The sequence below is a fragment of the Mycobacterium sp. 050128 genome (assembly GCF_036409155.1).
Lineage (GTDB): Bacteria > Actinomycetota > Actinomycetes > Mycobacteriales > Mycobacteriaceae > Mycobacterium.
In genome coordinates this window covers 2,344,153-2,400,536 of the sequence record NZ_JAZGLW010000001.1, presented here as the reverse complement: position 1 = coordinate 2,400,536, position 56,384 = coordinate 2,344,153, and the positions used below count along the sequence as shown (strand labels likewise).

Here is a 56,384-nt window from a genome sequence, read left to right as displayed (position 1 = left end):
GCGCCCGCTTCGCGATAGCGGCGCAGCCGGGCCAGGATCGCGGATTCGTCGCCCGCGGCCATGGTGTCACCGACGTCCTGGGCATCGCCGTGTTCGAGCAGTCGCACATAGTTCGGCGAGAAGTCGGCGTGCCCGAGCACCTCGCTGGCGTAACCGCGAGCCTCGTCTGCCGCGTCGTGGGCGCACAGGGCGACCGGAACTCCGGCGACGATACGCGGGGCGGGCCGCCCGACGCGGTTGGCCGCCTGGGCGATGCGCGGGACGACGTGGTCGCGGATCGCCCGCTCGTCGGCCATCCAGAGCACGGTGCCGCCGGCTCGCTCGCCGGCAAGCCGCAGCATCGTCGGACCCAACGCGGACAACAGAATTGGAACCCCATAGCTGTCGGTGACGTCCAGCGGCGAGTGGACGTGATAGCTGTTGTTGTCGACGGCGACCGTGCCCGGCCCGGCGAACGACGCTTCGAGTACCTCGAGGTAGTCGCGGGTCAGGCGGACCGGGCGGTCGTAGTCCAATCCGAGTTGGCCGTTGACGATCCAATGATGTGACGGTCCGATCCCCAGCGTGAATCGTCCGCCGCACGCGATCTGGGTGGTCAGGGCTTGCTGCGCCATGATCATCGGATGGCGGGTCTGGATGGGTACGACCGCCGTCCCGATTTCGATGCGCTTGGTCGCCTGCCCGATCAGTGTCACGGCGGTCATCGCATCGAGATAGCCGGGCACCTGGGGCATCCAAAAAGAGGCGAACCCGTCGTTTTCGGCCGCGACAGCATCGGCGATCAGCCCGGCCAACCGGTCGGCACGCGCGCGCTCCTTGTCGGAGCCGACCATCAAGCCGATGCGCATGCGGCCCTCTCGCTACGGGACATACCGATCCCACTCGTACGGCACTACCGCGAAAAACGGCGCGGCAAAAACTGGTTCGATGTCCGATTCGGCCCAACGCACCTGGAGTACTGGTCGCAGCCGCTGCGCGGTGGCGACCGGGTCGTCGTCGAGAAAGCAGTAGGTAATCGACTGATTCCCTTGAGCGTTCGCCAGACCCGCGTCGACCTGGCGCGACAGCGCCGACCACACGCCGGCGACGCCGTCGACTTCGACCAGCGGGTTCGGTGCCGCCGATCCCCGCTCGACCACCACGTACGCACCCCGCGCGGGCAGCCAGGGCAACACATCCGACCCGATCTTGACCCGCGGCGCCGCCGCACGGCTGCGAACTTCGTACACACCGCGCTCCACCGGCGGTAGTAGGGACAGTTTGCGCCCGGCATTGCCCAGCGCCGTTGACAATTCGTTGAAGCCCTGAAGTCCCGCCGCATCGGTGAAGAAGTACGTCATCACGTGATCGACCGCGTCCAACGGGCCGCCGCTGACCGCACGCGCGGCGCGGCAGGCCGGTGTGGACACCAGCCGCATCGAGGCGCGCACCGCGGCGAGTCGGTGTTGCTCAGGACGGTGGTCAAGGGTGTGCCAGCGCAGATAGTCGGAATCGGTTCCGTCGGGATGACGAGTCGCCATCGAGACGAACAATGTGGTGATCTCGCCACGCCCGGCGGCGAGGATATCCGCGACGTCGTCGGATGGCGTGCCGGGAAGCTGCATCGCGTTCGTCCTTAGGGTGTTGTCGAATCATGCGGGGGCAGGGCGATTCCCGGGTGACGGGCCTCGATCATGCGCCGGAAGCCGTCGCGCCAGGGCACCTTGGTGCGGCCGAGCACGTCGTGCATGTGAGTGACATCCGGCCATAGCGGCGGATGTGCCTGGTCGGTGTATTCGAAGATCGGCTCGACGCCGACCAGCTCGCCCATGAACGTGCAGTAATCCTCGACGCTGACCGTCTCGCTGCCGGCCCAGTTCACCACGACCGGCGGCACGGTGGCGACTTCCATGGCGCGGATGCCGAGCTCGATATAGTCGTCTTCGTAGATCGGGTTGTAGTTGTTCGGCTTATCGGGATACAGCCGAATTGGCTTGCCCGCCAACATCGCATCGAGACGGTCGGCCGGCGCACCGCCCTGGGGGCCGTACGTCGAACAGATCCGGATGATGCTGAGCGGGATCCGATAATGCTTGGCAATCCACGTACACACCGCCTCGGCGGCAACCTTGGACATGCTGTAGTTCGCCCGCAGCGGCACCCCCGGCGGATCGGATTCGGTCAACGGCCGCTGCCCCTGGTAGGCGTAAATCGAGCCGGTGGAACAGAACACGAATCCCTTGGCGGTGCGGCAGTGGTGCAGCAGTTCGCCGGACATCTGTGCGTTGGTTTCGATGCAGCGGTTCCAGTCCTCCGCGCCAGGGTCCACGGCCGCGTGAAATACGTAGCTGAAATCGTCAGGTAGACCGGAGAAGTCGCCGGCGCTGATGTCCAGCGCGATGGGCAAGATGGCGGCGTCGACGAGTTTTTCCCGGTCCGCGGGATCCCTCAAGCGAGCGGCGCCCCACACCTCGTTCCCCGCTTGGGCCAGGGCGCGCGCGATGGGGAACGCGATCTTGCCCGTCGCCCCGGTGATCAGGATCTTCTCCGCGTCGAGCAATAAGTCCTCCCAATGTGAAGTACTTGATACGCCGGGTGGCAGCATAACTCCGGCCAACCGGACATGGGACAGGTGGCCGGGCTCGCTGTTGTATCGCCCGCACGTCGTTCGACGTGGTCGTGGCGATATCAACGGAATAAGCTGAAACCAGCCGAGGCCAGAACAGCTCCAAAAGGAGGCCCGCCATGGGGTGGTTTATTCGTCGCCTGACCGCCGCCATTGCGGTCGTTTTCGGGGCAATGGCGGTCGAGGTGATCGCGACGCCGGCTGTGGTGATCGCGGCGCCTGGTATCGGCGGGGCGCAGTGCCAGTCCGCCAATATGTCGTGGAACGACGCGACCGGCGAGTGCAAACCGCCGCCGCCGGCGCCCGCGTGGTACGTAGCCCCGCCGGCATACGCGCCGTCGTTTGCCGGGCAAGACGTGCCGCCCCCACCGCCACGGCCGTGGTGGTCACCGAACGATCCGATGTGGAGCGTCGGCTTTCACCAGTGGGGTGCCTATTTCGACGGCGCCTGGGTGCCGTACTGACGGCCGGCGGTCGTCGTCCTACCGCCGGACCACGCCGTCTGGATCACGCCGGCTTGGCAGTGATAACGTAATTCTCCGATTCGTATAACGGCCCTACCGAATTGGTCGTTCGGCGCACCGGAGGTGACGTGTCAGCAGCACCGGGCCGCCCATTGCCCCTGGTCACGCAGGAGAACGAGTTTTTCTGGACCTCGGGTGCCGACGGAAAGCTACGACTGCAGGAATGTAAGGCCTGCGAATCCCTGATCCATCCGCCGGCGCCGGTGTGCCGTTATTGCCGGTCGTTGGATATCGGGGTGCGCGCGGTTTCCGGCCGGGCGACGCTGGCCGGCTTCACCATCAACGAGCGGTTCAGCCTGCCCGGGCTGGTCGCGCCCTACGTGATCGCGCAGGTTGCGATCGCCGAGGACCCGCGGGTGCGATTGACCACAAACATCGTGGACTGCGAGCCCGATCAGCTCGAGCTCGGTCAACAGGTCGAGGTCGTCTTCGAGCATGTCGAGGACGTGTGGTTTCCGCTGTTTCGGCCCATCCCCGACGCCGAGCCCGCGCCGCTGCCGATCGACGAGATCGCACCGGAACGCTTCGGCGAATACGTGCGTCCGATGCTCACCACCGACAAGTTCGAAGACAAGGTCGCGTTGACCGGGATCGGCATGTCACCGATCGGCCGGCGACTGATGCAACCGCCGCTGGCGCTGACGGTGCAGGCGTGTGAGGCCGCGATCGCCGACGCCGGCCTGACCTATGCCGACATCGACGGACTGTCCACCTACCCCGGCGCGCTCAACGTCGGCGGATTCGGGGAGGGCGGGGTCACCGCTCTCGAGGGCGCGCTGGGCATTCGGCCGACCTGGCACAACGGCGCGATGGAGACGTTCGGCCCGGGCGGATCGGTGATCGCCGCGATGCTCGCGGTCGCCTGCGGGCTGGCGCGTCACGTGCTCTGCTTCCGGACGCTGTGGGAAGCCACCAACGGCGAGCTGATGAAGCAGGGCAAGATCGCCCCGACCCAGGGATCAGCGGGCCGGATGTCGGGCTGGCAGATGCCATTCGGCGCCACCTCGGCAGCGCACACCTTGGCGATGAACGCCCAGCGGCACTTCCACCGATACGGCACCACCAAAGAAACGCTGGGCTGGATCGCGTTGAACCAGCGGGCCAACGCCGAGCTCAACCCCACGGCCATCTACCGGACCCCGATGACGATGGACGACTACCTCAACGCGCGGCCCATCACCACACCGTTCGGCCTCTACGACTGCGACGTGCCGTGCGACGGCGCGATCGCCGTGATCGTCTCCGCCGTCGATGCGGCCCGTGATATGGCCAAGCCCCCGGTCCTGGTCGAGGCGGTCGGAACGCAGATCGTCGAGCGACTCGACTGGGACCAAAGCACTTTGACCCACGAGCCGCAGGCGCTGGGTCAGGCGGCACACGTGTGGACGCGCACCTCGCTGCGACCTGCCGACGTCGACGTCGCCGAGCTGTACGACGGGTTTTCGTTCAACTGCCTGACCTGGATCGAGGCGCTGGGCTTCTGCGGAATCGGCGAGGCCAAGGACTTTCTGGACGGCGGCAAGAACATCGCGCGCGACGGGCAGTTGCCGCTCAACACCCACGGCGGCCAACTGTCGCATGGCCGCACCCACGGCATGGGCCTGATGCACGAGGCGATCACCCAGCTGCGCGGCGAGGCGGGCGACCGTCAGGTCGCCGATGCCCGGGTCGGTGTGGTCAGCAGCGGCGGCCTCACTCCCAGCGGGGTGCTCCTGCTGCGGGCCGACACATGAGCGATGCCGCGCCGACTCCGCGACCCCGGCTGGTGATCGTCGACGGGGTGCCGATGTCGGCGGTGGTCGCCGAAGCCCCTGATCCCAAGGCCGTGATCGTGGCCATCCACGGCGGCGGCACCACCGCGGTCTATTTCGACTGCCCCGGCCATCCGTCGTACTCGTTCCTTCGCACCGGCGCGGCGGCGGGATTCACCGTGGTGGCGCTCGACCGGCCCGGCTACGGCAGTTCGGCGCCCTACCCCGAGGCGATGGCCGAGGGCGACCAGCGCGTCAACCTGGCATATGGTGCGGTCGAACGCATCATCGGCGAACGACCAAGCGGCGCAGGTCTGTTCGTGATGGGCCATTCGGGCGGCTGCGAGCTGACGATACGGATGGCTGCCGACGAGCGCGGCGCCGATCTGCTCGGCATCGAGTTGGCCGGAACCGGCCGGCACTATCACCCCGCGGCCAAAGAAATACTCAAGACAGCGACGCGAGAACGCCGCCCGTCGGGCATGCGCGACCTGCTGTGGAGCCCGGAGACCATGTATCCGCCCGAGGTCCTCGGCGGCGCGACGGTGTCCCCATCCGCTCCCTCCTACGAGGACCAGATGGTGTCGGACTGGGCCCGTCAAACCTTCCCCACGCTGGCCCCCGCCGTCCGGGTGCCGGTGCAATTCAGTATCGCCGAGCACGAAAAGGTCTGGCAGACCGACGATTCGGCGGTGCAGGAGATCATCTCGATGTTCTCCGGCGTGCCGCGCTTCACCGTGCACCGGCAACCTAACGCGGGCCACAACATCAGCCTCGGCCACTCCGCCCCGCAATACCACGCGAAGGTTCTCGGGTTCGCCGACGAGTGTGTGGCCGCACGTTCAGCGGACGGGGAGGCCGCCGGATGAGAGTCGGATTCATCGGCTTGGGCAGCCAGGGTGGCCCCATGGCCCGGCGGATCGTCGAAGGCGGCTTCGCGACCACGCTCTGGGCGCGCCGGCCCGCAACGGTTGAGCCGTTCGCCGACACCTCGGCGGAAATCGCGTCGTCACCGGCCGAACTCGCCGCGGCCAGCGATCTGGTCTGCCTCTGCGTGGTCGGCGAGGCCGACATCGAGGAAATCGCCACCGGTGAACAGGGGTTGCTCGCGGGCCTCAAGTCGGGCAGTGTGATCGCGGTACACAGCACCGTGCACCCCAACACCTGCAAGTCGCTCGCGAAAAAGGTTGGCAGTAAGGGTGTTTCGTTGCTCGACGCCCCGGTCAGCGGCGGCGGTCCGGCCGCCGCCGAGGGACGTTTGATGGTGATGGTCGGCGGTGAAACCGACGCCGTCGAGCGCTGCCGTCCCGTCTTCGAAACCTATGGCGATCCCGTCGTCCACCTCGGCGAACTGGGCACCGGCCAAACCACCAAGCTGCTCAACAATCTGCTGTTCACCGCGAACCTGGGAACCGCGGCCACCGCGCTTTCGCTGGCGCAGTCGCTCGGCGTCGCAGCGGAGCGGCTCGTCGAAGTCGTCTCACGCAGCAGCGGAAACAGCTTCGCACTCAATGTCATTGGCGGAAGCGACGGCCTGGACCGGTTGGCCGGCGTGGCAGGCACGTTGCTGCAGAAGGACGTGCGGCTGATCGTCGACCTCGCCGAGGCGGCCGCCGCTCGCGGGGGCGCCGTCCTCGATGCGGCCGACGCCGCGCTGACACTGATGGATCACCCGAGGTGAAAGTCGGGTTCGTCGGCGCCGGGCGGATGGGCCGTGCGATGGTGGCGCGTCTCACCGCGGCCGGCCACGACGTCGGGGTGTTGGTCCGCGATGCCACGGATGACGCGAAGCGCCACGATCTCGAGCGGCTGGGCGCAACCGTGGTGAACGAGATGACCGACGCCGCCGCGCAGGCCGATGTGGTGGTGCTCTGCGTCTTCACCGACGAGCAGGTGCGCCAGGTCTGCCTGGACAGCCCGCTGCTGTCGGGCATGCCGGCGGGCTCGACCCTGGTGGTGCACACCACGACCAGCCCGAAAACAATCGAGGCCGTCGCGGCGCAGGCGGGCCATGTCGAGGTCGTCGATGCGCCGGTCAGCGGCGGCCCGCATGACATCGCGGCGGGCACCCTCACGCTCTTCGTCGGCGGCACGGGTGACACCGTGGCCCGACTGCAAACGGTATTGGGCTGCTACGGCGACCCGGTGCTGCACGTCGGCCCGCGCGGCGCCGGTCAGACGGTGAAGCTGGTCAACAACGCACTGTTCGCCGGCCACATCGGGCTGCTCGCCGAGTCCATCCGGCTGGGCGAGCGCCTGGGCGTTCCGGAATCGACGCTGCTGGGCGCATTGGCGCAGGGCAGCGCCACCAGCCGGGTGCTCGACATTGTGGCCGCGACCGGCTCGATCGCGGGGTTCATCGAGGTGGCCGGGGAATTCGTCGGAAAAGATGTGGCCGTCGTGCGCGACATCGCCGCGGACCTGGGTGGCGACCTCGGCGCCCTCGACGACGTCATCGAAGTCCTCGATGTCGGCGGAAAGGTTTGACATGTCGACACTTCGGTTCTTCCCGGTTCGCGACGAAAGCGCTACCGTTAGCGTTACAGTCAGGCATTCAATCGTAACGGTTCCAGCCCGCCCCCACCCTCGCCGCTGAGGAGCATGTCAGTGACAAAACCGAAAGTTCTCTTCGATCCGTACTCCGACGACTATTACAACAATCCGTTCGAGATCTATGCGCGGATGCGCGAGGACGCGCCGTTGTACTACGACGAGAAAGAGGACTTCTACGCGCTGACCCGCCATGTTGACGTGGCGGCGGCTTTCAAAGACTTCGAGACGTACTCCTCGGCGCGCGGCTGCGATCTGGCGATGGTGCGCCGGGGAGTCTCGCCGGAGCAACGGTCGATCATCTTCATGGACCCGCCCGACCACCGGCACATGCGCAGCCTGCTCAACAAGGCGTTCACGCCTCGGGCCGTCCAATCGCAGCGCGAAACGATCATCGAGGTGGTCGACAAGTACCTGGGCGCCTGCGATCCGGAGAACTTCGATGTGGTGCAAGACTTCTCCGGGCCGTTCCCGGTCGAGGTCATCACCCGGATGGCCGGCGTGCCGGAGGAATACCGCCAGCAGGTGCGGCACTGGATCGACACCAGCCTGCATCACGAACCCGGACAGATCGAGGTCAGCGAGGCCGGAATGCAGGCCAATATCGAGACCGCGATGTATTACTACGGTCTGATTCAACAGCGGCGTGCGGACCCACAGGACGACATGATCAGCAGGTTGATCGCGGCCGAGATCCCCACCGAAGACGGTCCGCCCCGCAAACTCGACGACATCGAGATCTGCGGGTTCGCAACCCTTCTGGGCGGCGCCGGCGCCGAGACCGTCACCAAACTGATGGGCAACGCGGCAGTCATCTTCGCCCGGCACCCCGACCAGTGGCAAAAGCTGCAGGACGACCGCGAGAAGATCCCGGGGGCGGTCGAAGAGTTATTGCGCTACGAGGGGCCGGTGCAATACAACGTCCGCTACACCCTCAAAGAGGCACATGTCAGCGGCGGCGTGATTCCCCCCTTCAAGCCGGTATTCCTGTGCGGAGCATCGGCCAACCGCGACAGCGATGCTTTCACCGACGCCGACACGTTCGACATCGAGCGCGACCAGACCGAGGCGCAACATCTCGGCCTGGGATATGGCATTCACAGCTGCCTCGGTGCCGCTCTGGCCCGCTTGGAAAGCAGGATCGCGCTGGAGCGATTGCTGGACTTCATGCCGCGCTACGAGGTGGACTGGTCGGGGTGCAAGCGGGTAAACATGCAAAACGTTGCGGGCTGGAAGAGCGTGCCCGTCAAAGTCCTTCGATAAGGGGGCCGCGATGGCGAGGAAAATCGAGGTCGATTGGGGACTCTGCGAGAGCAACGGTGTCTGCATGGGCATCAACCCCGACATTTTTGAGCTCGGCGATGACGACATGCTGACCGTTCACACCGAAGAAGTCACCCCGGAGAACGAGGCGGACGTGCGCGAGGCCGTCCGTCAATGCCCTCGGCAGGCAATCGCGATCGTCGGAGAGTAGCGGTCAGAATCCGGAGAGGATGACCGCGTTGCAGTCGGCGGCCGCCTGGCGCAGTTTGGCAGCCTTCTGGTAGCCCTCGGATTCGTACCAGGCGCGGGCGGCGTCGACGGATTCGAACTCCAGCACGACGGTCTGGTCGCCGTGCCAGTCGCCCTCGATGACTGTCGGCGCGGTGTCCACCGCGAGAATGGTGGCGCCGCTCATCGCCGAGCCGGCGGCCTTACCGTAGGCCTTCATACCCTCTGGGTCCTTGATGGCCTCGGTGAGGATGACGTATCCCTTGGGCACTGGGTCTCCTTATTCGCCGGTGTATTTCGTTACTTCTCGCTGATCGCCTGCTCGGGGCAGCACTCGATGGCTTCCTGAGTGGCGGCTTCCAATTCCGTTGGAACATCGGAATCTATCGCTTCTGCGTAACCGTCATCGGTCAGGCTGAACACGTCCGGACAAAGCGTGAGGCACATACCGTGGCCGCGACACCGTTGGTCGTCTACCCAAACTTTCATGCCAGCGTGAACTCCAAATGCAATTCGGTCAGGCCACGCAGAATGTACGTCGGAACATATTGGTAGCGGCGGTCATTCGCCGGCCCGTGCTTCTCCTCGTTGATCCTGATGTCGGTCGTGCGATCCAGCAGCCGCTCGATCGCCACGCGGGTTTCGGCCCTCGCCAACGGCGCACCGGGGCAGCTGTGGATGCCGCGCCCGAACGAGATGTGCTGGCGGGCGTTCTTGCGGGCCGGGTCGAATGTGGTGGGGTCTTCGAACCGGCGCGGGTCGCGGTTGGCCGCCGCCTGCACGATCATCACGGTGGTGCCGGTCGGCAGGTCGACCCCGCCGACAGTGACGGGCCGCCGGTTCATCCGGAAGTCGCCCTTGACCGGGCTCTCGTGGCGAAGCGACTCTTCGATGAAGTTGGGCAGCAGGCTGCGGTCCTTGCGCAACTGCGCCTGGATGTCGGGGCGCTCGCCAAGTGTCTGCAACGCCGCACCCAGCAGCCGAACCGTGGTCTCCTGGCCCGCGGAGAAGACGTTGGCGGCAACGCGCGCGACGTCTCCGACGTCCGGTATCGAGCCGTCGGGGAAGGTGGCGGTCGCCAGGCCGGTCAGCACGTCGTCGCGAGGGCTCTGCCGACGGTCGGAGACATAGTCCGAGAAAAGGCCGTAGAGGAATTCCAGCGGGCTGTGGGACAGCGACTCCTTGCCGGTGCCCCCGATGCCGCCACCCGCATGCTCGGCGATGCCCTTGACGAACTTGTCGCGGTCTTCCATCGGCACGCCCAACAGGTCGGCGATCACCAGCAGCGTGAACGGGCCGGCGAAGCCCTTGATCCATTCGCCGTGCCCGGGCGCCAGAAAGTCGTCGAGGGCCTGGTCGGCGAGCGCCCACATCGCGTCCTCGTTCTCCTTGAGGCGCTTGGGGGTGATCAGCCGCATCAGCAGCGAGCGGTGGTTGGTGTGGGTCGGCGGGTCGAGCGTGGGCAGCTGGTCGCTGAACGGCAGCTCGTCGCGATGCTCTTCGATCAGGTCGGTGATGTCGCTGTCTTCCAGACCCTCGAGGCTCACCGGGAAGCCTGGAAACGGGCCGGTCACCGAGATGCACGAGGACCAGGTCTCCGCGTCGTTTAGCACGGCGCAGGCCTCGTCCCAGCCGGTGACCATCGTGACCCCGTGGTGCTCTTCGCGGGCCACCGGGCACTGCTCGCGCAGCGACTCGTAGTAGGGGTACGGGTCCGCGATGAGCTCTTTGCCTCGGAAGAAGTCCATCTTGGAGAAGTCGTTCGTCATCTTGCTCCGTTCGAATCTCAGCAGTGAGAATGAGCCTCTCAGAGATGAGTATTAGATTTCCACACGGCGTGATCGTCGTCAACGACGGGTGCCGCTAAGCGGCGGGGACTGTGCAATGACTGCCGAAATCCGCCCAGAAGTCTGGCCGGCCGGCGCCTCAAGTCTTAGCTGGCCGGGACCAGATCGGCAGCCACCGACGGACAGGCCAGCAGTCCGCTGCGGAAGTTCTCGGTGTGACCGCTCGAGTACTCGGGCATCGCCGCGGCGGCCAGCGCCTTGGCCTTGAACGTCTGGGCGGCCATGCTCAGCCGGTGTTGCACCAGGCCGACGCTGCCATCGAGCTCCGCGGGCCAGGTGTCACCCCAGAGCGTGACTTCGGTGACGCCGTGGTCGAGGGCCTGCAAGACACCGTGGCGCACCCGCGAGTCGCAACCCATCAGATCGGCCGCGGCCGCCAGCGCCTGCGGTCGGGGACGATCGTCGACCGACGCCAGCGTGCGGTCGAGGTCGAGGGTGCGGGCACCGATGATCTGCAGCGGCCGAAGATCGGAATGGTCGGCCAGGTCGGTGAGCAAGACGGTGACGTCCCACCCGGCCATCGACCGGTCGAACAGCCATCCCCCGGCGAACCGCACCACGTCGACCACGCTGGAGGCGACGACGTCGAGCCGGTACCTCATGTCGTGCTCAGTGACTTTTTCAGTGACTTTTTCGAGGGCGCGAAGTCCCGCGCCAGCGTCTCGGCGTACTGCTTGAACACCTCGGTCAGAGGTATTGAAGGATCGAGCAACCATGTGGTTTCCATTCCGTGGACGAAGGCAAGTATCTCCACTGCCTTGATGGTGGGGTCTATGTCTGCGCGGTACCGGCCGTCGGCCTGACCGGTGCGGATCAGATGGGCGACGATGTCGACGGCTTGCCGGTGCCGGTCGAGCATCCGGTCGTGTAACGGGGCGTCGGGAAGGATGTTCTCGACCAGCAGCACGGTGAACGTGCCGACCAATTCGGGCGCGCGGTGGAATCGATCGGCGACCGCGGAGATCTGGGCCATCAGGTCGCCGGCGCGGTCGGCGTGCGAATCGTCGTCCTGATCGCGGGCGTCCAGGACCGCGTGCAGCAGCTGTTCCTTGGACTCGAAGTGATGCAGCAGCCCCGCGGGGGTGACACCGGCTTCACCGGCGATCTGGGCCAGCGTGGTGTTGCGCCAGCCGTTGCGAATGAGCAGACGCTGCGCGACCGTGAGGATTCGCTGCTTGCGGTCCTCACCTTTAGCGAGAAGCGTGTCGTAACGCCGTGCGTCGGGCACCGGGCTCCTTTGACCGATTGGTGGACTGAACCAACCTCCTGAACACACAGTAGGTTAGTTCTGGGCGCTGCACTTGTCCAGGTAAAACGTGACGGACCGAGTCGGGAAGAGGCCGGCTACCACGCCCTGGCGGGCCGAGGGCACGTGCTACAGCGCGGCGAACAACAGGTTGAGCGATTCAGCCATGGTGGGGTGGGTGAAGATAGTGTCACGCACCTCGGTGTAAGGCACCTTGCCCCGCATGGCCATCTGGACGACCGACATTATCTCCCCGGCCGAGTGACAGAACAAAGAGCAGCCCAGAATCTGTCCTGTCTCGCGCTCGACGACGGCCTTGAGTACGCCTTTGGTCTCCCCGGCGGTGTTGGCGCGTGGGATCTTCGCGGCGGTCAGTGACGCCACGGCGATCTGATACCCCTGCGCCAGGGCCTGTTCCTCGGTGAGCCCTACGCGGCCTAGTTCGGGGTCAATGAACAGTGTGTATGGCATCAGACGTCCGGCCGTGGTACGCCCGGCGCCGTAAAGGACGTTGGCCAGCAGAATCCGGTAGTCGTCCCAGGACGCGTGAGTGAACAGTGGCCCACCGTTGCAGTCACCGATCGCGTAGACGTTTTCGGCGGTGGTCTCAAGCCGGTCGTTGACGACGATTGCCCCTTGAGGGCTTACCTGAACGCCGCCGGCGTCCAATCCCAGCCCGGCGGTGTTCAGTGTGCGTCCGACCGCCACCAGGAGATGGCTGCACTGCAGCGTGTCCCTCCGCGCGTTGCGGGAGTAGGTCAGTTCGATGCCCGTAGCCGCCGCGGTGACGAAATCGGTTTCGGCGTCATCGAGGAACTCGATGCCGTCCTCCTGCAACACCTTCCGGACCTCGTCGGCGATATCGGGATCCTCCCGAGGAAGAAACCGAGCACCCCGCTGCACCACCGCGACCTCGCTGCCCAACCGACGGAACATCTGGGCGAATTCCAAGGCGATGTAGCCGGCACCGATGATGGCCAGCCGGGTGGGCAACTCCTCCAACTCCATAATCGATGTGCTTGTCAGGTAGGGCACCGTTGCCAGCCCAGGGATCGGCGGGATCGTCGTGCTGCTGCCGGTGTTGATGTAGACACGGCCGCCCCGGACGAGGCTTGTCGAACCGTCCTCGGCGGAGACCTCGATCGTCCTCGGGCCGACAAACTTCCCGGTCCCGAAGAGGAACGTCATATTGGGGGTGCCGGTGAACAGCTTCCAGTGGGCGTCGACCATCCCTTTGACCACACTGCGTTTGCGATCGACAACCCCGGCGATACTCGGACCGGCGGGCGGCACGTCCACACCGAAATCGGCTGCCCGGCTGGCGAGTTCGATCAGCTTGGCACTGGCCACCATGGTCTTGGTGGGTATGCAGGCGACGTTGATGCACGTTCCGCCGATCTGGGCCTGTTCAATCAGGGCGACGTGGTGGCCGGCATTGCCCAGGGCCACGGCCAGTGATTTACCGCCCTTCCCCCCGCCGAGCACGACATGATCGAAATCGGCGATTTGGTCAGTCACGGGGCGAGTTTAATCGCCGCTGCGGCGACTCGCGTTGCGAAGGATCCAACTTTCGGCCGGAGCCTCACTCCGGAAAACAAGCAGCTAGGTTCGTTTACCCACTCGACAGAGTCCAGGCACCGGGCCTTCATGAAGGCGTCTGGTCGGTGTTTACGCGACCAACTCGACCAGGGTGGCGTTGGCCGTGCCGCCGCCCTCGCACATGGTCTGCAGCCCGTAGCGAATGCCGTTGTCGCGCATATGGTGCGCCAATCGAGTCATCAGCACCGCCCCCGACGCGCCCAGCGGGTGGCCCAGCGCGATGGCGCCGCCCAGCGGATTGACCAGGCCAGGGTCGGCGCCGGTCTCGGCGATCCAGGCCAGTGGGACCGGCGCGAAGGCCTCGTTGACCTCGAACGCACCGACTTCGGATAGCGAGACGCCGGCCTTGGTCAGCACCTTTTCGGTCGCCGGGATCGGCCCGGTGAGCATGAGAACCGGGTCCGCGCCCGTGACGGCGCCGGCTCGATAACGCACTATCGGCGTCAACCCCAGATTCAGTGCCATCTCCGACGTCATCACCAGTAGCGCCGCGGCGCCATCGGAGATCTGCGAGGAATTGCCGGCGTGGATGACCCCGTCTTCGGCGAACGCGGGCTTGAGCGAGGCCAGTTTCTCGATGCTGGTCCCCCGCCGAATCCCCTCGTCGGCATTGACGATCGACCCGTCGTCGATGAAGACCGGGACGATCTGCTCGGTGAACGCGTTGCCGTCCTGGGCAGACGCGGCGCGCTCGTGCGACTGCGCGGAGTATTCGTCGAGCTGCGTGCGCGAAAAACCCCACTTCTTGGCGATCATCTCCGCGGACAGACCCTGGTTGAAGGAGAAGTCGTCATAGCGGGCAAGGACTTTCGGGCCGTAGGGCATGCCGGTCGCCCGGGCCGAACCCAGCGGAACGCGGCTCATGACCTCGACACCGCCGGCCACGACGACGTCCTGCTGGCCCGACATCACCGCCTGCACCGCGAAGTCCAGCGCCTGCTGACTGGAACCGCAGGCCCGGTTGACGGTGGTTCCGGGGATGCTCTCGGGCCAGCCGGCGGCCAGTACCGCGTAGCGCCCGATGTTGCTGGACTGGTCGCCGACCTGAGACACGCATCCCCAGATCACGTCGTCGACGATGTCGGGCCCCACGTTGGCCCGTTCCAGGACCTCGTTGAGCACGATGGCGGACAGGTCCGCGGCATGCATGCCCGCCAGCCCCCCATTGCGTTTCCCGACCGGCGTACGCACCGCCTCGACGATGACCGTCTCCCGCATGTCTCTACTCCGATTCCTTGTCAGATTTCGGGTCAGATTTCGATAGCGCCCACCGGCCAGTAAACGACGGTTCCCGTCGCTCGCTGAAGGCGGCATAGGCGGCGGCCGCATCCGCGGTCGCGAAGTTGCCGATCTGCGCGCGCGCCTCGTTGGCCAGCGCATCGCGCAGGGTGCGGTCGGCACCCTCGTTCAGCAGGGCTTTTGTCTGGGCCAATGCAATCGGCGGACCCGCCGCCAGCCGTCCGGCCAAATCCTTGACGAAAGTGTCGATCTCCTCGGCCGACACCACCCAGGTGACCAGGTTCAGCGCGAAGGCTTCCGCGGCGTCGATGGTGTCGGCCAGCAGTGCTAGCCGCTTAGCCTGTTGCAGGCCAACGAGTTTCGGCAACAGCCAGGAGCCGCCGAGGTCGATTGACAAACCCCGTTTCGAAAAGATCTGCGAGAACGTCGAATCGGGCGTTGCGACCACCAGATCACAGCCCAGCGCCAGGTTCCATCCAGCGCCGACCGCGACGCCCGTCACCTTGGCCACCGTCGGTTTCGGCAGCTCGTGCAGCGCCAGCGCGACGTCGGTGAGCCGTTGCAGCTTGTACTTCGGGTGGGTGTCGTCGGGAATCCCGATGTCGGCGCCGGAGCAAAACGCCCCGCCGGCGCCGGTGATCACCAGCGCACGCACGCTGTGGTCGCGGCCCGCGTCGAGCAGCGCGTCACGCAACGCGAGCCACAACTCGGGGCTGATGGCGTTCTTGCGGCGCGGACGGTTGAGGGTCAGCGTGCGCACCCCACCGTCGTCCTCGGACAGCAGGACGGGTTCTTCGGTGGACGTCAATAGCTCCTCGGCAATTTCAGGACGTTAGCACCCAGGAAGTTCAGGATCATCTCCTGGCTGACCGGAGCGATCTTCATCAGCCGGGACTCACGGAAGTAGCGGGTGATGTGGTATTCCTCGGCGTAGCCCATGCCGCCGTGGGTTTGCAACGCCCGATCGGCGGCGTCGAAGCCCGCATCGGCACAGAGGTATTTTGCGGTATTCGCTTCGCGCCCACAGGGTTTGCCGTTGTCGTACAGCCAGGTGGCCTTGCGCAGCATCAGTTCGGCGGCGTCGAGACGGGCCAGCGAATCCGCGAGCGGGAACTGCAGGCCCTGGTTCATGCCGATCGGCCGGCCGAAGACCTCTCGCTCGTTGCCGTACTTCACCGCTTTTTCCAGCGCCACCCGGCCGATGCCAAGTGCCTCGGCCGCGATCAGCATCCGTTCGGGATTCAGGCCATCGAGGATGTACTGAAATCCCTTGCCCTCGTCGCCCACTCGGTCCTCGACCGGCACTTCCAGGTTGTCGATGAACAATTCGTTGGAGCTGACGGCGTTGCGGCCCATCTTACGGATCGGGCGGACGTCGACGCGCCGGCGATCGAGATCGGTGAGGAACAGCGTCATCCCGTCGGTCTTCTTGGTGACCTCGTCATAGCTCTGGGTGCGGGTCAGCAACAGGATCTTGGAGGATTCCATCGCCTTGGAGATCCACACCTTGCGGCCGTTGACGACGTACTTGTCTCCGTCGCGCTTAGCGAACGTGCTGATGCGCGAAGTATCAAGTCCAGCACCGGGTTCGGTCACACCGAAGCAGACGTGCACCTCGCCCGTCGCCACCGACGGCAGGGTTCGCGCCTTGAGCTCGTCCGAACCGTGCACGACGACGGGCTGCATGCCGAAGATGGACAGGTGGATGGCGCTGGCCGCGTTCATCGCGCCGCCGGCCTTGGCCACCTCCTCGAGCAGGATGGTCGCCTCGGTGATTCCGAGTCCATGGCCGCCGAACTCGGTCGGGATCGTCATACCCAGCCAGCCGCCGTCGGCTATCGCCTTATAGAACTCGGCCGGAAACTCGTGCGCGAGATCCTTTTCCATCCAGTACTGGTCGTCGAACCTGCGCGCGAGCTCAGCGACCGATTTGCGGATCAGCTCCTGGTCATCGGTCAGCTCGAAATTCATGCCGTCGCCGGGCACTGCTGGATCTCCTGTTCATTGCTGTGCGGCGAGATTGCCGTGACGGTCGTAAAAACCTGGAAATCGCGACCCTGAGCGCAATCTCGACGCAGCGCGACACCCTGGCCTGAGACGGCGCTGTCTCAGTCCTTGTTGCCGGAAAGGGCTTTCGCGTTCGCCGCGAAGTCTGCGAAGGAGGAGCCGGCCCGACTGTCCTTGTCGTGACCCGCCGCCTTGATCGAGACGTCGTGTCCCTCGGCGGCCTTGCGCAGTGCACCGACGGTCGCCTGTTCGCGCGAAATGTGCGTGAAGGGGTCGAACGAGTACCACCGCATGGCGTTCTCGTAGGTCATCTTGTTGATCTCGTCGTCGGGAACGTTATTGGTGGACAGCACATCCCACAGCTCTTCCGGCGCACCCGGCCACATCGAGTCGCTGTGCGGGTAGTCGGCCTCCCAGCAGATGTTGTCGATGCCGATCATGTTGCGCAACGCCACTCCGACCTTGTCACTGATGAAGCAGGTCAGGAAGTGGTCGCGGAAGACCTCGCTGGGCAGCTTGCCCTTGAAGTCCTGGTGCGTCCAGGTGGAGTGCATCTCGTAAGTCCGGTCCGCGCGCTCCAGGAAGTAAGGAATCCAGCCGGTCCCACCCTCGGAGAGCGCGATCTTCAGGTCCGGGTACTGCTTGATCGGCCGCGACCACAGCAGGTCGGCGGCGGCCTGCACGATGTTCATCGGCTGCAGCGTGATCATCACGTCCATCGGCGCATCCGGCGCCGTGATGGCCAACCGTCCCGACGAACCGATGTGCACGTTCATCACCGTGTCGGTGTCCACCAAGGCTTTCCACAGCGGGGTCCAGTAGTCGTCGTGGAAGCTCGGATAGCCCATCGCGGCGGGGTTTTCGGTGAAGGTCAATGCGTGCACGCCCTTCTTCGACACCCGGCGGACTTCGGCGGCGCAGGCCTCGGCGTCCCAGATCACCGGGATCGCCATCGGGATGAATCGCGCGGGGTAGGCACCGCACCACTCGTCGATGTGCCAGTCGTTGTAGGCCTGCACCAGCGCGACCGAGAAGTCGTGGTCGTCGGTGGCGAACAGCCGCCCGGCGAAACCGGGGAACGACGGGAAGCAGATGGAGGCCAGGATGCCGCCGGCGTTCATGTCCTTGACGCGTTCGTCGACGTTGTAGCAACCGGGCCGGATCTCGTCGAGCCCGGTCGGCTCGATGCCGTACTCCTCCTTGGGCCGGCCGGCGACCGCGTTCAGCGCGACGTTCGGGATGACCGTGTCGCGGAACTTCCACATGTCCGAGCCGTCATCGTTGTGCACCAGCCGCGGCGCGTCGTCCTGGTATTTCTTCGACAGGTGGTTCTTGAACATGTCGGGTGGCTCGACGGTGTGGTCGTCGACGCTGATCAGCATCATGTCTTCTTTGTTCATGAGCTTCCCTCTCCATCGGATGCACGTGCAGTCTGCTCCAGGCATTGGCTGTCGTCTCGCCCCGCTACCTCTGAAAACTAGCTTCTCGCCAAGTGAGAATCAACATCCACAGGACCGGACGAGCAAACCCGGGCACTGTTCCGGTATACCTCATTCGGCCCCGATCGCCCTCTCACGTGCGGCTACGCGACCACAGAAACGCCAGCACCGGGCCTGCGAGTACAGAGGAAACCAAAAATTTGTTCGTCGACGACAGGATGGTGTCCCCCGGCAGTCTCGACCTACCGCCGTACGGCGGCGAGCTTCTCGGCCAGCTGCGGCGCACTACCCGTTGGCATTGACCAACCGAGCGAATCGTGCAAATCTGTTAGTTGTAAATGAGAATATCATTCTCTTTCGCCGAGAGGACACCGTTGATGCGCTTGTCGCCGCTGCCCGCGGATCAGTGGGACGAGGCTACCCAGCAGGCACTCTCGGCGATGCGGGGGGCGGACACCAATAACGCACTGTCCACGCTGGCTCACCACCCACCCCTGGCCAAGGCGTTCCTCCGATTCAACGTCCATCTGCTGATGACATCGACGCTGCCGGCCCGCATCCGCGAACTGGCCATTCTGCGCGTCGCGCATCGCCGCGAGTGCGCCTACGAGTGGTCGCACCACGTGAGGATGGCCAAGGCGGAGGGCATCACCGACGAGCAGATCGACGACGTTCGGCGGGGCACTGCCGCAGTGCCGTTCGACCGCACTGTGCTGACCGCGGTCGACGAACTCGAGGAACAGTCTCAGCTGTCGGACCAGACCTGGGCGGCGCTCGGTGAGCGCCTCAACGATCAGCAGCGCATGGATTTCGTCTTCACGGTCGGCTGCTACGCCCTGCTGGCCATGGCTTTCAACACTTTTGGCGTAGAGCTCGAAAACGCCGATCAACACTGACAAGAGAGGTTAAGAACGTGGCCCACTTCCCCAAGCCAGCCGCCGGCAGCTGGACAGAAAACTACCCCGAGCTGGGAACCGCGCCGGTCGACTACACCGACTCGATCGACCCGGCATTCTTCGAGGCCGAGCGCGACGCGATCTTCAGGAAGACCTGGCTCAACGTCGGCCGGGTCGAGCGACTACCCAAGACGGGCAGTTACTTCACCAGGGAACTACCGTCGGCCGGCAAGGGCACCTCGGTGATCATCACCAAGACCAAGGACGGAACGGTCAAGGCCTACCACAACGTCTGCCGACACCGCGGAAACAAGCTGGTGTGGAACGACTTTCCCAACGAGGAGACCTCCGGCACCTGCCGGCAGTTCACCTGCAAGTACCACGCCTGGCGTTACAGCCTGGACGGCGATCTGACCTTCGTCCAACAGGAAGACGAGTTCTTCAACCTCGACAAGAGTCAGTACGGTCTGGCAGCGGTTCGGTGCGAGGTGTGGGAAGGCTTCGTCTTCATCAACTTCGACGACAACGCGGCGCCGCTTACCGACTACCTCGGGCCGCTGGCCAAGAGCATCGAGGGCTATCCCTTCGGCGAGATGACTGAGACGTACTCGTACCGGGCCGAGGTCGGCAGCAACTGGAAGCTGTTCATCGACGCCTTCGTCGAGTTCTACCACGCGCCGATCCTGCACCAGGGGCAGTACACCAAGGAGGAAGCCGCCAAGATCCAGAAGTTCGGCTACGAGGCGCTGCATTACGAGGTCGCCGGCCCGCACAGCCTGCAGTCGACCTGGGGTGGTCAGGCGCCGCCGGCGGACATGAGCATGGTCAAGCCGTTGGACCAGGTGTTGCGCAGCGGCTTGTTCGGTCCGTGGGACAAGCCGGAGCTGATGGAGAACTTCGAGCTGCCGCCGGGCGTCAACGTCAAGAGGGTGCCGCAGTGGGGCATCGACTCGTGGCTGTTCTACCCGAACTTCATGCTGCTGATCTGGGAACCCGGCTGGTATCTGACCTACCATTACTGGCCGACCGCGGTGGACAAGCACATCTTCGAGTCGTCGCTGTATTTCGTTCCGCCGCGCAATGCGCGCGAGCGCCTGGCCCAGGAGTTGGCGGCCGTGACGTTCAAGGAGTATGCGTTGCAGGACGCCAACACCCTGGAGGCAACCCAGACCATGATCGGCACCCGTGCCGTCAAGGAGTTCCTGCTGTGCGACCAGGAAGTCCTGATCCGCCACCTGCACAAGACCACCGGTGACTACGTGAAGGAGTACCAGCGCAATGGCGTTACCGTCTGAATTCGCCGCCCTGGAGCCGTTTTTGGAGTGGGACCTGGCCACCGAGCCCGAGCGCTACGCCAAGCGGCTGGCCTCGACGATGCCCGAGATGCAGGCGTTTTACGACGTCGCGTTCCCGAAGCTGAACGACGCCATCGCGTACTGCGACAAGTACCCGCTCAACGACCTGCCCGACGACGCGAAAAGCCTGATGCACATCATGCAGTCGTTGGTCATGGTGTCCTTCCCGATCGAGGCATGGAAGCAGCCGCGGGTACCCGACAGCGGCGCGGCATGGGTCGAAGTCATTCGGGAACCGGTGATCTGAGCGGTGCAGACGCTGCAGGCCGCCGCACTGCTCGACGTCGACGCCGGCGAAATCGTCTCGCCCGGCATCGTGAAGATCGAGGACGACCGGATCGTCGGCGTCGGGGGTGAACCCGAAGGCGACATCATCGATCTCGGCGATCAGATCCTGCTGCCCGGCCTGATGGACATGGAGGTCAACCTCCTGATGGGCGGGCGCGGTGAGACGCCCGGGCTGTCCCAGGTGCAAGACGATCCGCCGACGCGGGTGCTGCGCGCGGTCGGCAACGCCCGGCGCACACTGCGCGCGGGTTTCACCACGGTGCGCAACCTGGGCCTGTTCGTGAAGACCGGCGGCTACCTGCTCGACGTCGCACTGGGCAAGGCCATCGACGCGGGGTGGATCGACGGGCCCCGCATCATCCCGGCCGGCCACGCGATCACGCCGACCGGCGGGCACCTGGACCCGACGATGTTCGCCGCCTTCATGCCGGGTGCCCTTGAGCTCACGGTCGAAGAGGGCATCGCCAACGGCGTCGACGAGATCCGCAAGGCGGTGCGCTACCAGATCAAGCACGGCGCCGAGCTGATCAAGGTGTGCGTCTCCGGCGGCGTCATGTCGCTGACCGGTGAAGCTGGCGCACAACACTATTCGGATGAAGAGCTCCGCGCGATCGTTGATGAGGCGCACCGGCGCGGGCTGCGGGTCGCCGCCCATACGCACGGCGCGGAGGCGGTCAAGCACGCGGTCGCGTGCGGTATCGACTGCATCGAACACGGCTTCCTGATGGATGACGAGGCGATCCAGATGCTGGTCGACAACGAGCGGTTCCTGGTGACCACCCGCAGGCTCGCCCAGGCGATGGATGTGTCCCGCGCTCCGAAGGAATTGCAGGACAAAGCCGCCGAGATGTTCCCCAAGGCGGAAACTTCGATCAAGGCCGCCTACCAGGCCGGGGTCAAGATCGCGGTCGGCACCGATGCGCCCGCGATCCCGCACGGCCGCAACGCCGACGAGCTTGTCACGCTGGTCGAATGGGGCATGCCCCCGCTGGCGGTGCTGCGGGCCGCAACCATCACCGCCGCAGAGCTGATCAACAAGACCGACCGGGGCCGGCTGGCGTCGGGGCAGCTCGCGGATATCATCGCGGTACCGGGAAACCCGTTGGAAGACATCACCGTTACCCAACGCGTCAGCTTTGTCATGAAAGGCGGCAAGGTCTATGTCAACACCCAGCCAGTCTAAGAGCGACCCCAGCAAAACTGACGATCTGGTCGAGATTCAGCAGCTGCTCGCCCGCTACGCCGTCACTATCACCCAAGAGGACATCGACGGCCTGATCGGCGTCTTCACGCCGGACGGAACCTACAGCGCGTTCGGCTCCACCTACCAGCTGGACAGGTTTCCGGAGCTGGTGGCTGCCGCACCAAAGGGCTTGTTCCTCACCGGAACCGCGTTGGTCGAGAACCTCGACGGCGACTCGGCGAGCGGCACCCAGCCGTTGTGCTTCATCGACGGCTCCACGCATGACATGCGGATCGGCTACTACCGCGACACCTACTCCAGGACCGCGGACGGCTGGCGACTCAAGACCCGTGCCATGACGTTCATTCGCCGCAGCGGTGTGCACGACTCCGGGCGTCCGCACGCCATCGGCCGTCCGCAGCCCTGAGAGCCGAGCCGTGAATGTCGAGGAGTTCCGGTCGGGTCTGCGTAAGTGGCTCGACGAGAACGACTTAACGCCGGGCCCCGACCACTCGCTGCAGGGGCACATGCTGCAGTTCCGCCGCGTCTGCCGGGCGTTGTACGACGCCGATTGGATGCGCTACGGCTGGGCAGAAGAAGTCGGCGGGCTGGGCGGGCCGGCGTTGCTGCGCGCGATCGTCGGCGAAGAGGTGGTGGGCCGGCGGTTGGCCGAGCCCGGCCCGTATTCGATGCTCGAGGTGCTGACACCCACGATGATCGACTACGCCCCACCGGAACTGGCCGCGGAGATGGTGCCGCGGCTGCTGCGCGGCGAAGAACAATGGTGCCAAGGCTTTTCCGAGCCCGGCTCCGGCAGCGACCTGGCCTCGCTGACGACTCGGGCCGTCCAAGACGGCGACAATTGGATCGTCAACGGGCAGAAGGTCTGGACCAGCTTCGCGCAGTTCTCCACCCGCTGCGTTCTGCTGACCCGCACCGGAGCCGGCCACGACGGCATCACCGCATTCTTCGTCGACCTCGACACCCCTGGCATCACCATCCGGCCGCTGCGCACCATGCACGGCGTCGACGAGTTCTGCGAGGTGTACTACGACGACGTGGTGATCCCGTCGAGCCGGATGCTCGGCAAGCCGGGCGACGGCTGGAAACTCGCGATGGACCTGCTCCCCTTCGAGCGGTCCACCTGCTTCTGGCAGCGCATCGCCTACCTCTACTCCCGCTTCGATGCGCTCGTCGCCGAGGTGTCCGGCGGCAGCCAGCACGGCGGCCACGACGAATACGACCTGGGCGCAGCGTATCTCGCGCTGCATACGCTGCGCTGCCGCTCTCGTGCCACCCAGTACCGGCTGCGCGACGGCGCCCGCCTGGGCCCCGACACCTCCATCGACAAGGTGCTGCTGGCCTCCGCCGAGCAGCGGCTGTACGACACCGTGCGCGACCTGCTGCCCGGCGACCTCGAGCTCGATGACACGCCGTGGCGCTCGGAGTACCTGTACTCGCGCGCGTCGACGATTTACGGGGGGACCGCCGAGATTCAGCGCAACATCATCGCCCGCCGGCTTCTCGACCTCGGGAAGGAGTGATCATGGACCTGACCTCAGACTCCGAGGAACTGCGGCTGCTGACCGAGTCGCTGCGCACCGCGATGGGCGGGGCTTGCGGCGCCAAGCTCGATGCGGCGTTGACCGACCTCGGCTGGCACGACATGCTGGACGAAATCCCATATATCGCAATACCTTTGGTGTTCCGTCTACTCGGCGAGACGGGTGCGCACGCGCCTGTGCTCAACGATGTGGTGCTGCGCGCGGCCGGACGGGCCCCCGGCGGTGTCACTCCGCTTCCGTTCGCCGGCGGCTCCTGGGTGGTGTGGAACCGCGAAGACATCCCTAGTTCGGCAATCGACACCGAGTTGCCGATACATCCTGTCGCAGAAGGTGATTCAGCTGCGCAATCCGGGCTGGCCGCCGGGCGGCAAGCATTGGGCTGGTGGCTGGTGGGCGCCAGCCGCGCGATGCTCGCACTCGCGCGCCAGCACGCCCTGGACCGAGTGCAGTTCGGCCGCCACATCAGCTCGTTTCAGGCGATCCGGCACCGGCTGGCCGAGACACTGGTCGCGGTCGAGGGCGCCGAGGCGACCCTGCACGCGGCCACCACCGCATCGGATGACCCCGACGACCTGGCCAGCTTGCTGGCCAAAGCGGCGGCCGGCCGGGCGGCGCTGACCGCCGCGCGGCACTGTCAGCAAGTGCTCGGCGGTATCGGTTTCACCGCCGAGCACCAGCTTCACCACCACATCAAGCGGTCGCTGATTCTGGACAACCTGCTCGGCAGCGCCCGGGAACTGACCTCGCAGGCCGGAGTAGCCTTGCGGGCCAAGGGATCTGCGCCGCGGCTGGTGCAGCTGTAGCGCCCGCGAGGCGCGTGCTCACGCGTAGTGCCTAGTATTGGCGTACATGCGCTATCCCGTGGAACATCGAAATCAGGCCGGCGTCGCTGCCGTGGTCCTGGGCGGGTTGGCGCTCGTCACCTGCTGGTTACTGATCGGGGTGCCTTTGGGTATCGCGGCGCTGATCACGGGCGATATCGCGCGGCGGCGAGCGAGTCGCGGTGAAGCCACCAATCCCCGGGCCGCGGTAGCGGGCATGGTGTTAGGGACGGTGGCGATCGTCGCGGGGCTCATCGCCATCGGCTACTACTCCTGGCTGGACACCCAGGATCCCGACCGTTTGCAGCGGTGCCTGGACAACCCCGCCACCAATAACTGCTAACCGCGAGGCAATCCCAGGACCCGTTCGGCGATGATGTTGCGCTGAACTTCGGACGTACCGCCGGCGATGGTCGCGGCGAAGGTGCGCGTGTAGCGGTCAAACCAGCTGCCGTAGTGGCTGTCCAGGTTGAGCGGAGCGAATGGCGCGGTGACCCCACGCAACACCAGTCCTTCACCCCCCTTGGCGTTCAGGGCGTCCTCGCACGCGCGCTGCATCGCCTCCGAACCGAGCAGCTTGAGCACCGACTGCGCGGGCACATCTTCTTGGCCGCGCGCGGCTTTGGCCAACGTTGCCGACCCAAGCAACCGCATCGCGTAAAAATCCATCACCAGCGTGGCGTAGCGATCCCGCTGCACGGGCCCGGTCGGGCTGGACTCGACCGTCATCGCGTGCAGCATGTCGGCGTAATCCAGCCACAGCATGGCGCGTTCGTGGCCGAGTGATCCGGTCGCGACGCGCCAGCCCGCGTTGAGCTCGCCCACCAAGTTCTCGGCCGGCACTCTTACATCGGTGAAGAAGACCTCGTTGAAGTCGACGTCTTCGATGTCGCCCACCGACGCGAACGGACGACACAGCACACCGGGGGTGTCGGTCGGAATCAGTAAAGCGCTGATTCCCTTGTGTTTTGGCGCATCGGGATCGGTGCGCACGAACGTCAGCAGCACGTCGGCGTGATGGGCACCCGACGTCCACACCTTCTGCCCGTTGACGACGAAGTGGTCACCGTCAAGCACCGCGCGCGTCTTCAGCGAGGCGAGATCTGAGCCCGCACCGGGCTCGCTCATCCCGAGCGACGCCGTCATCTCCGCACGCAGAATCGGCACCGCCCAGCGCTGCTTTTGTTCCGGCGTGCCGAACGACAGCAATGACGCCGCGATTATGCCCACGCCCTGCGGATTGAAACTCTGATAGATCCGCCGCCGCGACAACTCCTCGAGGTACACGTATTGCTGCAGCAGCGTGGCGTTGCGACCGCCGAACTCCGGCGGGTTGCCGGGTATCAGCCAGCCGTTGTCGAACAGCAATCGCTGCCAGCGGCGGGCCCACTGCGGAATGTCCGAACTCGATTGCGGCCGTTCGCCCGTCTGCGCCGCGTCGAGGGGATTCGCGTCCAGGAAGGCGGCGAATTGCGCACGGAAATCCTCGACGTCGGTGTCAAAGGTCAGTTGCACAGCACTCCCTTGAGATTCGCGAGCGGGGGGATTATCGGAAGATCCGGGTTTCCGCTGACGGCGCGGTTCACTCTTGCGATTCCACTTCTATACACACGTCTAGGAGAATAGTATTCTCGTGGCAAGAAAGTTACAGTCTCCAACACATGGTCCGAGAGGGGGTCGAGCGCAGCGATGTCACGGCGTTCTCCGGTAGAGTCCAACCATGTTCTCCCCTCGCGGCAATCGTCCGAGCCTTCCGTGACCAACCCAAGCGAAGAGCCGGCCTGGAAACAGCGCGCCGTCGAGCGATCAATCAAGACGGCGAAACTGCGCGCGGCGCAGCGCGTTCAGCGCTTTCTCGACGCGGCGCAGGCCATCATCATCGAAAAGGGCAGCACCGACTTTACCGTCCAGGAGGTCGTGGACCGCTCCCGCCAGTCACTGCGGAGCTTCTACCTGCAGTTTGACGGCAAACACGAGCTGTTGCTCGCGTTGTTCGAGGATGCGCTGAGCCGGTCGGCCGACCAGATCCGGGCCGCCACCGAAAGTCACTCCGACCCGCTCGAGCGGCTCAAGGTAGCCGTGGAGCTGTTGTACGAGGCCTCGCGACCGGACCCCACGGCCAAGCGCCCGCTGTTCACCGACTTTGCGCCGCGGTTGCTGGTAACACACCCCGCCGAGGTCAAGATTGCCCATGCGCCGCTGTTGGCATTGCTGGCCGAGCTCATGGAAGCGGCTTGTGACGCGGGCAAGTTGCGCGACGGGCTCAATCCGCGCCGCATTGCCGCGATGACGATGCAGACGGTGATGTTCATCGCGCAATCCAGCGGCGGCTCCGACGATGCGACGATTCACCCGATCACCGCTGACGAGGTGTGGGACTTCTGCTCTGCCGGATTCGTCGGCCAACACTAGGCCGCGAAACGCGTCCGGCCACAGCCTGACCTGAGCAAATAGCGCACGTGATTTGCCTTGCGAGAATCAGGTTCTCTAATATATAGAATTACAAGTAGCCGAAACGGATTCGTCGTTGACACCCGTTGCCGGGTGATGACAGAGTTCAGTGGCGGCACCCTTCCCCGCTCTGCCCTGGGCGCCGGGTGCACGTGGTTCCTGCGAGAGGCGATTGATTACCCGTGACAGTCAGCGCGGTCAGCGATGTCTACTTCGACCCGTCCGACGTGGGGCTGATCGCCGATCCCTACCCGATGTTTCGACGACTGCGCGAAGAGGCACCGCGTTATTACAACGAGGAACACGACTTCTATGCGCTGAGCCGGTTCGCGGATGTTGACGACGCCCTCGTCGACTACCAGACCTTCAGTTCGGCCAGGGGCGCGATCCTGGAGATCATCAAAGCAAACATCGAGATCCCGCCGGGGACAGTCATTTTCGATGATCCACCGATCCACGACATCCACCGTAAGTTGTTGTCCCGCGTCCCGGAGTGGGACATCGACCTTTCCGAGTGCAAGCTTTCCCCGACATCGACGGTGCGGGGATGGGAGACAATGCCGGCTCAGCTCCGCTGAGGCGTGCCGAAGAAATCAAGTCAGGAATTGAGGTAGTGATGACTGGACGTGTTGAAGGCAAAGTTGCTTTCGTCACCGGGGCGGCGCGTGGCCAGGGCCGTGCACATGCGGTGCGGTTGGCCCAGGAGGGCGCCGACATCATCGCGGTGGACATCTGCAAGAAGATCGACACCGTGGATCTGATCGCCGCCTCCACGCCGGAGGATCTGGCCGAGACCGCAGACCTGGTGAAGGCACAGAACCGTCGGATCTACACCGCCGAGGTCGATGTTCGGGATTACGACGCGCTCAAGTCCGCTGTGGACACCGGCGTCGAGCAGCTCGGCAAACTCGACATCATCGTCGCCAACGCGGGCATCGGCAACGGCGGCCAGACGCTGGATAAGACCAGTGAAACCGACTGGACCGCCATGATCGACATCAACCTCGGCGGCGTGTGGAAGACCGTGAAAGCCGGTGTGCCGCATATCATCGCGGGCGGCAACGGCGGTTCGATCATCCTGACGAGCTCGGTCGGCGGCCTCAAGGCCTATCCGCACACCGGTCACTACGTCGCCGCCAAGCACGGTGTGGTGGGCTTGATGCGCACCTTCGCCGTCGAGCTCGGCGCGCAGAACATCCGCGTCAATTCCGTGCACCCGACCAACGTCAACACCCCGTTGTTCATGAACGAGGGCACGATGCGGCTGTTCCGGCCGGACCTGGAAAACCCCGGCCCCGAGGACATGAAGGTCGTCGGCCAGCTGATGCACACCCTGCCGATCGGCTGGGTCGAGCCCGAGGACATCGCCAACGCGGTGCTGTTCCTGGCGTCCGACGAGGCCCGGTACATCACCGGCGTCACGCTGCCCGTCGATGGGGGCAGCTGTCTCAAGTAGCCACTAGAACGGGCTGCTGTTGGACTGCCATTCGGCCTCTGCCGGCCGCGGACCGTATCGGCGGGCGTAGTCCTCGTGCATCCGGGCCTGTTTCTGGCGGTTGATCACGTCGACCAGGTTGGGGTCCAAACCGTGGACTGCTAATCGGTGACGGCGCCAAACCTTGTTCAGCGCAAAGTTAACCACCAACGCCCACGCGTAGAGGGGCACGGTCATCTCCGTGTGTACGTAGAGCGAGGCCGGCAGCAGCCAGAACGGCGCGAGCACGAACAGGGGCGGTATCGCCCACCTGATCATGTGCCGGCGGATGGCTCCCTGACCGGCCAGGTCGTGCGCGACCCAGCTGCGCATCGAGTCGGGCAGGCGCCGGCCGTAGGCGTAGCCGATGCGTTGCCACAGATTGGGTTTCGCGGCGGTCATGGTGACTCCTCAGGATTGCAATGCGCCCGCCGCCACGGCAGCCGCGTTGATTCGGGTCAGGACCTGGTGCAGGACCTCGAGTTCGGCCAGTTCGACACCCAGCCGGGCGACGACGGCGGCCGGAATCTCAAGCGCGCGCTCGCGCAAGGCGATTCCGCGTTCGGTGAGCCTGACGTCGGTGGTGCGCTCGTCGGTGACGTTCTTGGCGCGGGTGATCAAGCCAAGTCCCTCCAACCGTTTGAGCATCGGCGACAGCGTCGCCGACTCCATCTGCAAGGCGGCGGCGACCTGCTTGACCGACAGCGGGGACTCGTTCGCCGCCTTACGATGATCCCACAGCGCCAGCATCACCAGATATTGCGGATGGGTCAGGCCCAGCGGCTCCAAAAGCGGTCGGTACACCGCCAACACCGCGCGATTGGTGGTCGCCAACGCGAAGCACACCTGGTTTTCGAGGGCGAGCGGATCGATCTCGCGCGCGGTCAGCGTGGCCATATTTGGATAGTAGCCTAATAGTTAGTGCACTATCTATATGAGGCCCCTCACGCCCGCCCGTCGATGAGACCGCGATCAGGTCGCCGGAGCGGGGGGCATACCCTCGGATTCCATGGACGGATTCGAGGGACGCGGGGCAGTGATCACCGGCGGTGCAAGCGGGATCGGCTTGGCCACCGCCAGCGAGTTCGCCCGCCGCGGCGCCCGCATCGTGCTGGCCGACGTCGACAAGTCCGCACTCGAACATGCCGTGGCACATCTCAACAGCGAGGGCGCCGAGGCGCACGGCGTGGAGTGCGACGTGCGGCACATCGAGGAGATGGTTCACCTCGCGGATGAGGCGTTCCGCCTGCTCGGCCAGGTCGACATCGTCTTCAGTAACGCCGGCATCGTCGTCGCGGGCCCGCTCGTCACGATGACCCACGAGGACTGGCGCTGGGTGATCGACATTGATTTGTGGGGTTCGATCCACGCCGTCGAGGCGTTCGTTCCCAAGCTGATCGAGCAGGGCAAGGGCGGTCACATCGCCTTCACCGCATCCTTTGCCGGGCTGGTGCCCAACGCCGGCCTCGGGGCGTACGGAGTTGCGAAGTATGGCGTTGTCGGCCTGGCCGAGACGCTCGCTCGCGAGGTCAAGGACAACGGGATCGGCGTTTCGGTGCTCTGCCCGATGGTCATCGAAACGAAGCTGGTCTCCAACTCCGAACGCATCCGCGGCGCGGACTACGGACTTGCCGCGACGCCCGATCTGACCGAGGGCTTCGGGCCGCTGCCGCCGACGCAGGATCAAGGCGTGACGGTCGACGAAGTGGCGCGGTTGACCGCCGATGCGATTCTGGCCAACCGGTTGTACATCCTGCCGCACGCGGCGGCTCGGGGCTCGGTCAAGCGCAGGTTCGAACGCATCGACCACACCTTCGACGACCAGGCCGCCGAAGGCTGGAACCACTAGCCGGACCGCATCGCGGGTGTTACGCCGATAACCCCGCCGGCTTCCAGGTCCGCGATCTCCGCCGGGCTCAAGCCCAGCTCAGCGAGCAGCTCATGGTTGTGTTGTCCCAGTGTGGGTGCGGGATGGGCGTGAAACAACCGCGGCCCGTTGGAGAATCTCACCGGCACGGTGCTGAGCCTCGCTCGCCCGTTCACCGGATGGTCGGCTTCTTCGAAGAAGCCGCGAAACGTCAGCTGCTCCAACTCGGTCTGTCGATGGGGTTGCAAGACCTTGGCCACCGGCACACCGGCATCCCAGAGCGTTGCCACGATGTTGTCGCGGGTACGGTTCTCACACCAGGCGGCCAGGTGTTCGTCGATGGAATCCTGGTGCGCCCGCCGGCCGGCCTCGGTCGATAACGCGGGATCGGTTGCCCAGGAAGGTGATCCGAGTGCCCGGGATAGGCCTTCCCACTGTTCGTCGGTGGCCACCGCAATGGCCACCCAGCTGTCGAGCCGGCCGAACTCGTCGATATCGGCACTGCGGTAGAGATTCTGGGGCACCGCCGTCGGTCCGTGGTTGCCGTCGCGCTCCAACAGCGCCCCGTACGCCGAGTACTCGATGACCTGCTCGGCCGAAATGCTCAGCGCCGCGTCGACCATCGCCGCTTCCACGAACACACCCTCGCCGGTGCGGCGGCGGTGCTCGAGCGCCAGCAGTATCGCGTTGAGCGCGTGCACACCCGCGTTCGGATCGCCGATCGAATACGGGTCATACGGCGTGCGATCCGGGTAGCCGGTGAGCCAACTGACGCCGGACGCGGCTTCGATCACATAGGCGAATGCCGGGTTGTCACGCCACGGTCCGTCGAGCCCGAAGCCGGGCATCCGCGCCATCACCGCATCCGGCCGAATCGATTGAACGGCAGCGAAATCCAGACCGATCTGGTCCAGTACCCGAGGCGTGAAGTTTTCCACGATCACGTCGCACGTAGCGATCAAGTCCCGCAACAGCTCCCGGCCGCGCGAGCTCTGCAGGTCCAGCGTCAGGCCCTTCTTGTTGGTGTTCAGCGCCTCGAAGATCGGCGACTTCTCCCACCACTGATCCTCGGTGACCGGTATGCCGGCGATCAGCCGAGTGCCATCCGGGCGGCGGGTGGACTCGACGTGGATGACTTCGGCGCCGAGCATGGCCAGAAAGTGGGTGCCGCAGGGACCCGCCCAGAACGTCGTCATATCCAAGACCCGAAGGCCGTTGAACGGCAACGGCTTTGCCGCACCGGTCGGCTCGGGCCGCGGCGACAGGTTCGCGGTGCGGTAGTGCTCGGAGTGCTCCCCCAGCCGCGGCGCCGGTTGCGGGCTGCGCAGTTGTGCGGGCCGCATCCGATACGGGTGACTCGGCTGCCAGAAGCCGCCCGGATTGCGCACGAACGAACCGCGCTCCACGAATTGATCGAACGAGGTGACATTCGCGCCGTTGGCGACCGGCGCGTTGGGAATCCGGAATGCCGAGGCCAGTTCCCGTATTTCGTCGACCGGAGTCGCGGCCATCCACTCAAAGATCTCGTCGGCGTAGACGTTGGCCAGCTCGGTGATCGACAGCGGCGACTCCTCGTCGATCCACTCCGGATGACCCACCATCGCGCACAAGTCGAACCACTGCTGCGCGGTGCCACACCCGAGATCCACCAGGCCGTCCTTCGCCTGAGCCACCCCCGGAATGGTGGGCCGCCGCGTGTCTCGCCACGGTCGGCCAAGCAGTTCGAAGTAGGTCACCGGGTAGTACGTCAGGCACAGGACCTGGGTTTCCAGCATCGACAGATCGAGCAATTCGCCTGCCCCGCCATCGATCCGGCGACACCGCGAAGTCAGGGTTGCCACGCTTGCGTAGACTCCGGCCAGGTACTCGCCGGCCTGCCCGCCGACGAAGACGGGCGCCCGCTCCTGCTCGCCACGCCCGAGCCCGACGATCCCGCCCGACCACGCCTGCAGCGTGAACTCGGTGGCGGCGCGATCTCGCCACGGGCCTTCCAGCCCGAACGGAGTGATCGCGGTTACGGTGAGATGCGGGTGGCGGCCGTGGAGGGCATGCGGCGAAAACTCTGGGTGTTCGGCGACTTTCGAACCGGCCGACCAGACCACCGCGTCCGCCGATGCCAGCAGCCGGTTCACCAGTTCGGCGTCCTCGCCTGCGTCGGCGACCACACTGTGTTTGCCACCGGCCAGAAAACTGAACAATGCGCCGTCACCGTCGGGCGGGATGCGGGCGCCGGATGCCGACCACCTGCGCAGCGGATCACCTTCGGGCGCTTCGACTTTGATGACGTCGGCGCCGCCGTCGGCCAGCAACTTGGTGCAGTAGGCACCCGCGATGCCAGTGGACAGATCGACGACCGTATAGCCGGCCAGTGGCGGTTCGACGGGAGCCACTATTTCTTTCTTTTCGCTTTGCTGTCTTTGGCGGCACGGGCCTTCTTGCGCGCCTTCTTGCTCAGCGCCCAATCGTCGGGGAACTTGCTGTCGTTGTCTTTGACCGCCTCGCCCAAGCCCTGTTTCATGGCTCCGCCGAATACCGAGTCGAGCATCAGCTCGTCGCCGCCATCCGGACGGACGCTGGCGCCCATCGATTCGAAGACGCCGCTGAGCATGCTGCCCAGGTACTCGCCCTGGAACTGCTTCATGATTTCGAAGAAGACCTTCTGCATGAACACCGTGTCGGTGGGGCGATTGCGGGCGCACGCCAGCGCGTACTTCTCCACTTCTGCCTCGAGTTCCTCTCGGGGCACCACGCTGTTGAGGAAGTTGCAGTCGTACATCTCATCCGCGGTGAAAGCCCGTCCGGTGAACACCATTTCCTGGAATTTGCGTATGCCCATCGTCTGCGCCCACCACCACATGCGGGGACCCCACCCGTAGTAGCGAAACGATGGATGCCCGAACAACGCGTCGTCGCTGGAGATCACCAAATCGGCATCTGCCGCCTGGTAGAAGTGCCAGCCGTAGCAGTAGCCCTTAGCCTCGAGGATGCTGATCTTCTTGAAGTCCTGCAGGCCGCGGATGCCGGAGTTCGGGTTGGCATACCACTGGCCCAGGGTGGCGCCGTTGCGAAACGAACCCTGTGGTGGATACCTGACGTCGTCGGGGCTGATTCGATATTCGGCAAGCCGTGGGCCTTGGTCGGCCGCATCGCGGAGCCGCATGACCTCGGTCAGGTCCGCACCCGAGCCCAGATCGTCGCCGGCTCCGCGGACCACCAGAACCTTGACGTCGTCGTCAATGCTGGCCTGGTGCAACAACTCCGCATAGCGCAGCCGCGCGGCGATCGTCGGCGCGTTGAGATAGTCCGGCCGGTCGAACGTGACCGTCGCGATTCGCGTCTTCGCGTCTTTGCGGTACCGGATGATCTCTTCGGCCGCCGGCTCCGCTGGCTCAGGCATGGCTACGGCTGCCAGGATGGGCTCGCGGTAAGCACTTCGGGACCGTCGGCGGTAATCAGGACCGCTTCCCGCCCGAATACCGCGCCGACTCCTTCTTCCCACACGTAGCCGGTCACGGCCAGCACCATCCCCGGCTCCAATCGTTCCTCGGCCGCGGTCGAGGGCAGGTGCTTGGAGACGACGGGCGGGTCGAACCCCATGCCCAGGCCGCGCGCCACCGGCATCGGCGGCTCGGGCTCCCCGGCGGCCTGGTAGGCGGCCAGCAGTTCACCCGCCCCGGCACCGGGCCGACACGCGGCAATCAGCCTGCCCCACAGGCCTTCCCAGCGCCCGTACAACGCAGCAGCGCCACTGGGCGCATGCTTGCGGTCAGCCGGCCACGTCCGTCCGACCTCGCCGACATAGCCACCGGCCAGCACTCCGGCGGAGAATGCCACCAGATCGCCGTCCTGGATCCGGCCTTGAGCTCGATCCGGACCATCGGCCCGGCGCCACGGGTGCTTGCGCGAAGTCACCCATGCGACATCTTGATTCGACGGCGTACTCACTCCGCCGGCCGCCGAGGCCTCCAGCAGGACGCCGGCCAATGCTTGTTCGCTGACCCCCGGCCGCAACTCCGAGACCGCGGCCGCCAGCGCCGACTCGACGACGGCGACGGACTGGCGCAGCGCGGCAATCTCGGAGGCCGTCTTGATCCGGCGTGCGGCCCGCATCGCCAACTCGCCGTCCACCAGTTGCGCATTAGGGAACGCCGTCGGCAAGAGTTGCGCGAAAACCGGTGATAGCGCATCGGTTCCGACGCGCCGAGCGGTTGCCGCACCCGGGATGCGCTGCAACGCCGCCATCGTGTTCATCGGATTCCACGAGATGCCGTAGAGGTTCTCGTGCGGGATGTCGTCGGGGATGCCCTCGTCCCACGTGCTCAGCAGGTGCACCGCGCCGGTCTCGCGCACCAGCACGCAGCTCGGGCCGAACGGCCGGGTGCCGGCGACCCAGAGTTGCGGTGCGCCGGTTACGTAACGGACGTTGGCTTGCCGGCCGAGGACCAGGACATCGAGATCGTGTGCCGCCATTTGCTCTAGTGCCCGCTGGCGACGGCCCGAGCGCAAGGTGCGCTCGTCGGGCAGGACTTCAGTTGCCATAAGGGTCATAGGGGTAGTTGGTCAAGCGAATCCAGCCTTCCTCGGTAATCACCAGGACCTCCTCGCTGCGGTAGCCGCCGGTGCCGTCTTCCCACACCACGGGCTCCAGGACCAGCACCATCCCGGACTTGAGCACGAAATTCTCGTCGAATTCTTGGCCGAGATCCGTTCCGATCATTGGCATTTCGGCGGCGTTGACGCCGATGCCATGGCCCAGATAGAAATGCGGCAGCCACGGCTTGGTGCCGCCGTTGGCCTTGATCGCGGCCCGCCCCAGATCGGCGGCGGTGGCGCCGGCCTTGGCGACACCCAGCACCGCGCTCATGATCTCGAACCACTTGTCGAACTGCGCCCGCTGACGTGGTGACGGGTCGCGGCCAACGACCCAGGTGCGGCCGAAGTCGGAGCAGTAACCCTGGTAGGTGATGCTGACGTCGGTCCACAGCACATCACCTTCGACCAGCTCTCGCTCGGTGCTCAGCAGAGGCAGCGCCAGGTCGCCGTGCGTGGTCCACACGCCCTCGGCCTTGCTGGGCGGCATCACCTGCCAGATCGGCTCCAGCATGCTGGCGGTGGCCCCCAACTCGAAGGCACGGCGCAAAAAGCTTGCCGACAAATCGATCTGACGGATCCCGGGGGCCAGCCGCTTCTGGACTTCCACCATGGCTTCGTCGGTGATCCGGATCGCGGTGCGCATGCACGACAATTCGTCCGGGGTCTTGACCGACTTGGCCGCGCTGACGATCGCCGCTGCGTCTACCGGAGCGCCGCTGGGGAACAACAGATTCGCGGCACGCGACATCGCGCCCGTGCACTCGTCGACCGCGATCACCGCTCCGGGCGGAATCAGGCCGGCAATCGTCCGCGCGAAATCGGCGACGCCTTCCTCGAATTCGAGGTAAACCGGCCCGTGCAAGTGATCGGCGGGCAGGTCGGATTCGTGCGATGCTCCCTCGCGGAACGGCAGGAACAGGTGCGGCCATTCGTCGCCGGCGACAACCACGGCCACCGGTCGCTCGACATAGGACAGGCCGGCGTCGCCGAGTGGCCAGCTGGCGCCGGTAGCGTAGACCACCGCATTGTTGCCCAGCAGGATCATCGCGTCCACGCCACGTTCGGCCATCGCCGACCGCAGCCGGGCCCCGGTCTCGCGACGCAGGCGAAGAAGGTCGGGTGTTTCGGGAATCACCAGTCCGTTACCGGTGCTGGTGCCCAGTTGCGCGAATGTCGTCACTACAGGTCCAAGAACTTCGTAATGTTGTCGCTGACGATCTTCTTCGCGTTCGTCGGACCGACCGCGTCGACAACCGCTTTCAGCGACTTCTCGGAATAGCCGTAGGTACTCTCGTTGTGCGGGTAGTCACTGGACCACATCACCTTGTCCACACCGATCTGGTCGATCAACTGCAGGCCCAGGGGGTCGACCATGAACGATGCGCTCATGTGCGTGTCCCAGTAGTAGCGCACGTCATGCTCCAGCGGCCGGTTCAACATGTGCTGGTAGGACCCCATCAGGTGCTCGGCATCTTGCAAAGCCCAAGGCACCCAAGAAATTCCACCTTCGAACCAGCCGATCCGCAGCCCGGGGTGCTCATCGAGAATCCCGGTGAAGAGGTATTTGGCGAACTGCTCACGGAAGCCGTCGATGTTGATCATCATGCCGACCACCACACTGTTGAACTGGCACGGGGTTTTCGGCGGGGTCTCGCCGATGTGGTGTGTCACGGGCAGGCCGGCGGCTTCGATCTCGTCCCAGACCGGCTTCATCGCGTCGCAGCCGTAGTCGATGATGTTGCCGTCATCGTCCTTGCCCGGGTTCAGCGGCAGCAAGAAGGTCTTGAGCCCCAACGACTTCAATTCGGCCAGCGTTCGCTTGGCGCCTTCGGGCTCCCACCAGTTGATCAGGCCCGCACCGTAGAAGTGGCCGTTGGAACGCTCCTGCAACTCGGCGATGTACTCGTTGTAGATGCGGAAGGCCAGTTCGCGAAGTTTCTTGTCCGGGTAGTGGAAGAGCGCCAAGATCGCGTTGGGGAACGCAAGCTCCTTCTCGACGCCGTCCTCGCGCAGCTCCTGGATCCGCGCCTCGATGTTGGTGCTCGCGGCGCCGGGCAGGTCGTCGTACTGCATCAGCACGGCGCTGAAGTCGCCTGGCAGGAACGACTGCCCCTTGCGCCCGACTTGGTAAGCGCCGTCCTCGTACCAGATCCGGGGCGCCTTGTCCTTCAGGTCATCCGGGAAGCGGTCGAAGAAGATGTCGTCGGCCAGCGAAATGTGGTTGTCGGCCGAGAAGACGACGGTCCCCTCGGGAAGCCCCACGTCGCTGCCCACGGCGTGGCCACGCCGATCCTTGGGAGCGCCGTAGCCTCCGGGTGGGTAAAGCGAGGCGGCGGTTGTCGGCGTTGACATTATTGACCCTCCATTCGGATCTGCTTTGGAAAAGTGATCATCTCGGGCTGCTGCTCAATGGATTTCGTTTACCAGGTAACCGGGAGTTCGTAGACGCCGTAGGCGAGCCGGTCGTGCTTGAACGGGATCTCTTCGAACGGCACGGCCAGTTTCATGGTCGGGATGCGACGGAAGAGGGTCTGGAACACGATCTGCAGTTCCGCCCGCGCGAGCTGCTGACCCACGCACTGATGGCGGCCGTAACCGAAGGCGACGTTGCGGTCGGCCCCGGCGCGGTGCACGTAGAGCCGATCGGGCTCGGGGAAAACGTCGGGATCCCAGTTCGCAGGTGCTAAGTCGATGATGATGCCGTCGCCGGCGCGGATCGTCTCCCCAGCGATGTGGATGTCTTCCAACGCAACCCGGCGCTGTCCGTTTTGGATGATGCTCAGGTAACGCAGCAGCTCCTCCACCGCGCTGGCAAGCACCTTCGGGTCTTCGGCGTCGCGGACCACGGCGAGCTGACTGGGATTCTCAAGCAGCGCAAGCACTCCGAGCCCGATCATGTTGGCGGTCGTCTCGTGCCCGGCGATCAATAATCCGGTTCCGAGCTGCGCGGCTTCTTTGATGCTGAGCTCGCCGGCCTTGACGCGTTCGGCCAGATCGGAAATCGCGTCTGGCGCCGTTTCCGAGGCGGGGTTCTCCATTTTGGTTTCGACCAGCGCAGCCAGGTACTTGTGCAGGCTCATCGCACCCTTGGCGGTATCGGCACCGGTGGCATAGCGCGCCAGCCCCATCGAGGCGTGTTCCTGGAACATCTCGGCGTCCTCGTAGGGCACGCCGAGCATCTGGCTGATCACCAGGGACGGGACCGGAAGTGCAATGGCGGCAACGATATCCGCGGGCTGCGGACCGGCCAGCATGGTGTCGATGTGGTCGTCGGTGATCTGCTGGATCGTGGGCCGCAGGCCTTCCACGCGCCGGAAGGTGAACGGTTTCGACAGCATCCGCCGATAGCGGGTGTGCTCGTCGCCGTCGGCGGTGAACACCGAGCGGGGCCGCTTGTGCACGGTCGAGAGCATGCCTTCGTTCCAGTGCGGGAAACCGGGCACCCGGTCGTCAACACTGACCCGGGAATCGGAGAACAGCTCGCGCACCTGCTCATAACCCGTGATGAGCCACGGGGTGCTGCCGTCCCAGATGCGGACCCGCGACAACGGTCGCTCTTGGGCCAGAGCCATGACGTCCGGGGGTGGCGCGAACGGGCAGCCCTCGTTGCGGGCCATCGGGTAGTCGGGAATCTCGTGGGGCGCCCCGGCCCCAGAAATCCCAGTGCTCGTCAGTGCGTCTGACATGTCATTCCTCGATGTAGATTGCCTGGGCTGGGCACGCCGAGGCTGCCTGGCGGGCCCCTTCGGTCTGCTCGGCGGACGGGTGCTCGTTGAGCAGGATGACCACACCGTCTTCTTCGCGCTGGTCGAACACCTCGGGTGCATTCATCACGCAGTTGCCCGAGGATGCGCAGATATTCTGGTCGACAGTAACTTTCATAGCTTGCTCTTCATTCGTACGGAGTGACCGGCGCCAACCACAGGCCCACGATCGCGTCGATGAGGCCGAATGCGGCTGCGCGCCAGGAGGACTGAGCCATCGCATTGCCTGCGGCGAGCGCGCGTTCACGATCGGCGCAGGTGTGCATCAACAGGTTTCGGGCCATGATGTTGCGTTCGAAATGCACATCGGCCGGCAGGTTGGGCAAGCAGCGGTTGAAACCGTCGACCACCTCGACGAGCGACGCCGAGCTGAGCGCGCCCTTGACCACGATGTTGTAGTAGGCCGGATCGGTCATGGCTTGCGCCGCGAATCGCGCGTACCAGGTCGGGTTGCCGAGGTCCTCGAGGTGGTCGGTGAGTGGGCATACCAGGCACGCCACCCAGGCGCGCAACTCGCCCGAGTTGCCCGACGCCAGCAGGTCGGCCACCATCTGCTCGCGCAGTTCCTCGACGGGTCCGCGGTGCTTCTCCTCGATGGCACGCACCAGGTCGGCCTTGGTACCGAAGTGGTAGCCCACCGCGGCATTGTTGCCCTGCCCCGCGGCCTCGCTGACCTGTCGGTTCGACACCGCGAACATGCCGTGCTCGGCATAGAGCCGCTCGGCCGCCACCAGGATCGCCTCCTGGGTGGAGCTGGCCCGATCGGTGCGAACGGCCCTACCTGCCGCGGTCATTGGCCCAGTCAACCGCGCCGAATGGTTTAAGTCAAGCGCTTGATTTAAATTGGTTCGCGCCTTCACCGAGTCCCTCAGCGTGAGGCCGCGGTCACGCTGGGCGCCGAACGTGACCGCACTGTCGCGCTCGGGCCGAGACCTCATCCCTCGCGCCTCTTGGACGGGATCACCTTGCCGGCCGAGGTGCCCCCGTCCACCGGAAGCACTGTTCCGGTGACATAGAGCGAACGGTCACCCGCGAAATACAACGCGGCCTGGGCAACGTCGTCGGTCGTTCCCTCGCGCTTGAGCGGCCGGTCGTCTCGCATCCCCTGGCGGATCTTCGCCTCGAACTGGGCCAGTTGCTCCGGGTCCATCCCGGCCGCCGACTTCCCCAGGATCGGTGTGGGAATGCTGCCCGGCGCGATCGCGTTGACGCGAATCTCGTAGCGCGCCAGTTCAATTGCCGCAGACTTGGTGAATTGAATGACTGCCGCTTTCGACGCTCGATAGATCATCACCCCGCCACCGGCCTGGATTCCGCCGATCGACGTGAGGTTGATGATCGACCCGCCGCCACTCTCGGACATGTGCCGGGCGGCATCTCGGGTACCGGCCATCACGCCGAGGACGTTCACCCCCATGATCCGGTGGAAGTCCGACAGGTCGTCGTCGAGCAATCGCCGCAAGGGGCTGGACACCGCCGCGTTGTTCACCATGACGTGCAGCCCGCCAAATTTCTCGACGGTGGTCGCGACCAGCGCCTGCACCTGCTCGGGATCCGAGACGTCGGTCCGGCTGAACAGCGCGTCGGCGCCCAGGGTGGCGGCCAGTTGCTCGCCCACCTCGGCCTCGACGTCCGCGATGACGACCCGGGCACCCTCGGCCAGAAACCGTTCCGCGATGCCGCGACCGATGCCCGACGCCCCGCCGGTAACGATGGCGACCTTGCCATCCAATTCGTTGACCACACGGAGAGTTAATCGGCGCGCGGCGCTTTAAGTCAAGCACTTGATTTAAGGGTGCGATCCTAGACGCCGATCCTTGACGGCAAACAGCAAACTTTGACTTCGTCGCGCCGGCGCTGGCTAATGTTTGGCGCATGAGCGAGCGGATGACATTCGGACTGCGGCGTCGATGAATCCCGATACCTTCTGCACCTCCGATCAATGGAGCATGATCGCGTCGTCCGCATCGACGTCGCAGCTCGCCGGTGTGCTCGGCGGATTCCTCATCACCGCAATCGCTTTGCTGTTCGACCGCAGCAGCCGCGAAGGCGTGCACACCTTGGCGCTGTTCGCGTCGGCGGTGCTGATCCTGATGCTCGACAGCTTTCTGTTCAGCCTGATCAGCGGTACTCACCCGCCGGACAACGGTGACCGGCAGGCCATCTGCGCGATCGCGTGGACGCAGGGCAATCTGGCGACCGGCATGCTCGCGGCGGGCACCACCGGACTGTTCGCCGGGTTGGGCTGGATGCTGGCCAGTCACGCGGTGAACAAGGTGCCCGCCGACGATCCGGCGGACATCCGCGCCTACTGTTTCCTCGCCGACCTCGGCGGGTGGCTGACCTTCGGCGCCGCGATGGCGACGACGTTGATCATGAGCGAGACCAGCATCGACTACCTGCATTTCGTGCTGGGCCACCCGCCCGCGCTCTGGCTGACCGGGACGATCGTGACGTTCTGCGCGCTGGTCATCCTGCTGGATTTCGCAGTGGTCTATCTCCGCACCAAGGCACTCAACCGCTCGCTGGCCAACACCGCCGAGCCAACCCAGTTAGCGTTGCGGTCGATCAAGGTCGCCACGGTGGGAACGCTTTTCCTCGCGGTCGCCGGTTCATGGCTCGCCGTCAGCCTGGCACGCCTTCCGACCGGCTGGCTGACGACCCCCAACCACGCGTTCGTCATATTCGTCTTCGTGCTCGCGCTGATCGTGCCGACGATCATCTCCACCGCGGCCTGCTATTCGGTCGCGAGCACCGACGACAGACCCGGCCGGCGCATGGCCAGCGGCCGGTAGGGGTTCCGGGTGGGCAGCGCACGAGCCATGCTGAGTGCGGCAGTTCATCGGAAAACTGGAAGGACGTACTCATGAAGGTTCTGGTCGTCGGTGGCAGCGGGCTGATCGGATCGCAGGTTGTCGCGATGCTCACCGGACTAGGCCACGAAGCTGTCCCGGCCTCGCCGCGCTCGGGTGTCAATGCCATCACCGGCGAAGGTGTCGCCGAGGCCGTCGCCGGGGTCCACACGGTCGTTGATGTCTCCAATTCCCCCTCCTGGGCCGACGACGACGTGCTGGAGTTCTTCACCACCTCCACCCGCAACCTCCTCGAGGCCGAGCGGGCCGCCGGAGTGCAGCACCACGTCGCGCTCTCGATCGTGGGTGCCGACCGGCTGCCCGACAGTGGCTACATGCGGGCCAAGGTCGCGCAGGAGAAGGTGATCGAGGACTCGGGATTCCCCAACACGATCGTGCGGGCCACTCAGTTCTTCGAATTTGTTGGGGGCATTGCGGATTCGCTGGCCGACGGCGACACGATTCGCGCGCCGCATGGAGCGTTCCAGCCCATCGCCTCCGCGGACGTCGCCACGGCCGTCACCCGCGCGGCGATCGACGATCCGGCCGGGCTGATCAACATCGCCGGCCCCGACAAGCGAGGCATGGACGACTTCATCCGGACCTGGTTTGCCGCAACCGGCGACGCGCGCGAGGTGGTGACCGACCTACAGGCGCGCTACTACGGTGCCCTGCTCGACGACCGCGGCATCGTCCCCATCGACGGAGAGCAAGTCACCATCTACCCCACCGCGTTCAGCGACTGGGCGGCTTCCCGGCAGCAAGCCGGCTGATAGCGGCCGAATTTCTTCGGCAATGGTTGCGTTCTGGCTAACTCCCTAGCACGGTATAACTCGCCGGGCCCGTGCCGACCGACGACAAGGAGCGATACATGCCGCTGCTACCCACGAGTGGGGTTACCTCCGACGGGGCGCGGCTGACCCGGCGCGGCTTCATGGCGGCCAGTATCGCGGGTGGATTGACGCTGGCGGCCTGCGGTCATTCCGAGTCCCAGGGCCTCAGCAGTGCCGACAAGATGGCGGCCGCGATCGCTGCCGCCGAGGCGGCGCGGCCGCACAGCGGGCGCACGGTGAACGTCGGCTTGACACCGCAGCTGACCCAGATCGATTTGGGCGGACCGGTAATGCGGACGCTGGCCTTCGGCGACACGATCCCCGGCCCGCTGATCCGGGCCAGGGTCGGCGACGAGCTCGTGGTCAAGGTCTCGAACAAACTCGACCACATGACATCGGTGCATTGGCACGGTATCGCGTTGCGCAACAACATGGATGGAGCGGAGCCGGCCACCCCGAACATCGAAGCCGGCCAGGAATTCACCTACCAGTTCTCCGTACCGAACTCGGGCACCTACTGGGCACATCCGCACACCGGCCTCGACGAAGACACCGGACTGTACCTGCCGGTCATCATCGATGACCCCACCGAGGGCAACTACGACGTCGAATGGGTTGTCATCCTTGACGACTGGACCGACGGCGTGGGAAAGAGCCCGCAACAGCTCTACGAGGAACTCACGAACCCGAACAAGCCCAGCATGTCCAACGTACCGGCCGCACCCTCGACCAGCCCGACGACCTCGACCACGTCGACGACCCCTAGCACCTCGACCAGCGAGACCACTTCGACCAGCCCGACGTCGTCGACCACCCCGACGAGCCCATCCACGTCGGCGGCGGCAATGCCGAATGCCAGGGTCGGAAACAGCGACCTGCTTGGCGGCGACGCCGGAGACATCGCCTATCCCTACTATCTGATCAACGGGCGAATTCCCGCGGCTCCCACCACCTTCAATGCCAAGCCGGGCCAGCGGATCCGGATCCGCTTCATCAACACCGGCTCCGACACGACCTTCCGCGTCGCGCTGGCCGGCCACCCCATGACGGTCACCCACACCGATGGCTACGCCGTCGTGCCCAGACAGGTCGACGCCCTGCTGATCGGGATGGCCGAACGGTACGACGTGATCGTGACCGCCGCCGACGGAGTCTTCCCACTGGTCGCAATGGCCGAGGGCAAGGGAGCGCTGGCGCGGGCGCTGCTGTCCACCGGCAAGGGCAGCCCGCCCGATCCACAGTTCCAACCGGCCGAACTCAACCGACGCGTGGGAACCATCGAGATGTTCACCGCGGCAACGCCGGTCATGTTGGGCTGGCCCGAACCCGGACTCAACCTTCCCGTCGTTCTGGGCGGCAACATGGTCCAGTACGACTGGACGATCAACGGCGAGCCCTACAGCAAGACCAATCCGCTGCACGTTCAGCAGGGCCAGCGGCCCACCATCACGTTCGACAACCCGACGATGATGTATCACCCAATCCACCTGCACGGGCACACATTCCAGCTGATCAACCCCGACGGGTCGCTGGGTGCCCGCAAGGACACCGTGATGGTGCTGCCCAAGCAGAAGATCCTGGCCGTTCTGGTGGCCGACAATCCCGGCGTGTGGCAGATGCACTGCCACAACACCTATCACCAGGTCGCCGGGATGATGACCCGGCTGGAATACGTCTTCTAGGAAGCCAGGAATTCCAGCAGCGAGTCGTTGACCGTTGCCGGTTGCTCGATCTGCGGGCAATGGCCGGCGCCGTCGACCACCGTCGAGCGGGCGCCGTCGATCTGCTCGGCGATCTCGGCGGCCCAGCCCCGCGGCAAGAGCTTGTCCTCTCCCCCTTCGACCACCAGCGTCGGCACGCCGATGCGCTCGTAGGCTCGCGTGGTCGACGGGGTCGGGGGCCGCGACGAACCGGGACGGCGGAATCGGGCCGCGGCCACAGCTTCCCACGCCCCCGGCGCGGTGCTCGATTCGTAGCGGCGGCCCACGTATTCCTCGTCGGCCGGATAGCCGGGATCGTGGAACAGGGCTTCGACGATGCGGCGCATCGCCTCCAGGCTCGCGTCGTACTCCTGCAGCGCCTCAAAGTGCTTGTTCTGCTGGATTTCTCCGCCGCCGCAGATGATCGTCAGGCTACGGACCGGCAGCCGCGGCGCCTCGGACGTGGTGTCGTTGAGCAGGTTGATCGCGCCCATCGAGTTGCCGACGAAATGCGCCGAGTCGATGCCGAGGAGCTCGCAGAAGCGGGCCACATGCCGTATCCGCATCCCCCGGCCGTCCACGAAGTCGATCACCTTCGCCGAGTTTCCATACCCCAGCATGTCCGGGGCCAGCACCCGGTAGTGCGCGGCCAGCGCGGAAACGTTGCGTTCCCAGCCGAGTTCGGCGCTGGCGCCGAACTCGCCACCGTGCAGCAGCACCACCGGATCGCCTTCGCCGGCCTCCAGGTACCCGGTGCTAAGGCCGTCGACCAGCATGGTCTTACGCGCAAAGTCCATCACTTGATCGCAATCGGGTTGACGGGAGAGCCGACCGCACCGACCACCCGCAGCGGCGGAGCGACGAGCTGGAACTCGTAGACGCCGTCGGCGGCGCAGTCTTCGGCCAGCGCGGTGAGATCCCAGTATTCGCCGAAGATCATGCCCATGTCGCGCAGGCAGAGCAGATGCAGGGGGAAGGTGACGCCGTCGATTCCAGACACCAGGTCTTCGACCTGAAGGTTATCGGCGGCCACGGCCGCGATCTCGTGATCGTGCAGCCACTGGGCACATCGCCAGTCCAGTCCGGAATAGCCTTCGGTCTTGTTCCCGGTCATCAGAAACCTTGTCCACCAGCCGGTCCGGATCAGCACGATGTCGCCCCGCCCGATGGTCACGCCCTGGGCGCGGACCACGTCGTCGAGTTCTTCCGGCGAGATCGGGTTTCCGGCTTCGAGGAACACCTCCGCACCCCGATGGCGGACCAAGTCCAGTAGCACACCGCGCGACGTGATGCCCTTGACGTCAACCTTGTCGATGCCGCAGTGGTAGGCGCCCATACTGGTCACCGAGTCTGCCGGGAAGCCGTTGTAGAGGTAATCGTCGTAGTAGACGTGGGACAGCGCATCCCATTGGCTTGCCGCCTGCAGCGGCATGATGATCATGTCGTCGTTGAAGCGGAACGGGTTATCGGCCGTCATGTAGCTACTGAGCTGCAGTGCCAACGGGTTACGCGGCCAGCTCGCCCCGTACTTGGCCAGCGTATTCACATCGCCGCCGTCGACGGTCATGATGTGCACCGGGTTGTGCCGAAACTCGAAGGCGCCCTGCGGACCGGAGGCGCCGAAGTCGACGCCGAGCGCAAACACCTTGCCATGCTTGACCAGACCGGCGGCCTGCGCGACCTTGTCCGCGGTGATGAAGTTCAGCGTGCCGAGTTCGTCGGCGTCTCCCCAACGTCCCCAGTTGGAGACATCCCTTGCCACCCGCCGGAAATCAGTCAAGTCGGCTCGGCTCATCTGGAGGGGCTCCTTCCTCGAGTTCACGAGCGATCGCCGCACCCACGTTTCCACCGTCGACCCAGATGATCTGTCCCGTGATGTAGCTGGCCGCCTCACTATTCAAGAAGAGCAGCACCGCTGCCTGCTCGGCGGGGTCGGAAACGCGCCCCAGCGGCTTGGGAATGTCGTCGAGGAAACCCTGCCCGTATGCCGTCCGCAGCTGATCGAGTATCGGAGTCTCGGTGACCCCGGGGCCGGAGCAATTGATACGGATGCCTTTGGCGCCCAACGGCGTAGCGCTACGCATCGTGTAGAAGATGATGGCTTCCTTGGACAGTTGGTAACCGTTGCCCACCTCATCGGGATTCGCGGCGCACCACTCGATGCCCTCTTGCATCGTCGCGGTATTCAGTAATGGCGCCACCGCCGCCGCGTGTTCCCGATAGGCGGCGGCCGCGAGCGAGGACACGCAGACGATCGACGACCCCGCGGCCATTCTCGGGACCAGGGCCTCGGTGACCTGGCGGGTGCCCAGGAAGTTGATCGTGGCAACCAGTGACGGGTCGCCGATCCCGGAGGAGACACCGGCGACGTTGAACAGCGTGTCGACCCGCCCGCCGATGGACGCGACCGCGCCATCGATCGATTCCGGGTCGGCGAGGTCGACCTCATGAAACTCGTTGAGCTCGACCGACGGTCGCCGCTTGTCCAACCCGACGATCTCGGCCCCGAGTTCGGTGAGCTGGCGCACCACCTGTTCGCCGATGCCCGACGCACATCCGGTCACCACCGCACGGCGGCCTTGATAGCCGAGGTAACGCCACAACCCGTCGATCTCGCCCACGGCTCGATTATCTTCCGGCGCTACTTGTTTTTCTGCTCTTCCTTCGCGCGCTGTGCCGCCTGCACCCGGCCCTCGTTGATCTCGGCCATGGCCTCAGGGATCTCGCTGGCGGTGAACTTGTCGCGCCCGGTGGGCAGGCCGCCGAACGCGTAGGTTTCGTCGAACAACGGGGCGGTCGACTTCGGCCGCCTCGCCTCGACCTTCTCGATAACCGGTGCCAACCGCTTGGCCTTGGCCGCCACCGCCTTCTCGTCACGTTCGATGAACTCGGGCAGTACCTCTTTGCCCATCAGCTCAATGGATTCCATGGTGCCTTCGTGGCTGCGCGGGTTGAGCAGCAGGATGATCTCGTCGACGCCGCTCTCCTCGTAGCCACGCAGGAATTCGCGCACGGTGTCCGGGGATCCGATCGCGCCGCGGCCGGGTCCGTAGGCCAGCGTCGGGTCCTTTTCGACCTCTTCGAGGTAGCGCTTCCACACTCCGGTGCGGCCCGGGCTGTGCATTCCGGTCAGGTAGTAGTGCATGATTCCGAACGAGAAGAATCCACCGCCCTGCCCCAGTCGTTGCAGCGCCTCTTCCTCGGTCTTGGCGACCATCATCGACAAGTCGCCGCCGATGGCCAGGATGTTCGGGTTGATCTGCGGCGTGATGGGCACGCCGTTCTCCTCGAATTCCTTGTAGTAGCCCTTGACCCGGTCGGTCAGCGGCCCCGGCCCCGTGTAGGCGAAACTCAGTGCCCCAATGCACTTTTGGGCAGCCATCTGCACACTAGCCGGCCGGGTGCAGGCGACCCAGACAGGCGGGTGCGGCTTTTGCAGCGGTTTGGGGATCACGTTGCGAGGCGGCATCTGGATTTGCTCACCCTTGAAACCCGTGAACGGCTCTTCGATCATGCATCGGATCGCGACCTCGAGGGACTCCTCCCACTGCGCGCGCTTGTCGGCGGGGTCGACATCGAATCCGCCGAGTTCACCGACCGAGGAACCTTCCCCCGTGCCGAACTCGACACGCCCGTTGGAGAGCAGGTCGATGGTGGCGACGCGTTCGGCCACCCGCGCGGGGTGATTGACCGCGGGCAGCAGGTGCATGATGCCGAACCCGAGCCGGATGTTCTTGGTTCGCTGGCTGGCCGCGGCCAGGAAGATCTCCGGCGCGGTGGAGTGACAGTACTCCTCGAGGAAGTGGTGCTCGGTCAGCCAGACGGTGGAGAACCCCGCCTTGTCGGCGGCCTCCACCTCGTCCAGGCAGTCCTGTAACAGGACATGTTCGTCATCGGGCGCCCACGGACGGGGCAGAGCGAACTCGTAGAACAGTGAAATTTTCATTGTTACCTCCTCAAGAGACTAGGCCTGGCTGGCAAGGTGTTTCGCGGCGACAAAGCCGAACGTCATGGCGGGACCGATGGTCGCCCCGGCTCCCGCATAGCTGCGGCCCATCACCGCCGCGGAGGTGTTACCCACCGCGTAGAGCCCGGGCACGATGGCGCCGTCGGGTCGCAGCACTCGGGCGTATTCGTCGGTCAGCAGGCCGCCCGAAGTTCCGAGATCGCCGAGCACGATGCGGAACGCATAGTAGGGCGGATCACCCAACGGATACAGATTGGGGTTAGGCAGGGTCGGATCGCCGTAGTAGTTGTCGTAGACGCTGTCTCCTCGGTTGAAATCGTCATCGTGGCCGTTGCGCGCAAGATCGTTGAAACGAGCTGCAGTGGAACGTAATTGGGCTGCCGGGACACCGATTTTGGTCGCCATTTCTTCCCAGGTGGTCGCCGACTTGACCACACCCGAATCCAGCCAGGCCTTCGGAATCTTGCGACCGGTGGGCACCGGAGCGCCGGGAATTTTCGGTAGCGGCAGGTGACCACCGACGACGTAGCGATTCCACGATCGGTGATCGGTGATCAGCCAGCACGGGATGTGGGTGACACCGGACTTCTGCCCATCGATCATCGCGTGACCGAAGTCCATGTACGGGGCCGCCTCGTTGATGAAGCGCTTACCTTCGCCGTTGACAATGAACTGCGACGGCATCATCCGCTCGTTGAGCATGAATTGCATTCGGCCGTCCGGCCATTGGATGGCCGGGAACCACCACGCCTCGTCGAGCAGGTCGGTTGCGGCGCCCACCTTTTCGCCCGCGCGAATACCGTCGCCCATCGCGACGGGGTTACCGAAGCTCCAGTCCTGGGACCCGATGCTCTCCAAGACCGGCAGCTGCTCCTTGCGCCAGGCAAGGTCGTGATCGAAACCCCCGGACGCCAGGATGACGCCGCGACGCGCACCGATCCGCTGCTTGACACCGTCACGCTCGATCACCGCGCCGGTCACCGATCCGTGGACGTTGGTGAGCAACTCGGTCATCGGTGCGTCCAGCCACAGCGGAATACCGCTGTCCCGCATCGCCAACCGCAACCGCGCGACCAGCGACTGGCCGATCGCGGCCATCCGCTCGTTGAAGGCTCTCGCCTTGAACATCCGCCAGAGGAGCTTCAACAGCACGCCCTTGCCGGCCCACGTCTGCCTGATCCGGTAGAAGGTCCGAAGGTCTTTGGGACCCAGCCAGATTCCCCGGGGAGCAAGTGCCAGCGGCTTGAGCATCAGTTGCTCGTCGGCGCCCAGTTTCCGCAGGTCGATCGCCGGCACGTTGATGGTGCTGCCCAGCTCCGAGGCGCCCGGCAGTTCCGGGTAGTAGTCGGCATAGTCGGGCTTCCAGACGAATTCGAACCACCCGGAAAGCCCTTCGAGGAACTCCAGCATTTTCGGCGCCGACTCGACGTACTGCCGGATACGCGCCTCGCTGACCAATCCCTCGGTGATCCTGAGCAGGTATTCGACCACGCCTTCGGGATCCGGACAGTAGCCCTCCCGGCGTTGCGCGGGTGCACCGGGAACCCAGATCCCGCCACCCGACAATGCGGTGGAACCGCCGAAATACGATGCCTTTTCGATCACCAATGCGTCGAGGCCGGATGCGCGCGCGGTCAGCGCGGCGGCCATACCGCCACCACCGGAGCCGACGATCAGCACATCGACAACGTGGTCGAAGCCGTTCATATCCGGACTCGTCATGCCGGTGTCGCCGTTCTGATCGCGAAACCGGCGATCAGTTCTTCGGCCGGTTTGTAGTAGCGCAACGCCGTCGCATACGGGCCCGCGGTCTCCAGCGCGCCGAAAGCCGCTATCCAGGTGCGGACTTCGTGTGCGGACGTGCCGCCCTCGTAGAGCACGAAGGCGTTCGACCAGAGGCTGAACTCTTCGAGCCGGCCCGCGTCGATGATCTCCAGGAAGCGTTGGTCCCATGCCGGATTCAGCGGTTGCAGATCACTCTCGCCGCCGGCGAAGGCCTTGGCCGCCTCGATGACGGCGACCTGCCTGGCTTGCCGCTGCTCGGGCGTCATCGGCCGGCCCTGCACGATGCGCTCCAGCACCGGTTCCGGTGCCGTCGCCAGCGTCGGTACCGGCGGACTATGAGAAAGCCCGCCGGACCCGATCACCAAGACCCGCTTGTCCAACGTGGCGAGATAGTTGCCGACGGCCGCGCCCAGCGCGCGGCACCGATGCAACGGTCCCAGCGGCACCGCGACCGCATTGACGAAGATGGGTATCACGGGACGCGACAGGGCGTCGCCCAAGAGTTTCTCGAGCGGCTGGACGGTCCCGTGATCCACGTCCATGCTGGCCGATACCGCCACGTCGATGCCTGCCTCAAGCACGGCCTCCGCGCACTGCGAGGCCAGATCGGTCGGGACGTCGAGCGGACCGGCGTGTGTGCCGTAGTCACCGACTCCGTTGGCGTTCAAGCCGATACAGAATGGCGGCATCGCCTTGTAGAAGAATCCGTTGTAGTGATCCGGCGAAAAGATGACGACGAGTTCGGGATCGTAGTCGCGCACGAATTCGGAAGCCTGCGCGATGGCGCCTTCGACGTCGTCAAGCAGGTCCCGCGACGGCCCCGGAAGATTCAGGAGCGGGCTGTGGGACATACAGCACAGAGCCATTGCCACTGTCGACATCACCCCCTCCCGGGATGAGTGTGAGGGCATCGAGCAGCGACGCGCTGAGATCGGGAGAGAGCTGGGCGATGCAAGCACCCGCGATGCAGCGATCGGGACGCAAGAACACCACCGATTCGGAGTGCACGTCGAACCAGGACTTGAGCCCCCCGGTCCGGTCGCCCACGACGACGACATCCGGGTCGTCGTGCCCGGGCCAGTGCAGCTGAGTTTGCGGCCGCAGCGCAACGAAGCGGGCGCCCAACGCTTTCCACTTCGCGAACGCCTCGTCCCCGAGAATCTTGCGCGGGTTGTTGTTCCAGCACAACACCGCGAACCACGGACCCAGTACGTCGTCCAGCAAGACGTCCTGCTGAGTCCGGGTATCGACCCGCGGCTGAATGAACAGCGTGCCGACCGGCGATTGCGCGCCGTGCGGGGCTTTGGGATTCACCGAGTGTACGACGGCCCCGTGCTCGTACCGTGGCATCGGCTTGAACCGCATCTCGAGCACATACCGCTTGAGCGTCGGCACAATTGACGCCGAACGCACCAGCAGGTCGCGCGCGGTGGCGACGCGACGGTTGGTAGGCGAGATGACCCGGCCCACCATCGTGGAAAGGTCGATCATGGCCCGCGCGTGCTTGCGGCGCTCCATGTCATAGGTGTCGAGCAATTTGTCGTCGGCGCGGCCGTTGACCACCGCGGCCAGCTTCCAGCCCAGGTTGGCTGCATCCCGGATGCCGCTGTTGTAGCCCTGTCCCTGCCACACCGGCATCAGGTGCGCGGCGTCGCCGGCCAGCAGCAGCCGGCCGCTGCGGAACGCCCCGGCGATGCGCGAGTGGTGGGTGTACACGCGGCGACGGATCACGTCGACCCGGTCGGGCCGCGGCACCATCCGAGCCAGCATCTGCTCCAGAAACGCCGGATCCTCGGCCTGCTCGTCGGTCTCGTCGGCGTGAATCATAAACTCGAAGCGGCGAATTCCGTGCGCGATCGAAATCGAGGCGTACGGGCGTTCGGGATCGGCACCCACCTCACTGTTCGGGTGACCCAACGGATCGTTGGCGATGTCGACCACCAGCCAGCGTGTCGACGACGTCGTCCCGTCGAACGACACCCCCATCATCCGGCGGGTCATGCTGCGGCCGCCGTCGCAGCCCACGACGAAGCGGGCCCGCACCGTGGCATCCTCGCCCTCGCCGCCGAGCTCAACCGTCACGCCGTCGCCGGCTTCCCGGCAGCCCGTCATCGGCCGGCTCCAGCGCACCTCGACGCAGTCGAATCTGTCCAGCCCGGCTAGCAATTCGGCGTCGACGAGCGGCTGGACGAACCCGTTGCGCTTCGGCCAACCGAAACGCGCGTCCGGCGGCGCCATTTCGGCGAGCACCCTGCGATTGCCGTCGAAAAAACGCAGGATCTGGTTCGGCACCGTGTGCGGCAGCACCCGATCGACCAGGCCGATCGACTGAAAGGTGCGCAACGACTCGTCGTCCAGGCCGACGCCGCGGGGGTAGTCGATCAGCGTGTCGCGCTCGTCGACCAACAGGGTTCGGACACCTTGCAGGCCAAGGATATTGGCCAAGGTCAACCCGACCGGGCCCGCACCGACGACGACTACGTCGACATTGTGGCCAGGTGTCTGCTGCCCGTCGGTTGCCATCAGCGTCCCAGCAGGAAATCGAGATGCAACTGGTTGAAGGTCTTGGCGTCCTCGTACTGCGGCCAATGACCACAGCCGGGCATCACCTCGAACCGCGCGCCCGGGATCATCGACGCCATGCGGCGCCCCTCGGTCACGTCGGCGGTGGGGTCGTCACTGGTCCATAGCACCAGCGTCGGCGCGATGATCGATCCGTATTCGGCCGGGCCGAGAATGTTGCGCGCGCGAATCTCTGGGTCCTGCAACGCCATGATGTCGCTCATCGCGGAGACGAATCCCGGTTGGCGATACACGCGTTGGCGGCTGGCAACCAGATCGTCGTAATCCTTGGACTTGTCGGCCATCAGCCATTTGATGCGCGCTTGCACCGTCTCCCAGGTCGGGTTCTCGGCGGCCGCCATCGACAGCGTGATGATCCGTTGCATCACAACCGGATCGGCCTGGGAACCGCCGGCGGTGTTAAGGACCAGTCGCTCAACCACATCCGGATGATCGACCGCGGCACGGGCGGCCACCCAGCCGCCGAGCGATTCGCCGCTGATGTGGGCGCGGTCCGCCCCGATGGTGCGCAGCACGGCCATCAGGTGCTCGACGTAATGGCTGACCTCCAGCGGGTGACCCGGCTTGTCCGTGTACCCGTGGCCGAGCATGTCGATCGACCAGGTCCAGAAATGCTCGGCGTGGGCGGCAAGGTTGCGCACGTAAGCCTCGGCGTGGCCGCCGGATCCGTGCAGCAGCATCAGTACCGGCTTGCCGGGATCACCGGCACGCAAGTAACGGGTCTGCACGCCCCCGGCGTCGAGATAGCCCTGCTCAAATGCGACGCCCTGGAGATCGCTCCAGATGCTCTCGAACTCGGCCACGGTTCCTCTCCGCTACTACTGGTGGAAATCTGGTTCTCGTTTTAGACTTACCTCGTGTGCGAATATCGCACACTGGCGTGCGTTATATATTAGAGCTTCGCTCTCGCATGGAGGTATGTCAAGGCTGTGACGGGTTCGGGTGCCGGCTCACAAACGCTGGCGAGGGGAATCACCGCGCTACAAATGGTGGCGGATTCGCCGACCGGACTGACCGTCCAGCAGCTCGCTGACCAGGTCGGGGTGCACCGGACCATCGCCTATCGCCTGCTGTCGACACTGTCCCAATTTCGCTTGGTGGCCAAGGGCGAAGACGGTCGATACCGGCCGGCCGCCGGCCTCGCGGTGCTCGGTGCCGCGTTCGACCGCAATGTGCGCCAGCTGAGTCTGCCGACGCTGCGGGCCCTGGCCGACGAGCTGGGCACCACCGTGTCCTTACTCGTCGCCGAGGGCGATCAACAGGTGGCGGTCGCGGTGATCGTGCCGAGCCACGTCGCCTACCAACTGTCCTTCCACGAGGGCAGCCGGTATCCGCTGGACCGCGGCGCGGCCGGAATCGCCTTGCTGGCAAGCCTGCCCCCGCGCCCGGGCGAACGCGAATTGGTGTCGCGGGCACGCGAGCGCGGCTGGGTGACGACCTATGGCGAGATCGAACCGAATACGTACGGCCTGGCCGTGGCCGTCCACCGTCCGGCGCCGTCCCCACCGACGTGCATCAACCTCATCTCCCATCGGGAGGACGTCGTGATGCGTGGCAGGGAAGCGGTCGTCAAAGCCGCCAAGCAGTTGTCCGAGCTGCTGAGCTGAAGGGATTGCAGTTGATGTCTTGGGATTCCGAAGCCGATGTCGTCGTGCTCGGCACGGGCGGGGCCGGGCTCACCGCCGCGCTGTCGGCAGTGACCGCCGGCGCCTCCGTCGAGGTGTTCGAGAAGGCCCCGACCGTTGGCGGGACCACCGCGGTGTCTGGCGGCATCATCTGGATCCCCGCACATAACCGTTCTCCCGACGGCGAATTGACGGAAGCCGACGCGTTGCGGTACCTGCGTGCGCAGTCCCTCGGACAGATGGATGATGCCCTGGTCGAAACGTTCGTGCGTACCGGTCCGACGATGCTGGAATTCGTGGAGGAGCACAGCGCCCTGCGATTCGACATCGCCGCCGGTTTCCCCGATTACCGGCCGGAGCTGCCCGGCGGGCAGCCGGCCGGCGGCCGGTCTCTGAGTGCGGGGCCCTTCGACCTGAACCAGATCGGCGAGTGGGGTAACCGGATCACCTCGTTTCCCGCCGACTGGTCCAACGTCGGTATCGACGCCGAAACGCGAGCACGCCTGCACGTGCAGATCGAGGAAGGCAGCGATCTGTGCGTCGCCGGCACCGCGCTGATCGCGGGGTTACTCAAGGGATTACTCGATGCCGGCGTGACGCCGCACACCAACGCTCGCGCCGAGGAACTCATCGCCGAGGGCGGAGAAATAACCGGCGTGCGAATTGCCCTGGCCGGGAAGCGGATCAACGTGCGCGCGCGCCGCGGAGTCGTCCTCGGTGTCGGCGGCTTCGAGTGGGACCCCGGCTTGGTGCAGGCATTCCTGCGCGGCCCGATGCACGGCCCGGTCTCGCCGCCGAACAACACCGGCGACGGGCTGCGGATGGCGATGGCGCATGGCGCCGATCTGGCCAACATGGGCGAGGCATGGTGGGTCCCGATCGTGCAGATCCCCGGCGACACCATCGAAGGCAAGCAGCGCAGCCGCAGCGTGCGACTGGAGCGGACGCGGCCGAGAAGCATCATCGTCAACCAGGCCGGGCACCGATTCGTCAACGAGGCATGCGATTACAACTCGATGGCCGGTGCGTTCCAGTACCTGGATCCCCGCGGCGGGTACACCAATGATCGCGGCTGGATCGTGTTCGACTCAGTTCACCTGCAGCGCTACGGATTTCTGGGTGTCGCTCCCGGTGAGCCGGTGCCGGACTGGTTCTGCGAGTCCGCGGACCTGACCGAACTGGGCGCCAAGACCGGTATCGACGCCGAGGGTCTGATCCGCACGATCGATGAGTGGAACCGCCATGTCGCCGAGGGGGCGGATCCGGACTTCGGCCGCGGTTCCAGTGCGTACGACGGCTATTGGGGTGACGACAGTGCCACCACGGCTGCCGGGAAGACACTCGGACCGATCGACACCGCGCCCTATTACGCCGTCCCGGTCTCGATCGGCGCGATGGGCACCAAGGGCGGGCCGCGTACCGACCACGACGGCCGCGTGCTGCACGTCAACGGGGAACCGATCCCGGGCCTGTTCGCCGCGGGCAACGCGATGGCCGGTGCGACCGGCCGTGCCTACGGCGGCGCCGGTGGAACCATCGGTCCGGCAATGGTTTTCGGCTACCGCGCGGGTTACGCCGCCGCCACCGGAAAGTCCGTCGACCTGAAGTAGGAGTTCAGCCCTTCAGCGGCACTTCCACGCAGATGTGGGTGCCCACCGGGGCGTCGAGGATCGCAAAGATGCCACCGGCCGCGTCCACCCGGGTCCGGTGCGACTCCAATCCGATGTGGCCCTCGCCGAGGCGGCGCGCCATGGTCTCTGCGTCGAAGCCCACCCCATCGTCGGTCACGTCCAACACACATTTGCCGTCGGTGACCCCGAGCGTGACCGATGCGCGCCGAGCCTTCGAGTGGTGCACGACATTGGACAGCAGTTCGCGCACGGCCCCGAAGACGATCCGGTCGATCTCGTCGCGGACCGGGTAATCGATATCGGTACTGACCTCGATGCCCGACCGTCGCTGGGTGTAGGCGGCCAACTCCTGCACCGCGGCACCCAGCCCGGCCTGCTCCAGAACCGCCGGATGCAACTCAAAAGTGGCCTGCCGCAAGCTCTGCGAGGCGACCTGAAGACCGGAGAGCGCGCGCTCGACACGTTCATCGCCGGGATAGGCGGCCCTGAGTTCGACAACCTCCTGCCGCACGGCCAGCACATCTTGCAGCGCTCCGTCGTGAATGGATTCCGAAATGCGGCGCTGTAGCACGTCGGACGCGGTCATCGTCTGAGCCAGTAGTTCCTCCCGCAACGCGCTCAGCCCTGCGATCGCACGGGTATGCCGCTCCTCCATGCGCACAGCCAGGTAGGCCGTGCCGCAAAGGCAGCCGTAAAGCGCGAACCGGAACAAGCACTCGGCAAGTCCGAATTCGTCTTGCATGAACGGATCTTCCAGCACCGCAACGAGAAATCCCGCCATCGAGCAGGCCAGTACCACCGCCGCCCGGCGCGACGAGACATCGAGGCCTATGAAGATGGGTAGCAGCATCAT

General features: G+C 65.3%; 56 protein-coding genes and 3 pseudogenes (2 of these 59 only partly in view). 24 read left to right on the top strand and 35 right to left on the bottom strand.

The annotated features are described in order from the left end of the window. The 3 genes in view from SKC41_RS11570 to SKC41_RS11560 are tightly spaced (at most 12 nt apart) and all read right to left on the bottom strand, a layout consistent with a single transcriptional unit that may run on beyond the window. Positions 1–848, bottom strand: the 5' portion of a protein-coding gene (locus SKC41_RS11570; protein ID WP_330977758.1) for an LLM class F420-dependent oxidoreductase. 109 nt of this gene lie to the left of the window's left edge; the window shows 848 of its 957 coding nt (coding positions 1–848); its start codon is at positions 846–848; the stop codon falls past the left edge of the window. A gap of 12 nt (positions 849–860) precedes the next feature. Then, a complete protein-coding gene (locus SKC41_RS11565; RefSeq protein WP_330977757.1) occupies positions 861–1,604 on the bottom strand; it encodes a hypothetical protein in 744 nt (247 codons plus the stop codon). 11 nt (positions 1,605–1,615) lie between these two features. Beyond that, positions 1,616–2,539, bottom strand: coding sequence for an NAD-dependent epimerase/dehydratase family protein (locus tag SKC41_RS11560; RefSeq protein ID WP_330977756.1), 924 nt, complete (start codon positions 2,537–2,539; stop codon positions 1,616–1,618). Positions 2,540–2,724: 185 nt separating this feature from the next. Here SKC41_RS11560 and SKC41_RS11555 point away from each other — a divergent pair, with 185 nt between their 5' ends. The 7 genes from SKC41_RS11555 to SKC41_RS11525 all read left to right on the top strand — a co-directional run bounded on the left by SKC41_RS11555 (position 2,725) and on the right by SKC41_RS11525 (position 8,904). Continuing rightward, positions 2,725–3,069 carry a hypothetical protein gene (locus SKC41_RS11555; protein ID WP_330977755.1) on the top strand — a complete coding sequence of 115 codons (345 nt, stop codon included), beginning with the start codon at positions 2,725–2,727 and terminating at the stop codon, positions 3,067–3,069. Between the two features lie 128 nt (positions 3,070–3,197). Beyond that, entirely contained in the window at positions 3,198–4,862 is a 1,665-nt protein-coding gene (locus tag SKC41_RS11550; protein WP_330977754.1) for a thiolase C-terminal domain-containing protein, read from the top strand. Next, positions 4,859–5,749 carry an alpha/beta hydrolase gene (locus SKC41_RS11545; RefSeq protein WP_330977753.1) on the top strand — a complete coding sequence of 297 codons (891 nt, stop codon included), beginning with the start codon at positions 4,859–4,861 and terminating at the stop codon, positions 5,747–5,749. Before SKC41_RS11550 ends, SKC41_RS11545 begins: the two co-directional genes overlap by 4 nt. After that, positions 5,746–6,561, top strand: a complete 816-nt coding sequence (locus SKC41_RS11540) for an NAD(P)-dependent oxidoreductase (protein WP_330977752.1) — start codon at positions 5,746–5,748, stop codon at positions 6,559–6,561. Before SKC41_RS11545 ends, SKC41_RS11540 begins: the two co-directional genes overlap by 4 nt. Next, a complete protein-coding gene (locus SKC41_RS11535; RefSeq protein ID WP_330977751.1) occupies positions 6,558–7,367 on the top strand; it encodes an NAD(P)-dependent oxidoreductase in 810 nt (269 codons plus the stop codon). Before SKC41_RS11540 ends, SKC41_RS11535 begins: the two co-directional genes overlap by 4 nt. A gap of 120 nt (positions 7,368–7,487) precedes the next feature. Beyond that, positions 7,488–8,693 (top strand): cytochrome P450, encoded by a 1,206-nt coding sequence (locus SKC41_RS11530; protein ID WP_330977750.1) that lies wholly within the window; start codon positions 7,488–7,490, stop codon positions 8,691–8,693. Between the two features lie 10 nt (positions 8,694–8,703). Beyond that, positions 8,704–8,904, top strand: coding sequence for a ferredoxin (locus tag SKC41_RS11525; protein WP_330977749.1), 201 nt, complete (start codon positions 8,704–8,706; stop codon positions 8,902–8,904). A 3-nt stretch (positions 8,905–8,907) separates the two neighbouring features. Here SKC41_RS11525 and SKC41_RS11520 read toward each other — a convergent pair whose 3' ends face one another. The 10 genes from SKC41_RS11520 to SKC41_RS11475 form a co-directional block, all read right to left on the bottom strand. Then, the gene (locus SKC41_RS11520) at positions 8,908–9,192 is read right to left on the bottom strand and encodes a DUF1330 domain-containing protein (RefSeq protein WP_330977748.1); all 285 of its coding nucleotides are present in this window, start codon (positions 9,190–9,192) and stop codon (positions 8,908–8,910) included. Positions 9,193–9,221: 29 nt separating this feature from the next. After that, positions 9,222–9,410, bottom strand: a complete 189-nt coding sequence (locus SKC41_RS11515) for a ferredoxin (RefSeq protein WP_085223765.1) — start codon at positions 9,408–9,410, stop codon at positions 9,222–9,224. Then, positions 9,407–10,690 (bottom strand): cytochrome P450, encoded by a 1,284-nt coding sequence (locus SKC41_RS11510; RefSeq protein ID WP_330977747.1) that lies wholly within the window; start codon positions 10,688–10,690, stop codon positions 9,407–9,409. The genes SKC41_RS11515 and SKC41_RS11510 overlap by 4 nt, the downstream gene beginning before the upstream one ends. A 164-nt stretch (positions 10,691–10,854) precedes the next feature. Continuing rightward, complete coding sequence (locus SKC41_RS11505; protein WP_330977746.1) at positions 10,855–11,370, bottom strand: hypothetical protein; 516 nt, start codon at positions 11,368–11,370, stop codon at positions 10,855–10,857. Continuing rightward, on the bottom strand, positions 11,367–11,996 hold the full coding sequence (locus SKC41_RS11500; protein ID WP_330977745.1) for a TetR/AcrR family transcriptional regulator: 630 nt from the start codon (positions 11,994–11,996) through the stop codon (positions 11,367–11,369). The genes SKC41_RS11505 and SKC41_RS11500 overlap by 4 nt, the downstream gene beginning before the upstream one ends. Positions 11,997–12,143: 147 nt before the next feature. After that, the gene (locus SKC41_RS11495) at positions 12,144–13,532 is read right to left on the bottom strand and encodes a mercuric reductase (protein WP_330977744.1); all 1,389 of its coding nucleotides are present in this window, start codon (positions 13,530–13,532) and stop codon (positions 12,144–12,146) included. 150 nt (positions 13,533–13,682) lie between these two features. Then, on the bottom strand, positions 13,683–14,831 hold the full coding sequence (locus SKC41_RS11490; RefSeq protein WP_330977743.1) for a thiolase family protein: 1,149 nt from the start codon (positions 14,829–14,831) through the stop codon (positions 13,683–13,685). A 4-nt stretch (positions 14,832–14,835) separates the two neighbouring features. Next, complete coding sequence (locus tag SKC41_RS11485) at positions 14,836–15,660, bottom strand: enoyl-CoA hydratase/isomerase family protein (RefSeq protein WP_330977742.1); 825 nt, start codon at positions 15,658–15,660, stop codon at positions 14,836–14,838. Beyond that, positions 15,657–16,823: an acyl-CoA dehydrogenase family protein gene (locus SKC41_RS11480; protein WP_330978844.1), complete on the bottom strand. Its 1,167-nt coding sequence runs from the start codon at positions 16,821–16,823 to the stop codon at positions 15,657–15,659. The genes SKC41_RS11485 and SKC41_RS11480 overlap by 4 nt, the downstream gene beginning before the upstream one ends. 137 nt (positions 16,824–16,960) lie before the next feature. Further along, positions 16,961–18,259 (bottom strand): amidohydrolase family protein, encoded by a 1,299-nt coding sequence (locus tag SKC41_RS11475; RefSeq protein WP_330977741.1) that lies wholly within the window; start codon positions 18,257–18,259, stop codon positions 16,961–16,963. A 416-nt stretch (positions 18,260–18,675) separates the two neighbouring features. Here SKC41_RS11475 and SKC41_RS11470 point away from each other — a divergent pair, with 416 nt between their 5' ends. From SKC41_RS11470 to SKC41_RS11435, 8 genes are read left to right on the top strand one after another with little or no spacing between them, the layout of a single operon-like run. Further along, positions 18,676–19,194: a carboxymuconolactone decarboxylase family protein gene (locus SKC41_RS11470; protein ID WP_330977740.1), complete on the top strand. Its 519-nt coding sequence runs from the start codon at positions 18,676–18,678 to the stop codon at positions 19,192–19,194. Between the two features lie 17 nt (positions 19,195–19,211). Then, positions 19,212–20,489: an aromatic ring-hydroxylating oxygenase subunit alpha gene (locus SKC41_RS11465; protein ID WP_330977739.1), complete on the top strand. Its 1,278-nt coding sequence runs from the start codon at positions 19,212–19,214 to the stop codon at positions 20,487–20,489. Further along, positions 20,473–20,796, top strand: a complete 324-nt coding sequence (locus SKC41_RS11460) for a hypothetical protein (RefSeq protein WP_330977738.1) — start codon at positions 20,473–20,475, stop codon at positions 20,794–20,796. The genes SKC41_RS11465 and SKC41_RS11460 overlap by 17 nt, the downstream gene beginning before the upstream one ends. Before the next feature lie 3 nt (positions 20,797–20,799). Further along, the gene (locus SKC41_RS11455) at positions 20,800–22,020 is read left to right on the top strand and encodes a metal-dependent hydrolase family protein (protein WP_330977737.1); all 1,221 of its coding nucleotides are present in this window, start codon (positions 20,800–20,802) and stop codon (positions 22,018–22,020) included. Next, positions 21,998–22,447 (top strand): nuclear transport factor 2 family protein, encoded by a 450-nt coding sequence (locus SKC41_RS11450; protein WP_330977736.1) that lies wholly within the window; start codon positions 21,998–22,000, stop codon positions 22,445–22,447. The genes SKC41_RS11455 and SKC41_RS11450 overlap by 23 nt, the downstream gene beginning before the upstream one ends. A gap of 10 nt (positions 22,448–22,457) precedes the next feature. After that, positions 22,458–23,564 (top strand): acyl-CoA dehydrogenase family protein, encoded by a 1,107-nt coding sequence (locus tag SKC41_RS11445; protein ID WP_330977735.1) that lies wholly within the window; start codon positions 22,458–22,460, stop codon positions 23,562–23,564. A 2-nt stretch (positions 23,565–23,566) separates the two neighbouring features. Continuing rightward, complete coding sequence (locus SKC41_RS11440) at positions 23,567–24,388, top strand: acyl-CoA dehydrogenase family protein (RefSeq protein ID WP_330977734.1); 822 nt, start codon at positions 23,567–23,569, stop codon at positions 24,386–24,388. Positions 24,389–24,434: 46 nt separating this feature from the next. Then, positions 24,435–24,749, top strand: coding sequence for a DUF4190 domain-containing protein (locus SKC41_RS11435; protein ID WP_330977733.1), 315 nt, complete (start codon positions 24,435–24,437; stop codon positions 24,747–24,749). Here SKC41_RS11435 and SKC41_RS31865 read toward each other — a convergent pair. Further along, positions 24,746–25,207, bottom strand: a pseudogene (locus tag SKC41_RS31865) (acyl-CoA dehydrogenase family protein); the annotation flags it as partial. The gene SKC41_RS11435 and the pseudogene SKC41_RS31865 overlap by 4 nt on opposite strands. Before the next feature lie 57 nt (positions 25,208–25,264). Further along, a pseudogene (locus tag SKC41_RS31860) lies at positions 25,265–25,921 on the bottom strand (acyl-CoA dehydrogenase family protein); the annotation flags it as partial. Positions 25,922–26,161: 240 nt separating this feature from the next. On the opposite strand from SKC41_RS31860, the gene SKC41_RS11425 reads away from it, so the two are divergent. The 3 genes and pseudogenes from SKC41_RS11425 to SKC41_RS11415 all read left to right on the top strand — a co-directional run bounded on the left by SKC41_RS11425 (position 26,162) and on the right by SKC41_RS11415 (position 28,313). Then, positions 26,162–26,818: a TetR/AcrR family transcriptional regulator gene (locus tag SKC41_RS11425; protein WP_330977731.1), complete on the top strand. Its 657-nt coding sequence runs from the start codon at positions 26,162–26,164 to the stop codon at positions 26,816–26,818. Positions 26,819–27,039: 221 nt separating this feature from the next. Further along, positions 27,040–27,345, top strand: a pseudogene (locus tag SKC41_RS11420) (cytochrome P450); the annotation flags it as partial. Between the two features lie 128 nt (positions 27,346–27,473). Continuing rightward, entirely contained in the window at positions 27,474–28,313 is an 840-nt protein-coding gene (locus tag SKC41_RS11415) for a mycofactocin-coupled SDR family oxidoreductase (protein ID WP_330977730.1), read from the top strand. A 3-nt stretch (positions 28,314–28,316) separates the two neighbouring features. On the opposite strand, the gene SKC41_RS11410 is transcribed toward SKC41_RS11415, so the two are convergent. After that, positions 28,317–28,733 (bottom strand): DUF5313 domain-containing protein, encoded by a 417-nt coding sequence (locus tag SKC41_RS11410; RefSeq protein WP_330977729.1) that lies wholly within the window; start codon positions 28,731–28,733, stop codon positions 28,317–28,319. Between the two features lie 9 nt (positions 28,734–28,742). Beyond that, positions 28,743–29,228: a MarR family winged helix-turn-helix transcriptional regulator gene (locus SKC41_RS11405; RefSeq protein WP_330977728.1), complete on the bottom strand. Its 486-nt coding sequence runs from the start codon at positions 29,226–29,228 to the stop codon at positions 28,743–28,745. Between the two features lie 112 nt (positions 29,229–29,340). On the opposite strand from SKC41_RS11405, the gene SKC41_RS11400 reads away from it, so the two are divergent. Continuing rightward, positions 29,341–30,180 carry an SDR family NAD(P)-dependent oxidoreductase gene (locus SKC41_RS11400; RefSeq protein WP_330977727.1) on the top strand — a complete coding sequence of 280 codons (840 nt, stop codon included), beginning with the start codon at positions 29,341–29,343 and terminating at the stop codon, positions 30,178–30,180. Here the strand turns inward: SKC41_RS11400 and SKC41_RS11395 are convergent. The 9 genes from SKC41_RS11395 to SKC41_RS11355 all read right to left on the bottom strand — a co-directional run bounded on the left by SKC41_RS11395 (position 30,177) and on the right by SKC41_RS11355 (position 40,299). After that, a complete protein-coding gene (locus SKC41_RS11395; RefSeq protein ID WP_330978843.1) occupies positions 30,177–32,591 on the bottom strand; it encodes a CaiB/BaiF CoA transferase family protein in 2,415 nt (804 codons plus the stop codon). The genes SKC41_RS11400 and SKC41_RS11395 overlap by 4 nt on opposite strands. Beyond that, complete coding sequence (locus SKC41_RS11390) at positions 32,588–33,595, bottom strand: enoyl-CoA hydratase/isomerase family protein (protein ID WP_330977726.1); 1,008 nt, start codon at positions 33,593–33,595, stop codon at positions 32,588–32,590. Before SKC41_RS11390 ends, SKC41_RS11395 begins: the two co-directional genes overlap by 4 nt. 2 nt (positions 33,596–33,597) lie before the next feature. Next, positions 33,598–34,737: a M24 family metallopeptidase gene (locus SKC41_RS11385; RefSeq protein WP_330977725.1), complete on the bottom strand. Its 1,140-nt coding sequence runs from the start codon at positions 34,735–34,737 to the stop codon at positions 33,598–33,600. Next, complete coding sequence (locus tag SKC41_RS11380; protein ID WP_330977724.1) at positions 34,727–35,971, bottom strand: M24 family metallopeptidase; 1,245 nt, start codon at positions 35,969–35,971, stop codon at positions 34,727–34,729. The genes SKC41_RS11385 and SKC41_RS11380 overlap by 11 nt, the downstream gene beginning before the upstream one ends. Next, positions 35,971–37,143: an amidohydrolase family protein gene (locus tag SKC41_RS11375; protein ID WP_330977723.1), complete on the bottom strand. Its 1,173-nt coding sequence runs from the start codon at positions 37,141–37,143 to the stop codon at positions 35,971–35,973. The genes SKC41_RS11380 and SKC41_RS11375 overlap by 1 nt, the downstream gene beginning before the upstream one ends. 68 nt (positions 37,144–37,211) lie before the next feature. Next, the gene (locus SKC41_RS11370) at positions 37,212–38,477 is read right to left on the bottom strand and encodes a cytochrome P450 (RefSeq protein ID WP_330977722.1); all 1,266 of its coding nucleotides are present in this window, start codon (positions 38,475–38,477) and stop codon (positions 37,212–37,214) included. Between the two features lies 1 nt (position 38,478). Further along, a complete protein-coding gene (locus SKC41_RS11365) occupies positions 38,479–38,673 on the bottom strand; it encodes a ferredoxin (RefSeq protein ID WP_330977721.1) in 195 nt (64 codons plus the stop codon). Between the two features lie 10 nt (positions 38,674–38,683). Then, positions 38,684–39,349: a TetR/AcrR family transcriptional regulator gene (locus tag SKC41_RS11360; RefSeq protein ID WP_330977720.1), complete on the bottom strand. Its 666-nt coding sequence runs from the start codon at positions 39,347–39,349 to the stop codon at positions 38,684–38,686. Between the two features lie 140 nt (positions 39,350–39,489). After that, positions 39,490–40,299, bottom strand: a complete 810-nt coding sequence (locus SKC41_RS11355; protein WP_330977719.1) for an SDR family NAD(P)-dependent oxidoreductase — start codon at positions 40,297–40,299, stop codon at positions 39,490–39,492. A gap of 166 nt (positions 40,300–40,465) precedes the next feature. On the opposite strand from SKC41_RS11355, the gene SKC41_RS11350 reads away from it, so the two are divergent. The 3 genes from SKC41_RS11350 to SKC41_RS11340 all read left to right on the top strand — a co-directional run bounded on the left by SKC41_RS11350 (position 40,466) and on the right by SKC41_RS11340 (position 43,922). After that, positions 40,466–41,350, top strand: a complete 885-nt coding sequence (locus SKC41_RS11350; protein WP_330977718.1) for a hypothetical protein — start codon at positions 40,466–40,468, stop codon at positions 41,348–41,350. Between the two features lie 71 nt (positions 41,351–41,421). Then, positions 41,422–42,180: an SDR family oxidoreductase gene (locus SKC41_RS11345; RefSeq protein ID WP_330977717.1), complete on the top strand. Its 759-nt coding sequence runs from the start codon at positions 41,422–41,424 to the stop codon at positions 42,178–42,180. A 98-nt stretch (positions 42,181–42,278) separates the two neighbouring features. Further along, positions 42,279–43,922, top strand: coding sequence for a multicopper oxidase family protein (locus tag SKC41_RS11340; RefSeq protein ID WP_330977716.1), 1,644 nt, complete (start codon positions 42,279–42,281; stop codon positions 43,920–43,922). On the opposite strand, the gene SKC41_RS11335 is transcribed toward SKC41_RS11340, so the two are convergent. The 8 genes from SKC41_RS11335 to SKC41_RS11300 are packed head-to-tail and all read right to left on the bottom strand — an operon-like array spanning position 43,919 to position 53,078. Next, the gene (locus tag SKC41_RS11335; protein WP_330977715.1) at positions 43,919–44,737 is read right to left on the bottom strand and encodes an alpha/beta fold hydrolase; all 819 of its coding nucleotides are present in this window, start codon (positions 44,735–44,737) and stop codon (positions 43,919–43,921) included. The two genes, SKC41_RS11340 and SKC41_RS11335, sit on opposite strands and share 4 nt — an antisense overlap. Beyond that, positions 44,737–45,735 (bottom strand): cyclase family protein, encoded by a 999-nt coding sequence (locus SKC41_RS11330; protein WP_330977714.1) that lies wholly within the window; start codon positions 45,733–45,735, stop codon positions 44,737–44,739. The genes SKC41_RS11335 and SKC41_RS11330 overlap by 1 nt, the downstream gene beginning before the upstream one ends. Then, the gene (locus SKC41_RS11325; protein WP_330977713.1) at positions 45,713–46,561 is read right to left on the bottom strand and encodes a coniferyl-alcohol dehydrogenase; all 849 of its coding nucleotides are present in this window, start codon (positions 46,559–46,561) and stop codon (positions 45,713–45,715) included. Before SKC41_RS11325 ends, SKC41_RS11330 begins: the two co-directional genes overlap by 23 nt. A gap of 20 nt (positions 46,562–46,581) precedes the next feature. Continuing rightward, complete coding sequence (locus SKC41_RS11320) at positions 46,582–47,886, bottom strand: LLM class flavin-dependent oxidoreductase (protein ID WP_330977712.1); 1,305 nt, start codon at positions 47,884–47,886, stop codon at positions 46,582–46,584. An 18-nt stretch (positions 47,887–47,904) separates the two neighbouring features. Then, positions 47,905–49,614: an FAD-binding protein gene (locus SKC41_RS11315; protein WP_330978842.1), complete on the bottom strand. Its 1,710-nt coding sequence runs from the start codon at positions 49,612–49,614 to the stop codon at positions 47,905–47,907. 11 nt (positions 49,615–49,625) lie between these two features. Further along, positions 49,626–50,543 (bottom strand): 3-carboxyethylcatechol 2,3-dioxygenase, encoded by a 918-nt coding sequence (locus SKC41_RS11310; RefSeq protein WP_330977711.1) that lies wholly within the window; start codon positions 50,541–50,543, stop codon positions 49,626–49,628. After that, positions 50,491–52,215 carry a bifunctional 3-(3-hydroxy-phenyl)propionate/3-hydroxycinnamic acid hydroxylase gene (locus tag SKC41_RS11305; RefSeq protein ID WP_330977710.1) on the bottom strand — a complete coding sequence of 575 codons (1,725 nt, stop codon included), beginning with the start codon at positions 52,213–52,215 and terminating at the stop codon, positions 50,491–50,493. The genes SKC41_RS11310 and SKC41_RS11305 overlap by 53 nt, the downstream gene beginning before the upstream one ends. Then, a complete protein-coding gene (locus SKC41_RS11300) occupies positions 52,215–53,078 on the bottom strand; it encodes an alpha/beta fold hydrolase (protein ID WP_330977709.1) in 864 nt (287 codons plus the stop codon). Before SKC41_RS11300 ends, SKC41_RS11305 begins: the two co-directional genes overlap by 1 nt. Before the next feature lie 126 nt (positions 53,079–53,204). On the opposite strand from SKC41_RS11300, the gene SKC41_RS11295 reads away from it, so the two are divergent. Together SKC41_RS11295 and SKC41_RS11290 are read left to right on the top strand one after the other, a co-directional pair. Then, positions 53,205–53,882 (top strand): IclR family transcriptional regulator, encoded by a 678-nt coding sequence (locus tag SKC41_RS11295; protein ID WP_330977708.1) that lies wholly within the window; start codon positions 53,205–53,207, stop codon positions 53,880–53,882. A 14-nt stretch (positions 53,883–53,896) separates the two neighbouring features. Further along, positions 53,897–55,510, top strand: a complete 1,614-nt coding sequence (locus SKC41_RS11290; protein ID WP_330977707.1) for an FAD-dependent oxidoreductase — start codon at positions 53,897–53,899, stop codon at positions 55,508–55,510. A gap of 4 nt (positions 55,511–55,514) precedes the next feature. Here SKC41_RS11290 and SKC41_RS11285 read toward each other — a convergent pair whose 3' ends face one another. Next, positions 55,515–56,384 carry the 3' portion of a sensor histidine kinase gene (locus tag SKC41_RS11285; RefSeq protein ID WP_330977706.1) on the bottom strand. It continues 348 nt past the right edge of the window, so the window shows 870 of its 1,218 coding nt (coding positions 349–1,218); the start codon falls outside the window, past its right edge; its stop codon occupies positions 55,515–55,517.

Bases quoted from the DNA above. Each gene is read 5' to 3' on its own strand.
- SKC41_RS11505 (WP_330977746.1), bottom strand. From the start codon at position 11,370: ATGAGGTACCGGCTCGACGTCGTCGCCTCCAGCGTGGTCGACGTGGTG.
- SKC41_RS11460 (WP_330977738.1), top strand. From the start codon at position 20,473: ATGGCGTTACCGTCTGAATTCGCCGCCCTGGAGCCGTTTTTGGAGTGG.
- SKC41_RS11315 (WP_330978842.1), bottom strand. From the start codon at position 49,614: ATGAACGGCTTCGACCACGTTGTCGATGTGCTGATCGTCGGCTCCGGT.
- SKC41_RS11470 (WP_330977740.1), top strand. From the start codon at position 18,676: ATGCGCTTGTCGCCGCTGCCCGCGGATCAGTGGGACGAGGCTACCCAG.
- SKC41_RS11390 (WP_330977726.1), bottom strand. From the start codon at position 33,595: ATGCCTGAGCCAGCGGAGCCGGCGGCCGAAGAGATCATCCGGTACCGC.
- SKC41_RS11330 (WP_330977714.1), bottom strand. From the start codon at position 45,735: ATGAGCCGAGCCGACTTGACTGATTTCCGGCGGGTGGCAAGGGATGTC.
- SKC41_RS11525 (WP_330977749.1), top strand. From the start codon at position 8,704: ATGGCGAGGAAAATCGAGGTCGATTGGGGACTCTGCGAGAGCAACGGT.
- SKC41_RS11305 (WP_330977710.1), bottom strand. From the start codon at position 52,215: ATGGCAACCGACGGGCAGCAGACACCTGGCCACAATGTCGACGTAGTC.
- SKC41_RS11480 (WP_330978844.1), bottom strand. From the start codon at position 16,823: ATGAATTTCGAGCTGACCGATGACCAGGAGCTGATCCGCAAATCGGTC.
- SKC41_RS11490 (WP_330977743.1), bottom strand. From the start codon at position 14,831: ATGCGGGAGACGGTCATCGTCGAGGCGGTGCGTACGCCGGTCGGGAAA.
- SKC41_RS11385 (WP_330977725.1), bottom strand. From the start codon at position 34,737: ATGGCAACTGAAGTCCTGCCCGACGAGCGCACCTTGCGCTCGGGCCGT.
- SKC41_RS11365 (WP_330977721.1), bottom strand. From the start codon at position 38,673: ATGAAAGTTACTGTCGACCAGAATATCTGCGCATCCTCGGGCAACTGC.
- SKC41_RS11450 (WP_330977736.1), top strand. From the start codon at position 21,998: ATGTCAACACCCAGCCAGTCTAAGAGCGACCCCAGCAAAACTGACGAT.
- SKC41_RS11415 (WP_330977730.1), top strand. From the start codon at position 27,474: ATGACTGGACGTGTTGAAGGCAAAGTTGCTTTCGTCACCGGGGCGGCG.
- SKC41_RS11540 (WP_330977752.1), top strand. From the start codon at position 5,746: ATGAGAGTCGGATTCATCGGCTTGGGCAGCCAGGGTGGCCCCATGGCC.
- SKC41_RS11435 (WP_330977733.1), top strand. From the start codon at position 24,435: ATGCGCTATCCCGTGGAACATCGAAATCAGGCCGGCGTCGCTGCCGTG.
- SKC41_RS11565 (WP_330977757.1), bottom strand. From the start codon at position 1,604: ATGCAGCTTCCCGGCACGCCATCCGACGACGTCGCGGATATCCTCGCC.
- SKC41_RS11375 (WP_330977723.1), bottom strand. From the start codon at position 37,143: ATGTCAACGCCGACAACCGCCGCCTCGCTTTACCCACCCGGAGGCTAC.
- SKC41_RS11410 (WP_330977729.1), bottom strand. From the start codon at position 28,733: ATGACCGCCGCGAAACCCAATCTGTGGCAACGCATCGGCTACGCCTAC.
- SKC41_RS11405 (WP_330977728.1), bottom strand. From the start codon at position 29,228: ATGGCCACGCTGACCGCGCGCGAGATCGATCCGCTCGCCCTCGAAAAC.
- SKC41_RS11400 (WP_330977727.1), top strand. From the start codon at position 29,341: ATGGACGGATTCGAGGGACGCGGGGCAGTGATCACCGGCGGTGCAAGC.
- SKC41_RS11370 (WP_330977722.1), bottom strand. From the start codon at position 38,477: ATGTCAGACGCACTGACGAGCACTGGGATTTCTGGGGCCGGGGCGCCC.
- SKC41_RS11440 (WP_330977734.1), top strand. From the start codon at position 23,567: ATGGACCTGACCTCAGACTCCGAGGAACTGCGGCTGCTGACCGAGTCG.
- SKC41_RS11310 (WP_330977711.1), bottom strand. From the start codon at position 50,543: ATGTCCCACAGCCCGCTCCTGAATCTTCCGGGGCCGTCGCGGGACCTG.
- SKC41_RS11360 (WP_330977720.1), bottom strand. From the start codon at position 39,349: ATGACCGCGGCAGGTAGGGCCGTTCGCACCGATCGGGCCAGCTCCACC.
- SKC41_RS11340 (WP_330977716.1), top strand. From the start codon at position 42,279: ATGCCGCTGCTACCCACGAGTGGGGTTACCTCCGACGGGGCGCGGCTG.
- SKC41_RS11510 (WP_330977747.1), bottom strand. From the start codon at position 10,690: ATGACGAACGACTTCTCCAAGATGGACTTCTTCCGAGGCAAAGAGCTC.
- SKC41_RS11515 (WP_085223765.1), bottom strand. From the start codon at position 9,410: ATGAAAGTTTGGGTAGACGACCAACGGTGTCGCGGCCACGGTATGTGC.
- SKC41_RS11345 (WP_330977717.1), top strand. From the start codon at position 41,422: ATGAAGGTTCTGGTCGTCGGTGGCAGCGGGCTGATCGGATCGCAGGTT.
- SKC41_RS11290 (WP_330977707.1), top strand. From the start codon at position 53,897: ATGTCTTGGGATTCCGAAGCCGATGTCGTCGTGCTCGGCACGGGCGGG.
- SKC41_RS11335 (WP_330977715.1), bottom strand. From the start codon at position 44,737: ATGGACTTTGCGCGTAAGACCATGCTGGTCGACGGCCTTAGCACCGGG.
- SKC41_RS11475 (WP_330977741.1), bottom strand. From the start codon at position 18,259: ATGAACAAAGAAGACATGATGCTGATCAGCGTCGACGACCACACCGTC.
- SKC41_RS11320 (WP_330977712.1), bottom strand. From the start codon at position 47,886: ATGAAAATTTCACTGTTCTACGAGTTCGCTCTGCCCCGTCCGTGGGCG.
- SKC41_RS11545 (WP_330977753.1), top strand. From the start codon at position 4,859: ATGAGCGATGCCGCGCCGACTCCGCGACCCCGGCTGGTGATCGTCGAC.
- SKC41_RS11350 (WP_330977718.1), top strand. From the start codon at position 40,466: ATGAATCCCGATACCTTCTGCACCTCCGATCAATGGAGCATGATCGCG.
- SKC41_RS11555 (WP_330977755.1), top strand. From the start codon at position 2,725: ATGGGGTGGTTTATTCGTCGCCTGACCGCCGCCATTGCGGTCGTTTTC.